Annotated in this window: 58 protein-coding genes, 2 tRNA genes and 3 pseudogenes (1 of these 63 running past the window's edge); 42 read left to right on the forward strand and 21 right to left on the reverse strand. The window is 67.1% G+C overall.

Annotated features, from left to right (window positions below; genetic code table 11):
- From NC4_RS37205 to NC4_RS37220, 4 genes and pseudogenes are all read right to left on the reverse strand, one after another.
- Window positions 1-564, reverse strand: a pseudogene (locus NC4_RS37205) (flavin-containing monooxygenase); the annotation flags it as partial.
- Window positions 561-1202, reverse strand: coding sequence for an NAD(P)/FAD-dependent oxidoreductase (locus tag NC4_RS37210; protein WP_067548830.1), 642 nt, complete (start codon window positions 1200-1202; stop codon window positions 561-563). The gene NC4_RS37210 and the pseudogene NC4_RS37205, both read right to left, overlap by 4 nt.
- Window positions 1203-1234: 32 nt before the next feature.
- Window positions 1235-2122 (reverse strand): reductase, encoded by an 888-nt coding sequence (locus NC4_RS37215; protein WP_067548833.1) that lies wholly within the window; start codon window positions 2120-2122, stop codon window positions 1235-1237.
- A gap of 16 nt (window positions 2123-2138) precedes the next feature.
- Entirely contained in the window at window positions 2139-2975 is an 837-nt protein-coding gene (locus NC4_RS37220) for an SDR family NAD(P)-dependent oxidoreductase (protein ID WP_067548836.1), read from the reverse strand.
- A gap of 104 nt (window positions 2976-3079) precedes the next feature.
- Between NC4_RS37220 and NC4_RS37225 the strand changes: the two genes are divergently transcribed.
- On the forward strand, window positions 3080-3730 hold the full coding sequence (locus NC4_RS37225) for a TetR/AcrR family transcriptional regulator (protein WP_067548840.1): 651 nt from the start codon (window positions 3080-3082) through the stop codon (window positions 3728-3730).
- Between the two features lie 48 nt (window positions 3731-3778).
- Entirely contained in the window at window positions 3779-4735 is a 957-nt protein-coding gene (locus NC4_RS37230) for a DUF2157 domain-containing protein (protein ID WP_067548843.1), read from the forward strand.
- Between the two features lie 10 nt (window positions 4736-4745).
- On the opposite strand, the gene NC4_RS37235 is transcribed toward NC4_RS37230, so the two are convergent.
- The 4 genes and pseudogenes from NC4_RS37235 to icmF all read right to left on the reverse strand — a co-directional run bounded on the left by NC4_RS37235 (window position 4746) and on the right by icmF (window position 10138).
- Window positions 4746-5498, reverse strand: coding sequence for a methyltransferase (locus NC4_RS37235; protein WP_245722194.1), 753 nt, complete (start codon window positions 5496-5498; stop codon window positions 4746-4748).
- Window positions 5499-5549: 51 nt separating this feature from the next.
- Window positions 5550-5675, reverse strand: a complete 126-nt coding sequence (locus NC4_RS44280; protein ID WP_281186575.1) for a dimerization domain-containing protein — start codon at window positions 5673-5675, stop codon at window positions 5550-5552.
- 66 nt (window positions 5676-5741) lie between these two features.
- Window positions 5742-6818, reverse strand: coding sequence for an amidohydrolase family protein (locus NC4_RS37240; protein ID WP_084530161.1), 1077 nt, complete (start codon window positions 6816-6818; stop codon window positions 5742-5744).
- Between the two features lie 92 nt (window positions 6819-6910).
- A pseudogene (gene icmF, locus NC4_RS45265) lies at window positions 6911-10138 on the reverse strand (fused isobutyryl-CoA mutase/GTPase IcmF).
- 180 nt (window positions 10139-10318) lie between these two features.
- Here icmF and NC4_RS37250 point away from each other — a divergent pair.
- The 6 genes from NC4_RS37250 to NC4_RS37275 all read left to right on the forward strand — a co-directional run bounded on the left by NC4_RS37250 (window position 10319) and on the right by NC4_RS37275 (window position 16336).
- A complete protein-coding gene (locus NC4_RS37250) occupies window positions 10319-11851 on the forward strand; it encodes a CoA-acylating methylmalonate-semialdehyde dehydrogenase (RefSeq protein ID WP_067548846.1) in 1533 nt (510 codons plus the stop codon).
- Between the two features lie 2 nt (window positions 11852-11853).
- Window positions 11854-12993, forward strand: coding sequence for an acyl-CoA dehydrogenase family protein (locus NC4_RS37255; protein ID WP_067548849.1), 1140 nt, complete (start codon window positions 11854-11856; stop codon window positions 12991-12993).
- On the forward strand, window positions 12990-14078 hold the full coding sequence (locus NC4_RS37260) for an enoyl-CoA hydratase/isomerase family protein (protein ID WP_067548852.1): 1089 nt from the start codon (window positions 12990-12992) through the stop codon (window positions 14076-14078). Before NC4_RS37255 ends, NC4_RS37260 begins: the two co-directional genes overlap by 4 nt.
- Complete coding sequence (gene mmsB / locus NC4_RS37265) at window positions 14045-14980, forward strand: 3-hydroxyisobutyrate dehydrogenase (protein ID WP_245722198.1); 936 nt, start codon at window positions 14045-14047, stop codon at window positions 14978-14980. The genes NC4_RS37260 and mmsB overlap by 34 nt, the downstream gene beginning before the upstream one ends.
- Window positions 14981-14982: 2 nt before the next feature.
- Complete coding sequence (locus tag NC4_RS37270) at window positions 14983-15813, forward strand: enoyl-CoA hydratase (protein ID WP_067548856.1); 831 nt, start codon at window positions 14983-14985, stop codon at window positions 15811-15813.
- A gap of 139 nt (window positions 15814-15952) precedes the next feature.
- Entirely contained in the window at window positions 15953-16336 is a 384-nt protein-coding gene (locus NC4_RS37275; protein WP_067548959.1) for a DoxX family protein, read from the forward strand.
- 49 nt (window positions 16337-16385) lie between these two features.
- Here NC4_RS37275 and NC4_RS37280 read toward each other — a convergent pair whose 3' ends face one another.
- On the reverse strand, window positions 16386-17192 hold the full coding sequence (locus NC4_RS37280; protein ID WP_067548859.1) for an alpha/beta fold hydrolase: 807 nt from the start codon (window positions 17190-17192) through the stop codon (window positions 16386-16388).
- A 233-nt stretch (window positions 17193-17425) separates the two neighbouring features.
- Here NC4_RS37280 and NC4_RS37285 point away from each other — a divergent pair, with 233 nt between their 5' ends.
- Entirely contained in the window at window positions 17426-18148 is a 723-nt protein-coding gene (locus tag NC4_RS37285) for a GbsR/MarR family transcriptional regulator (RefSeq protein ID WP_067548862.1), read from the forward strand.
- Between the two features lie 79 nt (window positions 18149-18227).
- On the forward strand, window positions 18228-18539 hold the full coding sequence (locus NC4_RS40840) for a hypothetical protein (RefSeq protein ID WP_067548865.1): 312 nt from the start codon (window positions 18228-18230) through the stop codon (window positions 18537-18539).
- Window positions 18540-18936: 397 nt separating this feature from the next.
- On the opposite strand, the gene NC4_RS37295 is transcribed toward NC4_RS40840, so the two are convergent.
- The gene (locus tag NC4_RS37295; protein ID WP_067548962.1) at window positions 18937-19479 is read right to left on the reverse strand and encodes a MarR family winged helix-turn-helix transcriptional regulator; all 543 of its coding nucleotides are present in this window, start codon (window positions 19477-19479) and stop codon (window positions 18937-18939) included.
- A gap of 107 nt (window positions 19480-19586) precedes the next feature.
- Here NC4_RS37295 and NC4_RS37300 point away from each other — a divergent pair.
- Window positions 19587-19658 (forward strand) — tRNA-Cys (locus NC4_RS37300).
- A 49-nt stretch (window positions 19659-19707) separates the two neighbouring features.
- Here NC4_RS37300 and NC4_RS37305 read toward each other — a convergent pair.
- Together NC4_RS37305 and NC4_RS37310 are read right to left on the reverse strand one after the other, a co-directional pair.
- Window positions 19708-21114, reverse strand: coding sequence for a metallophosphoesterase (locus NC4_RS37305; RefSeq protein ID WP_067548867.1), 1407 nt, complete (start codon window positions 21112-21114; stop codon window positions 19708-19710).
- A gap of 28 nt (window positions 21115-21142) precedes the next feature.
- The gene (locus tag NC4_RS37310; RefSeq protein ID WP_067548870.1) at window positions 21143-21565 is read right to left on the reverse strand and encodes an Rv0361 family membrane protein; all 423 of its coding nucleotides are present in this window, start codon (window positions 21563-21565) and stop codon (window positions 21143-21145) included.
- Between the two features lie 103 nt (window positions 21566-21668).
- On the opposite strand from NC4_RS37310, the gene NC4_RS37315 reads away from it, so the two are divergent.
- On the forward strand, window positions 21669-22025 hold the full coding sequence (locus NC4_RS37315; RefSeq protein ID WP_067548874.1) for a hypothetical protein: 357 nt from the start codon (window positions 21669-21671) through the stop codon (window positions 22023-22025).
- 60 nt (window positions 22026-22085) lie between these two features.
- Window positions 22086-22685 (forward strand): TIGR03086 family metal-binding protein, encoded by a 600-nt coding sequence (locus NC4_RS37320; protein WP_067548876.1) that lies wholly within the window; start codon window positions 22086-22088, stop codon window positions 22683-22685.
- On the opposite strand, the gene NC4_RS40845 is transcribed toward NC4_RS37320, so the two are convergent.
- Window positions 22686-23369, reverse strand: coding sequence for an alpha/beta hydrolase family protein (locus NC4_RS40845; protein ID WP_157555458.1), 684 nt, complete (start codon window positions 23367-23369; stop codon window positions 22686-22688).
- 15 nt (window positions 23370-23384) lie between these two features.
- A complete protein-coding gene (locus tag NC4_RS39775) occupies window positions 23385-23900 on the reverse strand; it encodes a hypothetical protein (protein WP_084530165.1) in 516 nt (171 codons plus the stop codon).
- Window positions 23901-24098: 198 nt separating this feature from the next.
- On the opposite strand from NC4_RS39775, the gene NC4_RS37330 reads away from it, so the two are divergent.
- From NC4_RS37330 to NC4_RS37345, 4 genes are all read left to right on the forward strand, one after another.
- Window positions 24099-24647, forward strand: a complete 549-nt coding sequence (locus tag NC4_RS37330; RefSeq protein WP_067548879.1) for a carboxymuconolactone decarboxylase family protein — start codon at window positions 24099-24101, stop codon at window positions 24645-24647.
- Between the two features lie 88 nt (window positions 24648-24735).
- The gene (locus tag NC4_RS37335; protein WP_245722197.1) at window positions 24736-25215 is read left to right on the forward strand and encodes a carboxymuconolactone decarboxylase family protein; all 480 of its coding nucleotides are present in this window, start codon (window positions 24736-24738) and stop codon (window positions 25213-25215) included.
- A 231-nt stretch (window positions 25216-25446) separates the two neighbouring features.
- The gene (locus tag NC4_RS37340) at window positions 25447-26364 is read left to right on the forward strand and encodes a hypothetical protein (protein WP_067548882.1); all 918 of its coding nucleotides are present in this window, start codon (window positions 25447-25449) and stop codon (window positions 26362-26364) included.
- Window positions 26334-26795 carry a hypothetical protein gene (locus NC4_RS37345; RefSeq protein ID WP_067548884.1) on the forward strand — a complete coding sequence of 154 codons (462 nt, stop codon included), beginning with the start codon at window positions 26334-26336 and terminating at the stop codon, window positions 26793-26795. Before NC4_RS37340 ends, NC4_RS37345 begins: the two co-directional genes overlap by 31 nt.
- 35 nt (window positions 26796-26830) lie before the next feature.
- Here NC4_RS37345 and NC4_RS37350 read toward each other — a convergent pair.
- The 3 genes and pseudogenes from NC4_RS37350 to NC4_RS37360 form a co-directional block, all read right to left on the reverse strand.
- A tRNA-Arg gene (locus NC4_RS37350) sits at window positions 26831-26903 on the reverse strand.
- Window positions 26904-27023: 120 nt separating this feature from the next.
- Window positions 27024-27746, reverse strand: a complete 723-nt coding sequence (locus NC4_RS37355; protein WP_067548887.1) for a DUF305 domain-containing protein — start codon at window positions 27744-27746, stop codon at window positions 27024-27026.
- Window positions 27746-28644: pseudogene (locus tag NC4_RS37360) on the reverse strand (thioredoxin-like domain-containing protein). Before NC4_RS37360 ends, NC4_RS37355 begins: the two are co-directional and overlap by 1 nt.
- A gap of 123 nt (window positions 28645-28767) precedes the next feature.
- On the opposite strand from NC4_RS37360, the gene argS reads away from it, so the two are divergent.
- The 6 genes from argS to rho all read left to right on the forward strand — a co-directional run bounded on the left by argS (window position 28768) and on the right by rho (window position 37654).
- Window positions 28768-30435, forward strand: coding sequence for an arginine--tRNA ligase (gene argS / locus NC4_RS37365; protein ID WP_067548888.1), 1668 nt, complete (start codon window positions 28768-28770; stop codon window positions 30433-30435).
- Window positions 30436-31857 (forward strand): diaminopimelate decarboxylase, encoded by a 1422-nt coding sequence (gene lysA / locus NC4_RS37370; protein WP_067548890.1) that lies wholly within the window; start codon window positions 30436-30438, stop codon window positions 31855-31857. It abuts the gene before it with no gap.
- The gene (locus NC4_RS37375) at window positions 31854-33191 is read left to right on the forward strand and encodes a homoserine dehydrogenase (protein ID WP_067548893.1); all 1338 of its coding nucleotides are present in this window, start codon (window positions 31854-31856) and stop codon (window positions 33189-33191) included. Before lysA ends, NC4_RS37375 begins: the two co-directional genes overlap by 4 nt.
- On the forward strand, window positions 33188-34276 hold the full coding sequence (thrC, locus tag NC4_RS37380) for a threonine synthase (RefSeq protein ID WP_067548897.1): 1089 nt from the start codon (window positions 33188-33190) through the stop codon (window positions 34274-34276). The genes NC4_RS37375 and thrC overlap by 4 nt, the downstream gene beginning before the upstream one ends.
- 26 nt (window positions 34277-34302) lie before the next feature.
- Window positions 34303-35256 (forward strand): homoserine kinase, encoded by a 954-nt coding sequence (gene thrB / locus NC4_RS37385; RefSeq protein ID WP_067548966.1) that lies wholly within the window; start codon window positions 34303-34305, stop codon window positions 35254-35256.
- Between the two features lie 415 nt (window positions 35257-35671).
- Complete coding sequence (gene rho, locus NC4_RS37390; protein ID WP_157555459.1) at window positions 35672-37654, forward strand: transcription termination factor Rho; 1983 nt, start codon at window positions 35672-35674, stop codon at window positions 37652-37654.
- A gap of 53 nt (window positions 37655-37707) precedes the next feature.
- On the opposite strand, the gene NC4_RS37395 is transcribed toward rho, so the two are convergent.
- A complete protein-coding gene (locus tag NC4_RS37395; protein ID WP_067548901.1) occupies window positions 37708-38055 on the reverse strand; it encodes a hypothetical protein in 348 nt (115 codons plus the stop codon).
- A 367-nt stretch (window positions 38056-38422) separates the two neighbouring features.
- Here NC4_RS37395 and rpmE point away from each other — a divergent pair, with 367 nt between their 5' ends.
- The 3 genes from rpmE to prmC all read left to right on the forward strand — a co-directional run bounded on the left by rpmE (window position 38423) and on the right by prmC (window position 40809).
- Window positions 38423-38644 carry a 50S ribosomal protein L31 gene (gene rpmE / locus NC4_RS37400; protein ID WP_067548904.1) on the forward strand — a complete coding sequence of 74 codons (222 nt, stop codon included), beginning with the start codon at window positions 38423-38425 and terminating at the stop codon, window positions 38642-38644.
- A 99-nt stretch (window positions 38645-38743) separates the two neighbouring features.
- Window positions 38744-39826: a peptide chain release factor 1 gene (gene prfA, locus NC4_RS37405; RefSeq protein WP_067548906.1), complete on the forward strand. Its 1083-nt coding sequence runs from the start codon at window positions 38744-38746 to the stop codon at window positions 39824-39826.
- Between the two features lie 104 nt (window positions 39827-39930).
- Window positions 39931-40809: a peptide chain release factor N(5)-glutamine methyltransferase gene (gene prmC, locus NC4_RS37410; protein WP_067548908.1), complete on the forward strand. Its 879-nt coding sequence runs from the start codon at window positions 39931-39933 to the stop codon at window positions 40807-40809.
- Window positions 40810-40975: 166 nt separating this feature from the next.
- Here prmC and NC4_RS37415 read toward each other — a convergent pair whose 3' ends face one another.
- Both NC4_RS37415 and NC4_RS37420 read right to left on the reverse strand, forming a co-directional pair.
- Window positions 40976-41872, reverse strand: a complete 897-nt coding sequence (locus NC4_RS37415; protein ID WP_067548910.1) for an RNA polymerase subunit sigma-70 — start codon at window positions 41870-41872, stop codon at window positions 40976-40978.
- Between the two features lie 41 nt (window positions 41873-41913).
- Window positions 41914-42654, reverse strand: coding sequence for an SDR family oxidoreductase (locus tag NC4_RS37420; RefSeq protein WP_067548912.1), 741 nt, complete (start codon window positions 42652-42654; stop codon window positions 41914-41916).
- Window positions 42655-43404: 750 nt separating this feature from the next.
- Here NC4_RS37420 and NC4_RS37425 point away from each other — a divergent pair.
- From NC4_RS37425 to NC4_RS37435, 3 genes are read left to right on the forward strand one after another with little or no spacing between them, the layout of a single operon-like run.
- Window positions 43405-44070, forward strand: coding sequence for an L-threonylcarbamoyladenylate synthase (locus NC4_RS37425; RefSeq protein WP_067548973.1), 666 nt, complete (start codon window positions 43405-43407; stop codon window positions 44068-44070).
- 11 nt (window positions 44071-44081) lie between these two features.
- Window positions 44082-45275, forward strand: a complete 1194-nt coding sequence (locus NC4_RS37430; RefSeq protein WP_067548914.1) for a glycosyltransferase family 4 protein — start codon at window positions 44082-44084, stop codon at window positions 45273-45275.
- Window positions 45276-45277: 2 nt separating this feature from the next.
- Window positions 45278-45715 (forward strand): Cg1360 family ATP-synthase-associated protein, encoded by a 438-nt coding sequence (locus NC4_RS37435; protein ID WP_157555460.1) that lies wholly within the window; start codon window positions 45278-45280, stop codon window positions 45713-45715.
- A 167-nt stretch (window positions 45716-45882) separates the two neighbouring features.
- Here NC4_RS37435 and NC4_RS39780 read toward each other — a convergent pair whose 3' ends face one another.
- Window positions 45883-46167, reverse strand: coding sequence for a hypothetical protein (locus tag NC4_RS39780; protein WP_174566923.1), 285 nt, complete (start codon window positions 46165-46167; stop codon window positions 45883-45885).
- Between NC4_RS39780 and atpB the strand changes: the two genes are divergently transcribed.
- From atpB to murA, 13 genes are all read left to right on the forward strand, one after another.
- Window positions 46067-46846 carry a F0F1 ATP synthase subunit A gene (atpB, locus tag NC4_RS37440; RefSeq protein ID WP_501193522.1) on the forward strand — a complete coding sequence of 260 codons (780 nt, stop codon included), beginning with the start codon at window positions 46067-46069 and terminating at the stop codon, window positions 46844-46846. The genes NC4_RS39780 and atpB overlap by 101 nt on opposite strands.
- Before the next feature lie 72 nt (window positions 46847-46918).
- On the forward strand, window positions 46919-47164 hold the full coding sequence (locus NC4_RS37445; protein WP_067548921.1) for an ATP synthase F0 subunit C: 246 nt from the start codon (window positions 46919-46921) through the stop codon (window positions 47162-47164).
- Window positions 47165-47181: 17 nt separating this feature from the next.
- Entirely contained in the window at window positions 47182-47739 is a 558-nt protein-coding gene (locus tag NC4_RS37450; RefSeq protein WP_067548928.1) for a F0F1 ATP synthase subunit B, read from the forward strand.
- 19 nt (window positions 47740-47758) lie between these two features.
- The gene (locus NC4_RS37455) at window positions 47759-48571 is read left to right on the forward strand and encodes a F0F1 ATP synthase subunit delta (protein WP_067548931.1); all 813 of its coding nucleotides are present in this window, start codon (window positions 47759-47761) and stop codon (window positions 48569-48571) included.
- A 68-nt stretch (window positions 48572-48639) separates the two neighbouring features.
- A complete protein-coding gene (gene atpA, locus NC4_RS37460) occupies window positions 48640-50280 on the forward strand; it encodes a F0F1 ATP synthase subunit alpha (protein ID WP_067548934.1) in 1641 nt (546 codons plus the stop codon).
- A gap of 58 nt (window positions 50281-50338) precedes the next feature.
- Window positions 50339-51310, forward strand: coding sequence for a F0F1 ATP synthase subunit gamma (locus NC4_RS37465; RefSeq protein ID WP_067548937.1), 972 nt, complete (start codon window positions 50339-50341; stop codon window positions 51308-51310).
- An 18-nt stretch (window positions 51311-51328) separates the two neighbouring features.
- Window positions 51329-52771, forward strand: a complete 1443-nt coding sequence (gene atpD / locus NC4_RS37470) for a F0F1 ATP synthase subunit beta (RefSeq protein WP_067548939.1) — start codon at window positions 51329-51331, stop codon at window positions 52769-52771.
- Between the two features lie 6 nt (window positions 52772-52777).
- Window positions 52778-53155 (forward strand): F0F1 ATP synthase subunit epsilon, encoded by a 378-nt coding sequence (locus NC4_RS37475; RefSeq protein WP_067548942.1) that lies wholly within the window; start codon window positions 52778-52780, stop codon window positions 53153-53155.
- Between the two features lie 166 nt (window positions 53156-53321).
- Window positions 53322-53966: an MspA family porin gene (locus NC4_RS37480; RefSeq protein ID WP_067548945.1), complete on the forward strand. Its 645-nt coding sequence runs from the start codon at window positions 53322-53324 to the stop codon at window positions 53964-53966.
- A 26-nt stretch (window positions 53967-53992) separates the two neighbouring features.
- On the forward strand, window positions 53993-54685 hold the full coding sequence (locus NC4_RS37485; RefSeq protein WP_067548947.1) for an MspA family porin: 693 nt from the start codon (window positions 53993-53995) through the stop codon (window positions 54683-54685).
- A 187-nt stretch (window positions 54686-54872) separates the two neighbouring features.
- Window positions 54873-55295, forward strand: coding sequence for a DUF2550 domain-containing protein (locus tag NC4_RS37490; RefSeq protein ID WP_067548979.1), 423 nt, complete (start codon window positions 54873-54875; stop codon window positions 55293-55295).
- A 29-nt stretch (window positions 55296-55324) separates the two neighbouring features.
- Entirely contained in the window at window positions 55325-55918 is a 594-nt protein-coding gene (locus NC4_RS37495) for a cob(I)yrinic acid a,c-diamide adenosyltransferase (protein WP_067548950.1), read from the forward strand.
- A gap of 10 nt (window positions 55919-55928) precedes the next feature.
- Window positions 55929-56201, forward strand: the 5' end (the start) of a protein-coding gene (gene murA, locus NC4_RS37500) for a UDP-N-acetylglucosamine 1-carboxyvinyltransferase (RefSeq protein WP_084530167.1). 990 nt of this gene lie beyond the right edge of the window; the window shows 273 of its 1263 coding nt (coding positions 1-273); it begins with the start codon at window positions 55929-55931; its stop codon lies beyond the right edge, outside the window.

Raw genomic sequence — 56201 nt, forward strand, 5'->3', positions numbered from 1 at the left:
ACCTGTACCGCCGACGCCCCAGTGCCGATAATCTCCACCCGCTTGCCACGCAAATCCAGCCCGTGATCCCATCGCGACGTATGCATGCTGACCCCCGAGTACCGTTCCACCCCCGGAATATCCGGCATCTTCGGCCGCGTCAGCACCCCGGTCGCGGCAATCACGAACCGCGCTGTGATCTCCTCGCCGCCCGCCGTCCGCAGCCGCCACAAATGCAGCGAGTCATCGAAGTCCGCCCGAACAACAGTGGTGCCGAACCGAATCCGCGGCCGCAGACCGTACTTGCTCACACAGTGCTCGGCATACGACTTCAACTCCCGCCCAGGCGCGTACACCCGCGACCAGGTGCGCCGCTGTTCGAACGAGTACTGGTAACTGAACGACGGAATATCCACCGCGATCCCGGGATAGGTATTCCAATGCCAGGTCCCGCCCCACCCCGTCGGCATCGTCCACGATGAGAAAATCGTCGAATCCGGCCTTGCGCAAGGCGATCGCAATGCCAATCCCCGAGAACCCGGCCCCGATGACAATGATCTCGTGGTCCACAATGCTGTTGTTCACGGCCTATCCTCCGCATGAATGATCAGTTCGACCCGATGCTCGATCCCGTCCACGGTCCGGATGCCGAGCGGTGCGAGCCGTGCGACCGGCCAGGTGACGAGCTTGCAGTTCGGGCGCTGCAAGGCCGCGTAGTAGTGATTGTGCAACCGCACCCCGGCGGCCATATCGGGCGTCAGCTGCCGCCGCTGCCAGGAATCCCTCACTTGCACACGCAGATTCGCCGATGCGGCGTGACGCAGCACCGACGCCCCGGCCCAGCGCGCGATCCTGCCGGTCAGGCCCGTGACTCCGCGCCCGGCATTCCCGGCCCGCCCGGCGGTTTCCTCGGCCGTGTCACCCGGCAGCGGGCGTGCGGTGTCGGCGGGCAGCTGCCCGAGCAGGTCATCGGGCAGCAGCCCCACCACCGCCCGCGCACCGGGCAGTTCCGGCCACGGCAGCACCCATACCGGATCATGCTGGAACACGGTCACTTTGCGCGCCAACTGCACCACCGGCGGCAGCACGCGCGCGACGGCCGCTCCGCTCCCGATGACGGCCACGCTGCGCCCGGCGAGGCTGCATTCGTCGCGCCACCGGGTGCAGTGGAGTTGTGTCCCGGCAAAGGATTCGACCGTCCGGCGGCGGGCGGGGGAGGTCATTTCTCCACCGGTTCGTAGGTCAGCGCTCGCGATCAGGTCGGCGGCTTGCCGAGCACTTTCACGGGGAAGCGGTCGATGGCTTTGTTGAGGCCGTCGTTGATGGCCTGAATCGGCTGCCACCGGTGGATGGTGGCAATGCCGTGGGTGCGCACGACGTGGTACAGCGGCAGGCGTTTGATGCTCGGTTCCCGCTCGCCCGCTTTCTCGTAGCGGCGCAACGCATTCCACAGTTTCTCCTCGTCGAGCCCCATGGCCATGATGTTGGCGGCCATGCGCGACAGCAGCGGCGTGTAGAGCAGCGCCCCCATGAGGAATGTCGGCCGCAGCGCGTATCCGGCCGTCTCGATGGCGATGCGCCGCATGGGCCCGGCGCCGAGCTGTTCGAGCACTTGGAATCCGACCGCGAGATGCCGTGATTCGTCGCTGTTGATATTCCGGAACACCTCGTGGCACAGCGGATCCTGGACTTCGTCCAGCAGGAATTTCACCAGCGCCCCGTCCAATGCGCATTCTAGTGACGGGATGACCGTGCCGAGTACCGGCAGCGTCAAGCTGTCCCCGTAGCGGTCCACCCATTCGATGACGAGCCGAATATTCTTGTTGGGCAAGGGCATAGCATCGCCGTCGAGCATCCCCCACCGCCGCATGAGCGCCAGTTCGGCATTGGCGTGCTTCTGTTCCTCGGCGTGGAAGTACCGGTAGATCTCCTTGAGTGGACCCTCGGGCGCGCGCAGGGTGAGTGCCGCGAAGCCGCGCGCGCCCACATGCTCGATCCAGACCAGATCGGCCATGAAGGCCGCCAGCCGCGGCCGCTGTTCATCGGTGATGAGCTCGGCTCCCGGTGCGTCCCAGTCGATATCGGCCAGGGCCCACTGCCGGTCTTTGATCACCGTGAGCATGTCGGAATATGCGAACGCCATTGTTCTGACTCCTTGGCTACCGGGCCAGCCGTTCCAGTAATCCGGCCGCGCGGGTATAGGGCTCGGGCAGTAGCCGTTTGGACTGCCAGATGAGCTTGGCCTCGACCTGCGGGACGACATAGAGCTGTCCCCGGTCGACGGCGTCGAGGGTGATGCGGGCAATGGTGGCGGGTGGGCGGCCGGTCCAGCGCAGCAGCCGGTCGCCCCAGCGGGCCACGGTCTCGTCCGGGATCGGAACGTCTTCCAGGATATTGGTTTTCACGCCGGTCGGGCACAGCACGGTGACTCCGACGCCGGTGCCGGACAGTTCCGCGGCGAGGGTCTCCGACAGCGCCAGCACCCCGGCCTTGCTGACGTTGTAGGCGGCCATGCGCGGTCCGGCCGCGAAGGCCGCCGCGGAGGCGACATTCACGAGATGGCCGTGCCCGGCCTCGCGCAGCAAGGGCGCGAACACATGGCAGCCGTGGACGACGCCCCACAGATTGACGTCGAGCACCTGATGCCATTCGGTCAGCGGCGCATCGCCGATGACCATGCCGCCGCGCCCGATCCCGGCATTGTTCACCACGATGTCCGGGGGTTTCCCGAACCATTCCTCGGCGGTGTCGGCGAGGTTCCCGACCTCGTTGATCCGGCTCACATCGCAGATAGCGTCGAAGGCTTTTCCGCCTGCGGCACCGACCATTTCGACGGTCTCGCGCGCCCGGTGGCCGTCGATGTCGGAGCAGATCACCCGCCCGCCGCGGCGTCCGAGTTCGATGGCGAACGCGCGGCCGATGCCGCTGCCGGCGCCGGTCACCACCGCGTCCGCCTGCTGCGTCCGGCGTGATCCGCCGAAAGGGTTGAGTCGCATGAGAACTCCCGGAGAGGTGCCATCCGGGCAGTCAATTGGTGGCATCTGCCCCCATTGACAGCGCCTGCCCCCAATTAGGCGCTCGGTGCGCTATTTTGTCAACCATGGACGTGCGCGCACCGGCAGGCCACGGGCGGCGGACCGGAACATGGGGCGGGCGAACCCAGGAGGAGCGCCGCGCCGAACGCCGCCGCATTGTCGAAGCGGCCCTGGACATCTGGCTCGACAATGGCTGGGCTGCGGTCACCATGCGCGGCATCTGCAACCGCGTCGCCCTGAACGACCGCTACTTCTACGAGCACTTCGCCGATCGCGACGAACTGCTGGCCGCGGTCTGGGACGAGGTCTGTTTCGAAGTCTTCGGCGAACTCTCGGCCGTGGTGGCCGAGAATCTGGACCTCCCGCCCCTGGAAATCCTGCACCTGGCCATTGCCCGCGCCGTGGCCCTGCAATCCGACGGCCCCGCCCGCATCCTCTTCGGCAACCACGCGGGCAGCCGCGTCCTCGAGGAGCGCCGCAAATCCACCCTCACCGAGGCCACCGACCTCCTCATCGCCACCGGCCGCCCCTACCTGCGTCCCGGCGTCGACGAATCCGACCTGCGCATGGGCGTTCTCATGGGTATAGGCGGCTTTACGGAACTTCTCACCGCCTGGCGCACCGGAACCATAGACACCGACACCGCCCGCATCATCGATCACGTGACCCGCACCGCCGACCTCCTGGGTGCCCGATACCTGACCCTGCCCGACTGAGCGGAACGAGTCTGCGTTGCGTATTTCGCTGCGGATCGATAATCAGTCATGACTGTTGATCATTCGGTGGGGGCCGTGCTGGGGCGGCTGGTCGACCAAGGGGTACTGAGCGGCGCACAGCGCGATGCGGTGCTGGCGGCCCTGGATCAGGAGCGGGCCGCGCGGCGCTCGGGTGGGCGGGTGGTCGCTGAGATCGCCGCCTATATCGGGGCCGGGCTGGTGCTGGGCGGGCTGTTGATGCTGATGGACTCGTCGTGGGACGACCTCGGGCAGCTCAGCCGGGTGCTGGTGCTGGTCGTGATCGCCATCGGTACGGCGGGCGCCGGTGTATGGCTGGCGGGGCCGAAGCAGTTGTTCCGGCGCGGCGGGGGCGCGCGATCGGTGCCGACGCGGTCGGCGGCGGCGCTGTTCGTGGTGGCCACGATCGCGGTGACGGCGCTGGTGGGTTATGCCCTCGATGCGGGCGGCGGTGACGACGAGGCCTGGGTGGCGGCCGCGGTGGCGGGCGCGTTGTGTGCTCTCGCGGGGTATGCGGCGCTGCCCTCACTGATAGGGCTGCTCGCCCTCGGATTCTTCGGCGCTGCGGCGGTGGGCGGGGTGCTCATGGATTGGGCCGATCTCGACGACCTCTGGGGCGCGGCCGGTTTCCTGGCGCTCGCCGGGATCTGGTTCGCGGTCACGCGCTCCGGCCGCGCGGCTCCGGCCTGGGCCGGATACGGGATCGCCATCCTGACCGGCATTTTCGGCGGGATACTCGCCGAGGACAGCCATGTGGGCTGGGCGGTCGCCTGCACCCTGCTCGTGGCTGTCACGTGTTTCGCCGTGTACAGCGCCGACCGTAATCCGGTGCTCGTGATCGGCGGCGGCATCTGCGTCACCATTGCTGTGCTGCAAGTGATTTGGGAGTGGTTCGATCAGGCCGTCGGGCTGGCCGCCATCGTCCTGCTCATCGGCGCGACGGTCCTTGGCGTCGCCGGGTTCCGGCTCACGCGCGATCGCGCGTGAGCCGCACCGGCTATTTGACCGCCCAGACCATGGACTCCGCACCGGCGAGGCGGGTGGTCACCGGATAGTGGAATCCGGTCTCCGCCAACCAGGTTCGCAGATCGGCGGAGGTGTAGTCGAAACCGCCGGGAGTCTCGATGAGCATATTGAGGCTCATGAGCAGGCCGGTGAGATTGGTGCGGCGTTCGTCGTCGATGAGGGTCTCGTAGACCAGCACCGCACCGCCCTCCGGCAGCGCGCGGTAGGCCTTGTCCAGCAGCAGGCGTTTGGTGTCGAGATCCCAGTCGTGCAGGATGTGGCCGAACACCAGGACATCGGCGGCGGGGAGCGGATCGGCGAAGATCGGGGCCACGGCGGGCAGGTCGAAGCCGATACCGCGCAGCCGCGGATGCCGTTCGAGGACCGTGCGCAGCAGCGCGCCCTGCGCCGTGCCGATATCGGCCACCGTATTCCAGCGCTGCCACGGAAAGCTCTCGGCAATGGCGCGGGCGCTGGGCAGCGTGAGACCGGTCATGGCGCATTGGAAGGCGCGCAGGCGATCCGGATCCGAATACAGGGTCCCGAAGAAGTCGCCGCCGTGTTTGATCTCGTTCTGCGGCAACCCCGTACGCAGCCCCTCGGTGAGGCCGCCCCAGAATCCGTAGAGACGCGTCGCCGCCATATCCAGGAACCCGCCGAGGTATTCGTCCTGTTCGCGATCGAGGTAGGCGGCGGTATCGGGGGTGTTGGCATAGCGATCGTCCGTGCGGCTCAGCAGGTCCATGGCCACCAGGGCATCGAAGAAATCCCGGGCCGCGCGCGGATGTAGCCCGAGCTAGTCGCGCAGCTCCTCCATGGTGAGCCGACGGTCGCCGAGGGCGGTGAACACGCCCAGCTCGACGGCGCTGAGCAGCGTCCTGGACTCCCAGAAACCCATGCCGATCCCGAGGATGCGATCCATGGCGCATCACCATAGCGGCCGCGATGGCCCGGCTATCGCAGGCACGGCCCCGGGACCTGCGCCGATTCAGAAATTGTCGATGCAGTAGACCCGCTGGGCATTGCCGCGGAAGATCTGCTCTAGGGCCTTCTCGTCGGCGCCGTGCTCGCTCAGTGCCGTGGCAATGGCCTCGGCCGCATTACCGATGCTCGTAATCGGTTTGTCCACAGGGAAATTCGACCCCCACAGCAATCGGTCGGCGCCGAAGACGTCGTAGCCGTGCTGCAGCATCGGCGACATGCGGCCGATCAGTTCGCGGACCGGCGTGGGCGTGCCGCGCGGCGGGACCGGGTGGCCGAGAATGGGCATCATCAGGCCGCTGACCTTGGCGACCACATTCGGGTGCGCGGCCAGGGCGGCGAGGTCGTCGCGCCAGCGGATGAACAGTTCCCGGCGCTCACCGGGATTGCGCCCCGTGTGCTTGCCGACCGGCCCGAAAATCCCCGCGGGCGTGCCGAGATGGTTCAGCACGATGGTGGCGTCGGGAAACCGCTGCGCCAGCGCGGTGACCTCGGGCAGCTGCCGGGAGTACACCCACGCCTCGAACGACAACCGGCGCTCGGCCAGTACGGCGAAACCGTCCAGGAAGCGCGGCGCGGTGAGGGCTCCGGGCTGCTTGCAGTGCGAGCGGATACCCGGATCGGGATGGTGTTCCACGCGGGTGCGAATGCCGCGAAACCGCGGTGACGCGGATTGGTGCGCGTCGAGCAGTGCGGCGAAGCCCGGCGCGGCCGGATCCGCCGCGCCGACAATGCCGCCCAGCGCGGGCGTGTCCACCCCGAACGGCAGACTGGCCACCCACCGGGTCTCATCGGCCAGCCCGAGCGGCTTCTTCGCGACCCATTCGACCTCGATGTGCACGACGGCCTCGACGGGCACGTTCCCGGCATCGGTGCGGTAGTCGGCGGGCAGATACGGCCGCACGAACGGCGCCGGATCGCCGACGAATTCCCGATCCCGCTTGGGCGCCACCCGCTTGGCCAGATCGAGGGGGATGGGCAGCATCGAGAAGAGCCGGGCCACCCCGCTGAATTCGCGCGGCGTGGTCAGCGGATCCCACTGGTGGATGTGCGCGTCGACGACTGTCATTCCGGTGAGGTCCACGATGTCCCTTCCGTTCGGGCCGGTCTGCTCCGGATTGTTCCACGCGTGAACCCCGGGAGCTCAGAAATCGGACCGGCCAGTGCGCCGACAGGTCACACATTGCGGCGGTACTGGCCGCCGACGGTGAAGAAGGTATCGGTGATCTGCTGCAGGGTGCAGACCCGCGCCGCCTCCATGAGGACGTCGAAGACATTGTCGTCGCTCGCGGCGGCCGCGGCCAATTTCGCCAAGGCGGCGGGCGACTCGTCGCGATGCCGTTCGGCGAATTCGCGCACCCGCCGGAGCTGGGACTGCTTCTCCTCCTCGGTGCCGCGCGCCAATTCCAGCACCCGGTGCTCCTCGCCGCCTGTGCCGCGGAAGGTATTGACGCCGACAATGGGCAGGCTGCCATCGTGTTTGCGCCGTTCGTACAGCATGGATTCGTCCTGGATGCGCCCGCGCTGATACCCGGTCTCCATGGCCCCGAGCACGCCGCCGCGCTCACTGATCCGCTCGAATTCGCGCAGCACCGCCTCCTCCACCAGATCGGTGAGCTCATCGATGACGAAGCTGCCCTGCAAGGGATTCTCGTTCATCGCCAGCCCCCATTCCCGATTGATGATGAGCTGAATCGCCAGCGCCCGCCGCACCGATTCCGCGGTGGGGGTGGTGACGGCCTCGTCATAGGCATTGGTGTGCAGGCTGTTGCAATTGTCGTAGACGGCGATGAGCGCCTGCAGCGTGGTGCGAATGTCGTTGAAGTTCATCTCCTGTGCGTGCAGCGAGCGGCCGGAGGTCTGAATGTGGTACTTGAGCTTCTGCGACCGGTCGTTGGCCCCGTACTTGTCGCGCATGGCGATGGCCCAGATGCGCCGCGCCACCCGGCCGATGACCGAGTACTCGGCATCCATGCCATTGGAGAAGAAGAACGACAGATTCGGCGCGAAATCGTCGATGTGCATGCCGCGCGCGAGATACGCCTCGACATAGGTGAATCCATTGGCGAGGGTGAAGGCCAGCTGGCTGATCGGATTCGCCCCGGCCTCGGCGATGTGATAGCCGGAAATGGAGACCGAGTAGAAGTTGCGGACGCTGTTGCGCACGAACCATTCCTGGATGTCCGACATCATGCGCAGGCTGAATTCGGTGGAGAAGATGCAGGTGTTCTGGCCCTGATCCTCCTTGAGAATGTCGGCCTGCACGGTGCCGCGCACGGTGGCGAGAGTTCGTGCGCGCAACTCCGCGGCCTCCCCGGCGGTGGGCGCGCGGCCCTCGCTCACCGAGAACTGTTCCAGCGCTTGATCGATGGCGGCATTGAGATAGAACGCCAGAATGGTCGGCGCGGGACCGTTGATGGTCATCGACACCGAGGTCGACGGGGCGTCCAGGTCGAAGCCGTCGTAGAGCGCCTTCATATCCTCGACGGTGGCGATGGACACCCCCGACGTGCCGACCTTGCCGTAGATATCGGGACGTTCGGCGGGATCGTGCCCGTACAGCGTCACCGAGTCGAAGGCCGTCGAAAGCCGCTTGGCGTCGGCGTGTTCGGATAGAATCTTGAATCGCCGATTGGTGCGGAAGGCATCGCCCTCCCCGGCGAACATGCGCGCCGGATTCTCGTTGTCCCGCTTGAACGCGAAGACGCCCGCGGTGAACGGGAAGCGGCCGGGCAGATTCTCCGCGCGCAGGAAGCGCAGCAGCTCCCCGTGATCGGTGTAGCGGGGGATCGCCACCCGCGGAATCGAACTGCCGGACAAGGTTTCCCGTCGCAGGGCGGTGCGCAACTCCCGATCGCGCACCCGCACCACCTGCTCCTCGCCCCGATAGGACTCCGCCACGGCGGGCCAGTCGGCCAGCAGCACAGCGTTTTCCGGCGTGACATCACCGCGTGCCCGATCCAGCAACGCGGCCACGGCTCCGGCCTCCTAGGGGGAGGTGTCGCTCACCAGCTCGGCCAGCACCTGCTCCAGGCGCTGCACCCGCTGCGCCGCCGCGACCTGGCGCGCGGTCTCGGAGTGGTAGTCCCGCACCGTTTCCGCGATCTCGGCCAGATACCGCACCCGCGCCGGGGGAATGATCTGCGCGAACCGTGTCGAGGCCCGGGTGTTCACCCGCGGCAGTATGCCCTCCTCGAGCCGCAGGCCGCGCTCGCCCAGCAACCCGCTCAGATGCTGATAGAGCGCCGTCACCCCGTCATCGTTGAAAGTCGCGGCGCTGGTGCCGAATACCGGCATGTCCTCGGGCGCGGCATGGAACTCCTCGCGATTGCAGATCAACTGCCGCGACACGTCCCACAGCGCGTCCTCGGCCCCGCGCCGCTCGAACTTGTTGATGGCCAACACATCCGCGTAATCCAGCATGTCGATCTTCTCGAGCTGGGAGGCCGCGCCGAACTCCGGTGTCATCACGTACAGCGCCACGTCGACGTGCTCGGGGACGGACGCATCGCCCTGCCCGATACCCGGCGTCTCCAGGATGACCAGGTCGTATCCCGCTGCCTTGCAGGCGATCACCATGGCATCGATATTGTTCGGCAGCTCCCGCTCGCCCCGGGTGGCCAGCGACCGGAAGAACACCCGATCGCCGTCGAGGGCGTTCATGCGAATGCGATCGCCCAGCAGCGCGCCGCCGCCGCGCCGCCGCGTGGGATCCACCGCCAGCACCGCCACCCGCAGTTTGTGCTGCTGATCGGTCCGCAGCCTGCGTACGAGTTCGTCGGTGAGAGAGGACTTTCCGGATCCGCCCGTACCGGTGATGCCCAGTACCGGCGCCTGCCGCGCCCCGGCGGCCGCCGTCAGCGCGGCCAGATCCGCCGCGGGTAGCGCGCCCTGCTGCAAGCAGGTGAGCGTGCGCGCCAAGGCCGCCCGATCCCCGCTCAGCACGGCCTCGACCGCCGCGGGCGATACCGCGAGATCCACATCGCAGTCGGCGACGAGCCGATTGATCATGCCCGGCAGCCCCAGCCGCTGCCCGTCCTCCGGCGAGAAGATGGTCACCCCGGACTTGGCCAGCCGCTCGATCTCCTCGGCGACGATCACCCCGCCGCCCCCGCCGAAGATCCGCACGTGCCCGGCCCCGGCCTCCCGCAGCGCCGCCGCCAGATACTCGAAGTACTCGATATGCCCGCCCTGATACGAGCTGACCGCCACCCCTTGCACATCCTCGGTGACCGCCGCGTCCACGACCTCCCGCACGGCCCGGTTATGCCCGAGATGAATGACTTCGGCCCCCTGCCCCTGCAGGATCCGCCGCATGATGTTGATGGCCGCTTCATGGCCGTCGAACAGTGCCGCGGCGGTCACGAACCGCACCGGATGAGCGGGTACATGCAGATCGGCCACGAGATCCTCCAAAAGGGACGGCCGTTTCCGTTGACGTTCGGATGGTAGGACGTCAAATCAATCGTAGGGTGAGATCTGCCACAGTGCCACCGTCTAGAAATACTTGGATGTCCAACTATATGGTGACCGAGTACCGGCCGCGCGGAGCGCGTGCGCCGACGGCTCTCAGACAGGACTGGCATGGTTCGCGAACTCACCCACTTCATCGGCGGGCAGCACGTACCCGGGACGTCCGGCAACTTCGGTGACGTCTACAACCCGAGCGCCGGTCAGGTGCAGGCGAAGGTGCCGCTGGCGTCCAAGGCCGAGGTCGAGGCCGTTATCGCCAATGCCGCCGAGGCGCAGGTGGGGTGGGCGGCGACCAATCCGCAGAAGCGGGCGCGCGTGCTCATGAAGTTCCTGACCCTGGTGCAGGACGAGATGGATTCGCTGGCGGCGCTGCTGTCCTCCGAGCACGGCAAGACCATTGCCGACGCCAAGGGCGATATCCAGCGCGGCCTGGAGGTCATCGAATTCGCGTGCGGTATCCCGCACCTGCTCAAGGGCGAGTACACCGAGAGCGCGGGCACCGGCATCGACGTGTACTCCATGCGGCAGCCGCTGGGCGTGGTCGCGGGCATCACCCCGTTCAACTTCCCGGCCATGATCCCGCTGTGGAAGGCCGGACCGGCGCTGGCCTGCGGTAACGCCTTCGTGCTCAAGCCCTCCGAGCGCGACCCCTCGGTGCCGCTGCGGCTGGCCGAGCTGTTCCTGGAGGCCGGACTGCCCGCGGGCGTGTTCAACGTGGTCAACGGTGACAAGGAAGCCGTGGACACACTGCTGCACGACGAGCGCATCAAGGCGGTGGGCTTCGTCGGCTCGACCCCGATCGCGCAGTACATCTACGAGACCGCCTCCGCCAACGGCAAGCGCGCGCAGTGCTTCGGCGGGGCCAAGAACCACGCGGTCGTCATGCCCGACGCCGATCTCGACGATGTGGCCGATCAGCTCATCGGCGCGGGCTACGGCTCGGCCGGTGAGCGGTGCATGGCCATCTCGGTGGCGGTGCCGGTCGGCGAGGAGACCGCGGATCGACTGCGCGCCAAGCTGATCGAGCGCATCGAGAAGCTCAATGTGGGTGTCTCCGACGATCCGGGTGCGGACTTCGGGCCGCTGGTCGGCCGCGACGGCGTGGATCGGGTGAACAACTACGTGCAGATCGGCGTCGACGAGGGCGCCGAACTGGTGATCGACGGTCGCGGGCTGGTCGTGGCGGGCGGCGAGGACGGCTTCTTCGCCGGTGCAACGCTGTTCGACCGGGTCACCGCGGATATGCGCATCTACAAGGAAGAGATCTTCGGCCCGGTGCTGTCGATCGTGCGCGCGGCCGACTTCGAGGAGGGGCTGCGCCTGGCGAACGAGCACGAATACGGCAATGGCGTCGCCATCTTCACCCGCGACGGTGACACCGCCCGCGAATTCGCGGCGCGGGTGCAGGTCGGCATGGTCGGCATCAATGTTCCGATTCCGGTGCCGATCGCGTACCACACCTTCGGCGGCTGGAAGCGTTCCGGCTTCGGCGATCTCAACCAGCACGGCCCGGATTCCATCCGCTTCTACACCAAGACCAAGACGGTGACGCAGCGCTGGCCGGCAGGACGAAAGGAAGCCGCTTCCTCGGGCGGCTCCGCAAGCTCCGCCGCCAATGCCTTCGTCATCCCGACCATGGACTGATCATGTTCGTACTCGACGAGGACGAGAGGGCGATCACGCAGACCGCCCGCTCCTTTGCCGATGAGCTGCTCGCGCCCAATGCGCTGGAATGGGATGAGCAGAAACACTTTCCGGTGGATGTGCTGCGCAAGGCCGGTGAGCTCGGTCTCGGCGGCATCTATGTCCGCGAGGATGTGGGCGGCTCGGAGCTGCGGCGGCTGGATGCCGTGCGCATCTTCGAGCAGCTGTCCACCGGCTGCCCGGCCGTGGCCGCCTATATCTCCATCCACAATATGGCGGCGTGGATGATCGACAGCTACGGCGATGCGGCGCAACGCAATCGGTGGCTGCCGGGGTTGACCTCCATGGATCTGCTGGCCAGCTACGCCCTCACCGAACCGGGCGTCGGCTCCGACGCGGCGGCCTTGAGCACCAAGGCCGTTCGCGACGGCGACGACTACCTGCTCACCGGCGTCAAGCAATTCATCTCCGGCGCGGGCAGCACCGATGTGTACGTGATCATGGTCCGCACCGGCGACGATGGCGCGCGGGGGATTTCCGCGTTCATCGTGCCCGCGGATACGCCGGGCCTGTCGGTCGGCGCCAATGAGAAGAAGATGGGCTGGAATGCCCAGCCCACCCGGCAGGTCATTCTCGACGCCGCCCGGGTGCCCGCGGCCAACCTGCTGGGCGCGGAGGGCAATGGTTTCCGGATCGCCATGAACGGGCTCAATGGCGGGCGGCTGAATATCGCCGCCTGCTCGCTCGGCGGCGCGCAGTCGGCGCTGGAGCGGACCGTGGCCTATATGGGGCAGCGCAAGGCTTTCGGGTCGCGGCTGCTGGACAATACCGCCCTGCAGTTCGAGCTGGCCGATATGCGCACCTCGCTGGAGGCCGCCCGCACCCTGCTGTGGCGGGCCGCGGCGGCGCTGGACGCGGACGCCGACGACAAGGTCGAGCTGTGCGCCATGGCCAAGCGGTTCACCACCGATGCCGGTTTCGAGGTGGCCAATAAGGCCCTGCAATTGCACGGTGGCTACGGTTACCTGCACGAATACGGGATCGAGAAGATCGTCCGCGACCTGCGGGTGCATCAGATCCTGGAAGGCACGAACGAGATCATGCGGGTCGTGGTGGCCCGCTCGGTGGTAGGAGCAGCATGAGCGAGCCCGAGGTTCTGATCGAGAAGCGCGATGGGCTCGGCCTGATCACGCTGAATCGGCCCAAGGCCATCAATGCGCTGAATCATCCTATGGCGCTGGTCATTCTGGACGCGCTGCGCGCCTGGGCCACCGACGACGAGGTGCGCACCGTGGTGCTCACCGGCGCGGGGGAGCGCGGGCTGTGCGCGGGCGGCGATATCGTCGCCATCCACACCGATGCCGAGAACGCCGTGGCCAACGCGGATTCGGCCTATGTCGCGGCGGATTCGCCGAGCGGGCGGTTCTGGCGCGACGAGTACATCCTCAATGCGCTCATCGGCCGCTACCCCAAGCCCTATGTCGCCGTCATGGACGGCATTGTGATGGGCGGCGGCGTCGGACTGTCCGGGCACGCCTCGCATCGCATCGTGACCGAGCGCTCCAAGGTCGGCATGCCGGAGACGGGCATCGGCTTCGCTCCGGATGTGGGCGGCACCTATCTGCTGGCGCACGCGCCCGGTGAGATCGGCACCCATATCGCGCTCACCACCGCGCGCATGAGCGCCGGTGATGCCATTGCGGCCGGATTCGCCGACCACTTCGTGCCCGCCGAGCATCTGCCCGCGCTGCTGGAGGCGTTGCGGTCCAATGACGCCGATACCGCCATTGCCAAATTCGCCCAGCCCGCACCTGTTTCGGAGTTCTCGGCGCAGCGGGACTGGATCGACTACTGCTATGCCGCGGACACGGTCGAGGAGATCGTGAACCGGCTGCATTCCGACGGGCGCCCGGAGTCGGCCAAGGCCGCCGCCGAGGTGCTGTCGAAATCGCCCGTGGCGCTGAAGGTCACGCTGCGCTCGCTGCGCGGCGCCCGCACCGCCGCGAGCCTGGAGGAGGTGCTGAACCAGGAGTACCGGGTCTCGGCCGCCTCGCTCGCCACCCATGATCTGGTGGAAGGCATTCGCGCCCAGGTCATCGACAAGGACCGCAACCCGCGGTGGCAGCCCGCCACCCTGGCGGATGTCACCGCCGCCGATGTCGACGCCTATTTCGGCGAGCTCGGCGATCGCGAATTGGGTTCGGCCGCACCGAAGGACACGCTGTGAGCACTGAAAACATCGGTAAGAAGGTCGGATTCCTGGGCCTGGGGCACATGGGCGGACCCATGGCCGCCAACCTGATCAAGGCCGGATACGAGGTCCTCGCCTTCGATCCCGTTCCGGCGGCGCAGGATCAGGCCCGCCAGGACGGCGCGACCGTGGTGGCCACCGCCGCCGAAGCCGCGGCCGCCTCCGACATCGTCATCACCATGCTGCCCAACGGCCGCATCGTGCTCGACGTCTACGGCGACGTGCTGGCCGCCGCCAAGCCCGGCACCCTGTTCGTCGACTGCTCCACCATCGACGTCGCCGACGCCCAGGCCGCCGCGGAACTCGCCGCGGCAGCGGGACATCGGGCCCTGGACGCCCCCGTCTCCGGCGGCGTCGCCGGCGCGGCGGCGGGCACCCTCACCTTCATGGTGGGCGGCGCGGACGCCGACTTCGCCGATGCCCTGCCGCTGCTGGAGATCATGGGCGGCAAGGTCGTGCACTGCGGCGGCGCGGGCGTCGGCCAGGCCGCCAAGATCTGCAACAACATGCTGCTGGGCATCTCCATGATCGGGCTGTCCGAGGCCATCGTGTTGGGGGAGAAGCTGGGCCTGACCCACGACAAGTTCTTCGATGTGGTCTCGACCGCGTCCGGGCAGTCGTGGGCGCTCACCTCGTACTGTCCGGTGCCCGGTCCGGTGCCGACCAGCCCGGCCAACAACGACTACAAACCCGGCTTCGCCACCGCGCTCATGACCAAGGATCTCGGCCTGGCGGCCAATGCCTTGCAGGCCAATGGCGTCGACGGGCAGATCGGTCAGCTCGCGGCGGACATCTACAGCCGGTTCAACCAGGACGAAGCGGGCAAGGACTTCTCGGCTATCGTCACCGATATCCGTAAGCGATCTGGAGAGGAATAGGGATGACTGCATCGCGCAGCGATTTCGTGGGGGGTGGCGGCCGGGCGGCGGGTGGGCCCGACTTCGAGACCATTCTTCTGCTCGAGCGTAAAGGGCGCGTCGCCCTCATCACGCTGAACCGGCCGAAGGCCCTGAACGCGCTGAACTCGCAGGTCCTGGCCGATATATCGGCCGCTCTCGACGAGTTCGAGAACGACAACGAGATCGGCGCGGTCGTGCTGACCGGGTCGGACCGGGCCTTCGCGGCCGGGGCCGATATCAAGGAAATGCAGTCCAAGTCCTATATGGACATGTTCCTCACCGACCACTTCGCCGGGTGGGATCGGCTGTTCGCCTTCCGCAAGCCCATTGTCGCCGCGGTGGCGGGCTACGCCCTGGGCGGCGGCTGCGAACTGGCCATGATGTGCGACATCCTGATTGCCGCCGACACCGCCAAGTTCGGTCAGCCGGAGATCAAGCTCGGCGTCATCCCCGGCATGGGCGGCTCGCAGCGCCTCACCCGCGCGGTGGGCAAGGCCAAGGCCATGGACCTCATTCTCACCGGCCGCAATATGGACGCCGAGGAAGCCGAGCGCGCGGGCCTGGTCTCCCGCATCGTGCCCGCCGACCAGCTCGTCGCCACGGCGCTCGAGGCGGCCGAAACCATTGCGTCCATGTCCCTTCCGTCGGTCATGATCGCCAAGGAGGCGGTGGATCGCGCCTTCGAGACCACCCTCACCGAGGGGCTGCGTTTCGAACGCCGGGTCTTCCACTCGCTCTTCGCGACCGACGATCAGAAGGAAGGCATGAACGCCTTCGTCGAGAAGCGGCCCGCCAACTTCACCAACAAGTAGTTCCGCAGTCTCAGCGCCCCGCTCATCGCCGGATGGGCGGGGCGTTCGCGTATCCGGTATGATCCGCGTCATGCGCTGTCACGCAGTCTGATCCGGTGGTGTCTGGAGGTCGACACATTGAAAGATGAAGGAGACCCCCATGAACCTCGCCCTGTGGATCGTGACCGGACTGCTGGCCGTCGTCGCCGTGGGCGGCGGCATCACCAAGACATTCCTGCCCAAGGACAAGCTGGCCGCGCAACACGGCGGGGAGTGGACGCTGAGCTTCGGGGCCGGTGCCGTCAAGACGCTGGGGGTGGTCGAACTGCTGGCTGCCGCCGGGCTGATCCTGCCCGCCGTGCTCGATATCGCGCCGGTGCTGGTGCCGATCACCGCGGTGTGCTGGATTCTGCTCATGATCGGCGCGATGATCACCCACGGTCGCCTCGGCCAGCCCAAGCTGGTGCTGGTGAATGCCGTGTACCTCGCTCTCGCGGTCTTCATCGCCTGGGGCCGCTTCTTCCTCGAGCCGTTCGCGGGCTGATGGGCGGCGGAATGCGGTGGGATTGAAGCCCGATCGGTAGGCGGACCGCCTACGGCTGGTCACGGTCGGCCGTCTCCCGCACGGCCGCGGCGACGGCCTGGAAGTCCTTGCGCAGCAGGTGGGAGTGGTTGCTGGGGACCTGCGCGGTGACGGTCAGGTTCTGGTTCGCGGCCAGCGCCGGATCGAGCGAGGCGCGCACCTCCGCCATCACCTCGGCGCTGCCGCCCAGGTTGGAACCCGTGGCCAGGACGTAGCGCACCGGGCGGGTGGCGCGGACCAGGACCGGGGCGAGCGCGGCATGCAGTTCATTGGCCTCGATATTGATCTCGGCGTGCTGGTCGGCGCTCATCCGCGCGGCCAGACCCAGCGGTCGGGCCACCGGCATGAGGAATCGCATGCGGCGGAACAGCTTCCGGATCTGTTCGCGGCCCTCCTCGCCGGTCAGGCCGTACGGCATGGCGCCGTCCACCGACACCACGCCCACGACGCGGTCCGGATTCCGATCGGCCCAGTGCACCGCGAGCAGGGCGCCGTAGGACCAGCCGACGACGATCGCCCGCTGCACGCCCCGCGCGGCCAGCACGGCGTCGATATCGCGCAGGCACGCCTCGAAGGAGTAGTCCGCCGACTTCTTCGACTTGCCACGAGCCCGCTCGTCGAAGGTGATGTGCCGGAAATCGGAGCCGAGTTCGGCGATCACGTGCTTCCAGTGCTTCTGGTCGGCGTAGGAGCCGTTCAGGTAGATGACGGGCTGGCCGGTGCCGCCGGTATCGCTCACGGCCAGTTCGGTGTCGCCGACGGCGACCATGCCGGTCCAGGTCGAGGTGGTCGCGGCGGTGGAGTTCGAGTTGATCATTGCTTTGTCCTCTGTGATCTGTTCGGGAATCTCTGAACAAAAACGAAGGTACATTGCGTTTGCAGATCACGAAATACCTGATGGAGAAAAATTTTCCAGCTCAAGCCTGATTCATAGCCGTCTTTGCAATGATTTTTAGAGTAAACGCAAAGGTGGATACGGAGTGTTCTTTGCAATGAGCTACGCGTGAATGCATACTGGGCGCGGATACCGACACGAGGAGATGAACGCCGATGCCCGGAGGCAGGCTCACCAACGAGGACCGTCTGCGCATTGCGGCGGGGCTGGCCGAGGGCCTCGGATACGCGGAAATCGGCAGGCAACTGGAGCGACCCGCGTCGACGATCATGCGCGAGGTCACCCGCAATGGCGGTATCGACGGCTATCGGGCGGACCGGGCGCACGAGGACACCCGCGAGCGCGCGCGCCGCCACAAACCGGCACAGCCCCCGGCGCCCCCGCTCCCCGATGACGGCCATGGGCGCGACCCGCGCGCGGTCGCGGAGGTGACGGAATCCTTCACCGCGATCCTCATCCAGCAGGGCCTGCCCAAGATGGAGGCCAGGGTGCTGGCCTGCCTGTACATCACCGACTCCGGCGCGCTGACCGCCGCCGAACTGGTCCAGCGGCTGCGCGTCAGCCCCGCGTCCATCTCGCACGCCGTCGCCTTCCTCGAGCAGCAGGGCATCCTGCGGCGCGAGCGCGAACCTGGCGAGCGCCGCGAGCGCTATGTCATCGACGACGAGATCTGGCTGCAGAACCTGCACGGCGCCGTCCAGATGAACACCACCATGGCCGCCGAATCACGGCGCGCCGCAAAGATTCTCGGAGCCGATACCCCCGCGGGCGCCCGCTTCGAAGCCTCCGCCGAACTCCTCGCCCTCGTGAGCGAGGCCCTCCAGCAGGCCATGGAGCGCTGGCGACAGAACCTCGCCGCCCGCGACACCGGGCGGTAGCGGCGGGGTGGGGTGTGTGTGTGTGTGGGGAGGGGGGGACACCGGTTTCGGCGACCATCTGGCGGACGAAGGAGGCCGAGTGGTGGATACCGGCGGAGACCAGGTCGGCGAAGTCGCTGCGGGTGATCACGGCGCGACGGCCGGAAATGGGATCGCACACGGTGAGGACGCGATCGGTGGCCAGGGCCTCCTTGTTGTGGCGGCTGGTGGCCAGGTCGACGGTGACGCCACTGCGGACCAGCAACCAGCGCAGCAGGGCGTCGTGACCGTCACCGCTGAGCACGGTACTGCGTTTGGTGGCCAGGATGGCATCGGTCCGGCAGTCGATCTGGGTCAGCGTCAGACCGGAGGAACCCAGGTCGTAGAGGAGGATCGAACCCTCCGACGGTAAGCGACCGGTGAAGCGGAGGTATCTGAGCTGGGCGACCGGCTCGTCGATCAGGGTGAGGCGGTTGCGCCCGGCCGTGGCGCGAATGGCGTCGGCATGGGAGGAGCATCGGCAGGTCACGGCAATACCGGTAATGAATTCATCGCGCCGGGCCGCGGACTGCCGCATTAATCGAATGGCCTCGAAAACCGCCTCCTCGACACCGCCACCGCCGCGGCGCTGCACCTTGCAGCGGTCGATGGGGGGTAGATGCGGCTGGTCGGAATGGGTGAGCATGGCGCGCGCACCCGCCGCGCCAGCTGACACCCCGAGGACCAGCACCATGGCCTCAATGGTGAACCTTTTCCGAGCCGAAGCCAAGACTATGACGCAGGAAATTGGCTGCTCGGATGCTGGAGAGTTACTGTCCGGCCCATCGGGTGGGCGAGCCACCACTGTCGAAGTCACCCGCCGTTTGCCGGAACTCCGCCAACAATTCCAGCAATAATTGCAAACGTTGCGGCGGCAATCCGGCATTCGCGAAGACCTGCCGATTCAGTTTAGTGGTGGCCTTGGACGCCAAATCCCTTCCCGCATCGGTGATTTCGATCAAGGTGGCGCGCCGGTCACTGGGGTGCGGGACGCGCTTCACAAGATTCGCCGCTTCGAGCCGATCCACGGTATTGGTGACGCTGGTCGGATGCACCTGCAATCGGGCGCTGGCCACCGCCATCGGCAAGGCCCCCGTTTTGCTGAAACTCAGCAACATGAGTAGCTCGTATCGGGAGAAGGTCAGCCCGGACGGCTTCAAGGCCTCGTCGACCCGCGACATCACGATCTGCTGGGCCCGCACCAGCGAGGTCGCCGCCGCCATGCCGTCGGCCACCTCGCCCCACCCGTGCTCGGTCCACTGACGATGCGCCTCCTCGATCGGATCGAGCGGAAGGGGACGTGGCCGAGACATGCGTCGATCATCGCATGCGGCCGGGGTCCATCCCGGCAGCCACATAGAAATCACGGTGATTCGAACCCTCGCGATCCCCGGGCGGGCGCGGCACTATTGCTGACGATGCGAGTGTGTCCGAGTGGTTCAGGAAACGGTCTGCAAAGCCGTTCACGCGGGTTCAATTCCCGCCGCTCGCTCTAGATCGATTGTGGCCCCGGAGGATTGCCTCCGGGGCCACAATCGCGTTCAGGCCGGTTGCAGACCGCTGAGGTCACGCAGGACCGCATGATTGCGATCCGCGGTGGCGCCGAGCGTGTATTCGGGGAACAGACCGAAATATTCACTGCGCGTGCGAGTACTCCACAGTCGGGCCGCGGCCGTGCGGGTCTTGTAGAAGTTCGCCATATAGCCGCCCTCGTAGAGCCGCAGCAGGGTGTATCCGCCCGGATATTCCTTGGTGGCGGCCACTTCCAGGAATTCCACATTGATGGGCAGATCCGGACGAGTGCGGCGATTCCGGTGCGTGTGACCACTGTGGTGCAGGAAGACGCCAGGCGCCGACTGGTAGAGGGATTGGAGTTCGGCCGCGTCGGCGGCATCGAGGACGAATCCCGGCCCCGCGAGATTGGACCAACCCGATTCGGCGGTGACCGGATGGTGGCTGAAAACCAGTGTGGGCCGGTCGGGCTCGTCGCACAGCAGCTCCCGCAGGTGGTCGAGTTGCGGGCGCTCGAGCACGCCGCCGGAACCGTCCAGTTCGCTCGTGTCGAGAGCGAGCAGGCGCAGCCCGTCCAGGTCGTGATCGGCCAATTGCTGTCGGGCGGTGAAGGATTCGTCCCAGCAGTCGAAGTGGTCGAGCAGCGGCTCGCAGGAGGCATAGTCCGCTCCGGTATGCGGCCGATCGTGATTTCCGCGGCAGGCGAACCAATCCCGGCCCGCGGCGCCCCAGGCGGAGAGCTGCCGGTCGAGCCCGCGCACCTGACCGGGCGTGGCCTCGGCGGTGAGATCCCCGGCAATGACGAGATGATCGGCGGCTCGGTCGGGGCGGTGCAGATCGTCGAGCAGCGCGGTCAGCATGACCTCGGGATACGGCGGCAGCCCCGGATCCTGCCGCAGCCCCGGCGGCAGCCCCGCGAACAGGATGCCGCTGACCTCCTCGCCGTAGTGAATATCGTTGGACAGCGCAATGGTTCGCAGCAGGCGGCCCGGCGGCGGCGCCAGCGTGGTGAATTCGCCGGTGGCCTCGGGAGTGCCCGGCAGCCGGGTCGCCACATTCACCGCGGGCGCGGCGGGCACTCCGGCGGATCGGGCCTCGAATCGATACCGCCGCCCCGGCTCCAGGCCGGTGATCTCCGCGTAGTGGAAGGCGGTCGGCTCCGGCTCGGCGAAAACCTGTCGCAGGCCGAGCCCATCCGCGGGTCCCACCCACACTTCGCCGTCGGACGCCGCCGGAACCGGATTCCCGTTCCCGTCCGGCGCCAGCGTCGTCCATGTCAGCACCGCCGAGCGCTCGGTGATCGTGACGACCTCCAGATCGGTGGCCACTATCGAACCGGGTTGCGCGCGAACGGAACCCGGTCGCGCCAGCGGCAGCAGGGCCGCCGCGCCCAGAATGCCGAGTGCACGACGCCGAGTGGGGCCGCAGCAGCTCATAGCCGCGGACCCCGGCCATCCGGGCGGATTACTTGCCGTCCGCCGAGCAGACCTTCCATGCGCCTTCTTCCTTGCGGAGGTGTTCGGTCGCGGTGGTGTTCTTGTCCTCGGAGCCGGGAAGTGCCAGCCCGCCGGTCATTTTCGTGGTCGCGCGATCGCCGGTGATCACGATGTCCTCGACGGCGACGATGCGAATGGAGAGCTTGCCCATTTCCGCCGCGCTCTTCTGAGTATCGGGCAGCGCGTCCCACTCCGCGCGGTCGGCGGCGCACGCCTTGGTCACGGCGACGCCCGGTCCCTGCTCCGACAGCGCACCGTAGAACTCGCGCACGGCCGCCTCGATGCGCTGATCGTCGTTGTGCGCTTCCTTACCCGCGGTGGCTGTTCCACACCCTGCCAACGGCACCGCCAGCAGGATCGCACTTGCCGCCAGTCGAGTGCGAAAGGTCATCGGGTTCCTTCTGTCCGGTCTGCCACTGACGTCCGCAGACTACGGCACGCATATATATTGGCGCGGGGGTGGATTCGCCCCGGCTCGATCCGAAGGAGACCCGGTGCGCCGCACATTGTTCGTTTCGTCCGTTGTCGGCGCCGCGCTCGCAGTCGCCCCGCTCGCCACCGCGCAACCACCGGCCGCGGATCCCGGTGTGAAGGTGCAGACGGTGTGGGGGCCGGAGCAGTTCGCCATCGCGGGCGTGACGGCCGAGGTGAGCCCGTGCACCGGCGGGCCGGTCGCCGCGAGCGTGATCACCGGCGCCGACGGGTTCGCCACCGCCGCCGTCGGGCCGGGCTGCTACAGCATCGCGGTCGGCACGCCGTCCGGCTGTGGACTCGACGGCGAGCCCATCCAGCAGGTCACCGCGCTACCCGGGATCACCCCGACCGCGACCTTCCGTTTCCGCTGCGCCTAGCCCCTTCCCGCGACGCTTTTTTCCAAGACGGGTCTCCGCGGCGGGGATACCGTGGACTGTATGGCGGACAAGGGAACCATCGATCCGGCGGTCGATCTCATGGAGCGGGCGATCGCGCAGCTGACCGATGTCATCGCCGCGATCCGCCCCGAACAGGCGGGGTTGCCGACGCCCTGTGAAGACTGGCATGTGCGGCGGCTGATCAAACATCTGCTGGGCCAGATCCTGCCCAACTTCGTGATCGCCGCGCAGGGCGGAACGCCGGATTGGCAGGCCACCGACGAGGAGTTCGGCGATATCGGCTGGGGCGATCGATTCGCGACCGGGTCCGCGCCGCTGCTGGCGGCCTGGCGCATCGCCGACCTCGACAGCAAGGTTCCGGCGCTCGGCGGCGCGGAGATGCCGCTGCGCGGTCGCGCCGATCAGCAGATCACCGAATTCGCCATGCACGCTTGGGATCTGGTGCGTGTGACAGATCAGCAGCGTGACCTCGACCCGGAGCTGGCCGAGTACGGTCTGGCGTGGTCCAAGCAGGTGCTGAAACCGGAATACCGTGGCGCGGGAAAGGCTTTCGGTCTCGAAGTGCCGATCTCCGAGGACGCGCCCGCCTACGACCGGCTGGCGGCCTGGTTCGGGCGTGATCCGCGCTGGAAGCCCTGATTACCTGCCGAAGCGGGCATCGACCCACCCCAGCGCATCCGCGTAGGACGCCTCCAGCACGGCGCGGTTATCCACCCCGGGATAGTTGCGGTACTGCACCGGACGGCCGGACAGCCGCTGCTGGGCGACCATGGCATCGGTCGCGACGGGCAGGACGACGCTATCGGCGCGGCCCTGCAACACCAGCACGGGTGTGGTGAAAACCAATGCGCTGGGATCGTTGTCGTTCAGCACCCCGGCCAACGGCCCGATATCGCCGTTGCGAGTCAAGATCTGATCCGCGCTGACGCCACCCCACGCCCCGGGCGCTCGCAATTGCCCGATGCAGTCGGAATCGGCCAGCTCGACCTTGGAATCGGCGCTCGCCGTGAGGAATTGGGCCGGATCGATATCAGCGACGGTCTGGGCGCCGCGAATGATCAACGGCAGGAAGGCCATCGAGCTGCCCGCGGCCGGACCGAGCGCGTCCGATACGCCGACCGTCGTCGCCACCTGCGCCGCCTGCAGTCCCAGCCCCTGATGGGGCGCCGGGGCGAGCGCCACCGCGCCCAGCAACTGGAGTTCCGGCGCCCACTGCTGTGCCTGTGCCGCGGTGAACAAGGCCGCCTGCCCGCCCTGCGAATGGCCGACCGCCACCCAGCGCGTGCCGATCTCCGGCTCGATTTCCCGTGCGGCCCGGGCCATATCGGTCACCGCGCGCTATTCGGCGCTCCCGATCAGATATCCGTGCGGTCCCGGCGTCCCCAGCCCCTGATAGTCCGTCTGCACGACCGCGTACCCGGCCGCCACCCACCGCTCCTGCACCCGCCGCACCAGCGAGGTGTAATCGTGCGCCGGGAAATCGGCGGAGGTGTCGCGCGAGGGCGCGCACACATCGGCCACCCCGGTGGTCCCGTGCCCCCATGAGACGAGCGGCCAGCCACCCGGTGGCGGCGCCCCGTCGGGCACCGCGATGGTCCCCGACACCGCGACCGGCCGCCCCTGCATATCCACGGATCGATACAGCGCCAGGTAGTTTCGCGCCCCCGCCAATCCGGGATCACCTGTCAGCGGCCGGAGCTGGATGACCGAACCGTGCGCACCGGCCACCCGATCCACCGGTGCGGAGTAGAGGGCGAGCGCATCGGCGCCGACCGGCGCGGCACTCGCGGGCGCGCCCGCGATCCCGGCTCCCGCGACCGCCGCGGCGACCGTGACCGCAAACCGTCGAGACATGCCCAAAACATACCGGTCTGTTGCCATAGCCAGCGGCAACGCAATACCGATGGCCCGGAATGGTGCCACCACTGTCCGGTGCCGATCCTGGCCGGTGACCGGCATGCATAGCGAATGAATTGCGGATGTATCAACCAGACCGGGCAGTCTTCATAGCGGCGGGAACACGCCACGACGACAGACGAAAGCGAATGCCCGATGTACGGTCTTCCCCTGGTGGACCCGGAGTCCTCGAACGGGGAAACGGACCACCTCTTCGCCACCGCCCACGAGGTTCTCGGCGTCACACCCAATCTCGTGAAAGCCATGGCCAACAGCCCGGCCGCACTGGCCGCCTACCTGGATTTCCAGGTGGCCCTGCGCGGCGGAACCCTGTGCACGGCAACCCATGAGCGCATCGCGCTATTGGTCGCGCAGGAGAACGAATGTGATTACGAACTCTCGGTGCACAGCTATCTGGGCGCCGAAGTGGCCGGGCTGAGCGCGGAGCAGATCGCCGAGGCGCGCCGCGGCCGGGCGGAAACACCCGCTGCCGCGGCCGAACTGACCTTCGCCACCGCGCTCATCCGCAATCGCGGCGCCGTCACCGATGCGGAGCTGGCGGCCGCCCGGGACGGCGGGTTGAGCCACGCGGCGATCGCCGAGGTGATCGCCCACATCGCATTGAACGTCTTCACCACCTACCTCGCCAAGGTGGGGCGAGTCGATATCGACTGGCCGCTCGCCCGCCACGGCGATCGACCCTGAAACCATCGCCGAACTGGGGATGTCACACCCCGATGGGCTGTGTCGTCACCTTCACGAACCCAACAAAACGGATCCACCGAGACAAGAAATGAGCAGCACGATGACCCGCTTCGCCCTGTACGAGAACGAAGTCGCCGCCAAGTTCGTCAAGCGTTTCGTCACCGCCACCCGCGTGATCGACGACTCCGCCCTGCCCAAGGCGACCCAGGAACTGGTGAAGATCCGTGCCTCGCAGATCAACAGCTGCGGCATGTGCCTGGACATGCACACCAAGGATGCGGCACACGCCGGGGAAACCCCCGTCCGCCTGGCCATGATCGCCGCCTGGCAGGAATCCACCGTCTTCACCGACGCCGAGCGCGCCGCCCTCGCCCTCACCGAGGAGGCCACTCGCCTGGCCGACAAGTCCGGCGCCATCAGCGAGGACACCTGGGGCCTGGTTCGCAAGCACTACGACGACGACCAGATCGGCGCCCTCATCTCCTTGATCGCCACCATCAATGCCTGGAGCCGGCTCAATGTCATCTCCGGCATGGTCGGCGGTGGCTACCAGCCCGGCCAGTGGTGACACCCTGACCAACCGGCGAATGCCGTGTCACGCCCGCGCGTGACACGGCATTCGCCATTTTCGGAGCCGCATTCTCGATCCGTCCAGCCACGTGGCCTTGCTGAGAGTTCGCTGTGAGCGACATCACGCAATCGGTTACCACGCTATGCGGCTGTTACGTTGGAAGGCGTTTGCTATTGGTTCTGCTGAAGCGCGCTAGGCGTCGCATCACCGGGTTGGAAGGGTGACGAGGTGGACGCAAAGTTCGCGCTGGCTCTTCCGGTGCGCGAAAAATCTACGCCGGGAATCCATCGATACGCGGGAGCGATCGAGGCCTCGGCCGGTTTTCTGGGCGCGGTGATCGCCGGGCTTTTGCTACTGGCTCCCCTCGACTTCGAATGGACCACGGACGGCTCACCCGTCCAGCTGGATCTGCTGATTCTGAACATGCCCCGCGCGGCCGCCGCGGGCGCGGTGATCGCCATGGTGACCGCGGCGCTGGCCGTGGTGCTCGGCAAACGTGTCGCCTGGATCGCCGCCTTCAGCAGCGCGGCCGTGCTCCTGGTCGATCATGTGTGGGACCGCGATGTGGTGACCACCGGAACGCTGTCCACGGTCAACTATGTCGACTCCATCTGCAGCGGCATGCTGCTGGGCGCGCTCGCCGTGGCGATATCGGCCCGTCCCATCGCCGCCACCGCCTTCCTCGTCGGCATGCTGTCGAGCATTCTGATCGGCGATCTCACCGCCCTCCCGGCGGATGAGGGCGTGACCCACGCCCTCATCGAATGGCCCGCCAGCGGAACGCCTCCCACCGGCCTCATGATCCTCGCGGTCGCGGCCCTCGCCGCCGGTCTCGCCCTGCAACGCCACGAACCCGCCCCCGACGACGCCAGCCCCGACCTGCCCATCGGCCCGATCGTGGCCGGTCTCGTCCTGGTGATCTCCACCGCCGTCGCCACCCAATGGTTCGTCCGCCACACCGCCGCCTTCACGAACCTCGCGGTGGCCGTAGCCGTCACACTCGTCGGCGCCATCATCGCCGTGCTACTGCTCCCCGGCCGGGACGGCACCCTGATCCTCCTGGCCATTGCCGTCGCCAACGCGGGCAGCGCCATTTTCGCCGTCCCCCGCCCGGATTGGACCGCCCCCTCCCGCTCGCGGGCGTAATCGCGGGCCTGTACCTGGGCCGCCGCCTCCCCGCCGTGCCCGCCGCCCTGGCGGGCAGCGCGGCCTTGTCCCTGTTCGCCGCCTTCACCGCGAACCAGGCCCACACGCACCCGATAGTCCCCGTAATCGGTATCACCGCCCTGTCGATCCTGCTCGGCTACAGCTTCGGCGCCGCCGTCCCGAAACACCCCACCAGCACCGTCCTCGCTATCGCCGTCTTGGTAGTCCCCTGCGTCGTGATGGCCCTGCGCGGCAACAGCTTCGGCCGAGTCGCCTACTCCCCCCGCTGGTACCGCGACCCCACCGACATCCTCACCCCCGCCCCCGGCTGGACCGCCCTCATGATCACCCTCGGCTGCGCAGCCGGAATCGCCCTCCTCCACCGCATCCGCCGGAAACCCCGGCCAACCCCTGACCTATCCAACGAGTAAGGCCCCGACCGCTTTTCGCGATCGGGGCCTTGTTGTGCCCTCGGCAGGAATCGAACCTGCGGCCTTCTGCTCCGGAGGCAGACGCTCTATCCCCTGAGCTACGAGGGCGGGGGTGGACCCGCTCGGACTTCTCGACTTTCCGAGTGGGCTGGGAAAGCGTATCGCATTGGGTGCGTTGCGCCAAAAACTGGCGGGGAACGGGCGTTTTGGGGCGCCCGGTGCGCGACGTCAATTCAGGGGGAGGGGGGTGGCGCTGCGTTCGGCGAGCATGCGGGTCATGAGCTGGCTCTCGCCGGACTGGGTTTGGGCCATGCTGGCGGCGAGGGTGCGGATGGCGTCGGTGTCGGCGCGCTGGGCCGCGTATTCGATCATGGGCATGCCGCCCTGGCGGTGGCGGAGCATGAGCTGGAGGAACAGGGTGTCCTGTGCGGCGCCGGTGGCTTGGCGCAGGGCGGTGAGTTCCTGGTCGGTGGCTATGCCGGGCATGGTGGCGACGGGGCCGGAGTGCTCCGAGCTGCCGCCGTGGTGGGAGGACGAATCGGTCATCCAGCCCATGTAGCCGCCGGAGCCGAGCATGGGCTCGCGCCACAGTTGCAGCCAGCCCTGCATGCGGCCCGCCTGATTCTGCTGGGTGGTGAGGATGTCGTAGGCGAGGCGCTGCACCGCGGGATCGGTGGTGCCCGCCAAGGCGATGGCCGACATCTCCACGGCCTGGGTGTGATGCACCGACATGTCTTGGGCGAAGCCGATATCCACCGGACCCGGTGCGGCGGTGGCCTCCTCGAGGGGATTGCCCACCAGCACACCGGCCAGGAAGGCCAGCAGGACGACGCCGATCACGCCCAGCACCAGCAGCGCGGGCCGCTGACTGCGGCGCGGCTGCTGATCCGGATCGGCGGCGGGTTCGGGCTCGCTGCTGAAGTCCTGCACGTCGGATACCAAGGGTGGCATCACTGACCCGGAGCCGGCTGCTCGACCGGCTGCGTCGGCTGGGCGCCTTTGGTCGGCGCCGGGATCTGCGGGATGCCGCCGGGCAGCTCGGTCAGGCCGCCCAGACCCGGGATGGTGCCGGGGGAGAGGCCGCCGCCCAGTTCGGACTGGTCCTGGCTGGCGCCCTTACCGTCCATGGGCACCGCGTTCGGGCCCGGCGCGGTCGGATCGAAGGCAGGCGGGTTGGCGGTGTCGAAGGTCGGATTCGCGCAGCTGGCGCCGACTTCCGGATAGGTATTGCTGTTCAGCCGCAGATCCTTGATGAACTGATCCACGCGCGAATCGGAGACCGAGTCCAGCTTCAGCTGATGGCCCCACGCCTGCAGCGAGATCGGCTTGTCCAGGCCCGGGTACGGCGACATGAGCGTGTACGGCTGGCCGTCCACCTTCTTCTTCAAGGTGTCGATGCCCGCCGCATCCAGCTTGTCCGGGTTGTAGGTGATCCACACCGCGCCGTGCTCCAGCGAATGCACGGCGTTCTCGGTGCGAATCGCCTTGTCGTACACTACGCCCGTGCACGCCGCCCACGAGGAGTCGTGCGGGCCGCCGAACGCCGGGGCCTGGTCGTAGGCCACCCGCTGCGTCGAGGCCACGTGCAGACCCGCCTCGTAGTCCTTCTTGACCACGCCGTCGATATAGGCCGACGGGTTCTTCAGCTCTTCCTGCTTGTGGTACTTCGGCACCAGGAACCAGGCGATGCCGCCGATCAGCCCCACGATCACCACGACCGCGCCGATGGTCAGCCAGGGAATATTGCGTTTCGTGGGCAACTTGCCGCCACTACCCTTGCGGGTGGAGGGGGCAAGTTGCCCGCGGCCTTGATGGCCTTGGCCGACTTGACACTGGTCCTGCTCGGCATAGCTTGTTGTGCTCTCTTCGACGTGTCGGACAATCAAACGGTGCGGCGCACAGTTTGCTGGGCGCCTGCCCGGTAGGTGCCCGCGCGCGGCGTTCACCTGCTCAGACCATAGGATAGTGACTCGTGACTCCAGTTGACCTTGCAGATCTCCTTCGCGCAACCGCGGCGAAGGTACTTGTCGAACGCGGATCCGACCCTGCGGTCCTGCCCGACGAGGTCAAGGTGGAGCGTCCCCGCAACCCCGAGCATGGCGACTATGCCACGAATTTGGCCATGCAGGTAGGGAAGAAAGCGGGAATGAACCCGCGCGATTTCGCGAACCTGCTGGCCGAGGCGCTGTCGGCGACCGAGGACATCGAGGACATCGAGGTCGCCGAGGTCGCCGGTCCGGGCTTCCTGAACATCCGGCTGGCCAAGGCCGCCCAGGGCGCCATCATCGAGAAGATTCTCGCGGCGGGCGCGGAGTACGGCACCGGCGCGGCCCTGGACGGCACGAAGATCAATCTGGAGTTCGTGTCCGCCAACCCCACTGGACCCATTCACCTGGGCGGCACCCGCTGGGCCGCGGTCGGTGACGCGCTGGGCCGGATCCTGAGCGCGCAGGGCGCGGAGGTCACCCGCGAGTACTACTTCAACGACCATGGCGCGCAGATCGATCGGTTCGCGAATTCGCTGGTCGCCGCGGCCACCGGGCAGCCGACGCCCGAGGACGGCTACGCGGGCGCGTACATCACCGAGATCGCCGAGACCATCGTCACCGCGCATCCCGACGCCGTGAACCTGCCGGACGCCGAGCGCCACGAGCTGTTCCGGCGCGAGGGCGTCGAGCTGATGTTCGCGCAGATCAAGCAGACGCTGCACGAGTTCGGCGTCGACTTCGACGTGTACTTCAACGAGAGCTCGCTGTTCGAATCCGGCTCGGTCGACAAGGCCGTGGAGGAACTCAAGGCCACCGGCAACCTGTACGAGAAGGACGGCGCCTGGTGGATCGCCAGCACCGAGTACGGCGACGACAAGGACCGCGTCGTCATCAAGAGCGACGGCAAGTCCGCCTATGTCGCCGGTGACATCGCCTACTTCGAGAACAAGCGGGCCCGCTGCTTCGACCTGTGCATCTACATGCTCGGCGCCGACCACCACGGCTACATCGGCCGCCTGAAGGCCGCCGCCGCGGCCACCGGCGACAACCCGGACACCGTCGAGGTGCTCATAGGCCAGATGGTGAACCTGGTCAAAGACGGTGCGGCCGTGCGCATGTCCAAGCGCGCGGGCACCGTGGTCACCCTCGACGACCTGGTCGAGGCCATCGGCGTGGACGCCTCGCGGTATTCGCTGGTGCGCAGCTCGGTCAATACCAGCATCGATATCGATCTGGGCCTGTGGACCAAGCAGGACACCGAGAATCCGCTCTACTACGTGCAATACGCGCACGCGCGGACCAATGCCATTCTCAAGAATGCCGAGTCCTTCGGATTCGATTCGGTCACAACGGATTTCAGCCTCTCCAGCTCCGATCGGGAGGGTGAGCTGATCCGCACCCTGGGCGAATACCCGCGCGTGGTGGCCACCGCCGCCGAAATGCGGGAGCCGCATCGGATCGTCCGCTACCTCGAAGAGCTCGCGGGCGTCTATCACCCCTTCCAGTCCGACAAGGACATGCGGGTTCTTCCCCTGGGCGACGAGCCCGTCAGCCCCCTCAATGCCGCTCGCCTCGAGCTGGTCAAGGCCACCCGTCAGGTTCTCGCCAACGGCCTCGGCCTGCTAGGCGTCACTGCTCCGGAGCGTATGTAAATGAGTGCCCACCCCGCCGGACCCCGCCACGCGGACATCCCGCACGCCCCGAATCTGCCGGAGCGCCCGAGCGATCCGCAGCAGATGATCGACCTGCCCGCCAATGTCTGGCCGCGCAATGCCTCCCGTGACGCCGACGGTGTGGTGCGCCTGGCCGGTGTGCCGGTGCACGAGCTGGCCGCCGAATTCGGCACTCCGCTGTTCGTGGTGGACGAGGACGACTTCCGTTCTCGCTGCCGCGATATGGTCACCGCCTTCGGTGACGGCGCGCGAGTGCACTACGCCTCCAAGGCTTTCCTGTGCGGTGAGATCGCGCGCTGGATCCGCGACGAGGGCCTGCACCTCGACGTCTGTTCCGGCGGCGAGCTCGCGGTCGCGCTCAATGCCGGTTTCCCGGCCGAGCGAATCGCCCTGCACGGCAACAATAAATCGGTCCCGGAGCTGGAAACCGCGGTCGCGGCCGGTGTCGGCGACATCGTGCTCGACTCGCTCATCGAGATCGAGCGCTTGGAGGCCGTCGCCAAGCGCGCGGGCAAGATCCAGGACGTGCTGGTCCGCGTCACCGTCGGTGTGGAAGCCCATACCCACGAATACATTTCGACCGCGCACGAGGATCAGAAGTTCGGCTTCTCCATCGCCAGCGGTGATGCCATGCAGGCCATCGCCCGCGTCTTCGAATCCGACAACCTGCGCCTGGTCGGCCTGCACTCGCACATCGGCTCGCAGATCTTCGAGATCGACGGTTTCGAGATCTCCACCCGCCGCATGCTGGGCCTGCTGCGCGAGGCCGCCGACAAGTTCGGCATGGAACGCGCCGCCCAGATCAATGTGCTGGATCTCGGTGGCGGCCTGGGTATTTCGTACCTGCCGCACGACGATCCGCCCGCTCTCGGCGATTTCGCCGCCAATCTGCGCCGCATTGTGGCCGAGGAGGCCGAGCGCGCGGGCCTGCCCATGCCGACCATTGCCGTAGAGCCCGGTCGCGCCATCGCCGGACCGGGCACCGTAACGCTCTACGAGGTCGGCACTATCAAGGACGTGGTGCTCGACGGCGGCAACCGCCGCCGGTACGTGAGCATCGACGGCGGGATGAGCGACAATATTCGTCCCGCGCTCTACCAGGCGGAGTACGACTGCCGCCTGGTGTCCCGGAGCAGCGACAGCAATCCGGTCGTGGCTCGGGTTGTCGGAAAGCATTGCGAGAGTGGGGATATCGTAATCCGCGATACCTGGCTCCCGGCCGATGTGGGCCCGGGCGACCTGGTGGCGGTGGCCGCGACCGGCGCGTACTGCTACTCGATGTCGAGCCGCTACAACATGCTCACCCGGCCCGCCGTGGTCGCGGTACGAGACGGCAAGGCGCGCTTGATTCTTCGCCGCGAAACGGTGGAGGACCTACTCAGCTTGGAGGTGAAAGCATGACCGAGGCAACCAACGCCAAGAACGGCGTGTGGGGATCGGATCATCCGATCGGAATCGCCGTTCTCGGCATGGGCACGGTCGGCGCCGAGGTGGTCCGCATCATTCGCGATCACGCCGAGGATCTGTGCAACCGCGTCGGCGCGCCCGTCGTGCTGCGCGGTGTCGCCGTCCGCGATCTGAACAAGGACCGCGGCCTGCCCGCCGAGCTGCTCACCACCGATGCCGAGGCCCTCCTCGCCCGCGATGACGTGGATATCGTCGTCGAGGTCATGGGCGGTATCGATCCGGCCCGCGCCCTGATCAAGTCCGCGCTCTCCGCGGGCAAGTCCGTGGTCAGCGCCAACAAGGCGCTGCTCGCCGATCACACCGGCGAACTGGCCGCCGTGGCCGAGTCCAACCGCGCCGACCTCTACTTCGAGGCCGCCGTGGCGGGCGCCATCCCGGTACTGCGCCCGCTCATCCAGTCACTGTCCGGCGACCGGGTGAATCGCGTGGTCGGCATTGTCAACGGCACCACCAACTTCATCCTCTCCGCCATGGCCGAGACCGGCGCCGACTACGGCGACGTGCTGGCCGAGGCCACCCGCCTGGGCTACGCCGAGGCCGATCCGACCGCCGATGTCGAGGGCTTCGACGCCGCCGCCAAGGCCGCCATCCTCGCCTCGGTCGCCTTCCACACCCGCGTCACCTCGGGCGATGTCTACCGCGAGGGCATCTCCAAGATCACCTCCGAGGATCTGGAGACCGCCGCCGCCGTGGGCTGCACCGTGAAGCTGCTGGCCATGGCCGAGCGCGTCACCGACGAGGGCGGCAAGGAGTCCATCTCGGTGCGCGTCTACCCGGCGCTCATCCCGCGCAAGCACCCGCTGGCCGCCGTGTCCGGCGCGTTCAACGCCGTGGTCGTGGAGGCCGAGAACGCCGGACGGCTCATGTTCTACGGTCAGGGCGCGGGCGGCGCGCCGACCGCCTCCGCTGTCATGGGCGATCTGGTCATGGCGGCGCGCAACAAGTTCTACGGTGGTCGCGCCCCGGGCGAATCGGTCTATGCTGAGCTGCCGATCGCGTCGATCGGCGACACCCCGACCCGCTATCACGTGAACATGCAGGTTGCCGACCGCACCGGTGTGCTGGAAGCGGTGGCCGGCGAATTCGCCAAGCACGGTGTCAGCATCTCGACGGTCCGCCAGGAAGGCGCCGACGAAGGCGCGCGCCTGGTCGTGGTGACCCACCACGCGCAGGAATCGGCCCTGGCCGATACCGTGGCCGCGTTGGCCGAGCTGGACTCCGTCACGTCTGTGACCAGTGTTCTGAGATTGGAAGGCACCGAGGAATGAGCGCAACCGCGCGAGCTGCTGCCGTGCACACCCCGTGGCCCGGTCTGATCACCGCGTACCGGGATCGCCTCCCGGTACCGGCCGACTGGGAACCGGTCACGCTGTTCGAGGGCGGCACCCCGCTGGTGCCCGCGCACCACCTCTCCGAGCTCACCGGCTGCGAGGTCTACCTCAAGGTCGAGGGCGCGAACCCCACCGGTTCGTTCAAGGACCGCGGCATGACCATGGCCATGACCGACGCCAAGTACTCCGGTAAGAAGGCCGTGCTCTGCGCCTCCACCGGCAATACCTCGGCCTCGGCCGCCGCCTACGCCACCCGCGCGGGCCTGCGCTGCGCGGTGCTCATTCCGCAGGGCAAGATCGCCATGGGCAAGCTGGCCCAGGCGGTCATGCTGGGCGCGGAGATCATCCAGGTCGAGGGCAACTTCGACGACTGTCTCGAGCTGGCCCGCAAGGTCACCGCCGACTTCCCCGAGGTCGGCCTGGTGAACTCGGTCAATCCGGCCCGCATCGAGGGCCAGAAGACCGCGGCCTTCGAAATCGTGGACGCGCTCGGCAAGGCCCCGGACGTGCACTGCCTGCCCGTCGGCAACGCGGGGAACATCACCGCGTACTGGAAGGGCTACAGCGAGTACTACGCCGACGGCATCGCCACCGTCCGGCCGCGCATGCTGGGCGTGCAGGCCGCGGGCGCCGCGCCGCTGGTCAACGGCGCGCCGGTCAAGGATCCGGAGACCATCGCCACCGCCATCCGCATCGGCGCGCCCGCGTCGTGGAACGGTGCGATGAACGCCAAGGAGGAGTCCGGCGGCGCCTTCCGGGCGGCCACCGACGAGGAGATCCTCGCCGCATACCGCCTGGTCGCGTCGAAGGAAGGCGTGTTCGTGGAGCCCGCCTCGGCGGCCTCGGTCGCCGGTCTGCTCGCCGCGCACCAGGAGGGCTGGCTGGATCGCGGCCTGACCGTGGTGTGCACCGTGACCGGCAATGGTCTCAAGGACCCGGATACCGCGCTGCTGGGCATGCCCGACGTCAAGCCCATCGCGGTCGACCCGGTGGCCGTGGCCCACGAACTCGAGCTGGCCTGACCTTGAATGCGCGCGACAGTCAGTTGATGACCCGGACCCTGCCCGCCGGGCTCACCGTCACGGTGCGGGTTCCGGCGTCCAGCGCCAATCTGGGTCCGGGATTCGATTCCCTCGGAATCGCTTTGGGGCTCTACGACGAGATTGTGGTGTCCACCACGGACTCCGGGCTCACCATCAAGGTCGAGGGGGAGGGCGCCGACGATGTGCCCTGGGGCCCTTCGCATCTGGTGGTGCGCGCCATAGAGCGCGGATTACAGGCTGCGGGCGTCTGGGCGGACGGCCTGGATGTGGTGTGCCGCAATGTGATTCCGCACTCCCGGGGACTCGGTTCGTCGGCTTCGGCGGTGGTCGGCGGTTTGGCCGCCGGACGCGGCCTGGCCGGGAAGTTCGACCCGGAACTCGCCTACGGCGATGACGTCATGGTGCAGCTGGCCTCGGAATTCGAGGGGCATCCCGACAATGCGTCGGCGAGCATCCTGGGTGGAATTGTGGTGTCCTGGACGGAAACCGACCGCCCCGCCGAGGTGAACGGCGCGTCGGATCACCACCTGCGCGCCTATCACGCGGTGCGCTTGGACCCGCATTCCTCGCTGCGCCCCGTGGTGCTCATTCCCGAAGAGCGTTCGTCCACCGCGCACACCCGCGGCCTGCTCCCGGAGATGGTTCCGCACACCGACGCGGCCTTCAATGCCAGCCGCTCGGCGCTGGCGGTAGTCGCCTTGACGCAGCGCCCTGACCTGCTGCTCCCCGCCACGGCGGACCGGCTACACCAGGGCTACCGCGCCTCGGCGCTGCCGCTCACCACGAAATGGATCGAACGACTGCGCGCCGCGGGCATCGCCGCGACCGTGTCGGGCGCCGGTCCCACCGTACTGGCCCTCGGGACCAGCGAATTTCCCGAAGAACTGCGTGAACTCGCCGTCGCGGACGGACTCCGCGTGATCGAACCCGGCATTGCCGACGGCGTATTGGTGGATTGACAGCGCGCCTGCCTTGCCGATGTACAGGTCGGGAGCTATCCTGAGCGAGTCCGTACATCGTGCGCGTCAGACGCCGGTGCTTCATCAGGGCAAATCGCTCCAGAGGCTCCTTGCTCAGGCTCGAGGCTTGAGGCTCGAAACTTGGGGGTAGCCAGTCAACTGGAATGATCTCTCCCACCTTTTCACTCGGTGGCGAAGCCCACGCGGTGGCGAAACCGCCGAACCGGCGGGACAGGCGATACGGCATCCGAATCCGGCAGGAGACCGGATTGCAGGAGGAACCCTCGAACAGGCACACGGCAGTCGAGGGAAGGAAAGGATTTCCGTGACAGATACGGACCTGCTCGCGACACCTGGGGTGGAAAGTGATTCGCCTTCCCAAGGCCGCGAAAGTGACTCCGGACAGATTTCGAAGATGAGCGAACAAACTGACGTCGCACGATCGGGGCTGACTGGAATGTTGTTGCCGCAGTTGCGTGCGCTTGCGGGAGAGCTCGGTATCCGAGGCACTTCCGGGATGCGTAAGGGTGATCTCATCGCCGCCATCAAGGAGAACCAGTCCGGCGGTGCCAAGGCGACCGCCGCGGGCACCAAGCCCACGCGGAACGCGAACGAGGCCAAGGCCGGAAAGGCCGCCAAGGCCGAGACCGCGCCGACCGGTGGGGAGTCCGCGTCGGCCAAGGCCGATGCTCCGGCGAAGACCGAGGCGCCGGTCAAGAACGAGACCGCGGCCGCCAAGAGCGAGGCCGCGCCCGCGAAGACCGAGGCCGTGGCCAAGACCGCGCAGCCGACCTTCGAGAATCGCGAAAACACCGCCGAGACGCGCGAATCCAAGCGCGACGACGCCGCCGAGGGTGCGCGCGCCGAGGGCGGCGAGGACAGCCGCGAGGGTGGCCAGCGTGGCCGCGGACGGCAGCGCCGGGGCCGCGAGCAGCGGGCCGCCGCCGCGACTGCCAACGCCGAGGGCTCGGCCGAGACCGGCGAGTCGAAGACCGAGCAGGAGGGCGGCGAACGCCGTCGCGACCGCAACGACCGCCAGCAGGGCGAGCGTGGTCAGCAGGGCGGCCGCCAGCAGAACGGCGGCGGCAACCAGCAGAACCAGAACGGCACTGCGCGTCGCGACGACCGCAACGACGACGAGGAAGGCGGCCGCGGCCGCCGGGGCCGTCGCTTCCGTGAGCGTCGCCGCGGCCGGGACCGCGAGGGCGGCGCCACCGGTGGCGAGGCCCGCGAGCTGGAGATCCGCGAGGACGACGTCCTGCAGCCGGTCGCCGGTATTCTCGACGTGCTCGACAACTACGCGTTCGTCCGCACCTCCGGCTACCTGGCCGGGCCGAACGACGTGTACGTGTCGATGAACCTGGTGCGCAAGAACGGCCTGCGCCGCGGTGACGCCATCACCGGTGCGGTCCGCGCGCCGCGCGAGGGCGATCAGTCCAACCAGCGCCAGAAGTTCGATCCGCTGGTGCGGCTGGACACCGTCAATGGCTCGGATGTCGAATCCGCCAAGCGCCGACCGGAATTCAGCAAGCTCACGCCGCTGTACCCGAATCAGCGCCTGCGGCTGGAGACCCAGCCCAACAAGCTGACCACGCGCATCATCGACCTGATCATGCCGATCGGCAAGGGTCAGCGCGCGCTGACCGTGTCCCCGCCCAAGGCGGGTAAGACCACGATCATGCAGGACATCGCCAATGCGATCGCCACCAACAACCCCGAGTGCTACCTCATGGTTGTGCTGGTCGACGAGCGTCCGGAAGAAGTGACCGATATGCAGCGCTCGGTGCGCGGCGAGGTCATCGCCTCCACGTTCGACCGGCCGCCGAGCGATCACACCTCGGTCGCCGAGCTCGCCATCGAGCGGGCCAAGCGTCTGGTGGAGATGGGCCAGGACGTCGTCGTGCTGCTCGACTCGATCACCCGACTGGGTCGCGCGTACAACAACTCGTCCCCGGCGTCGGGCCGAATCCTTTCCGGTGGTGTGGATTCCACCGCGCTGTACCCGCCCAAGCGGTTCCTCGGCGCGGCCCGCAATATCGAGAACGGCGGCTCGCTCACGATCATCGCCACCGCGATGGTCGAGACCGGCTCCACCGGTGACACGGTCATCTTCGAGGAGTTCAAGGGCACGGGTAATGCCGAGCTCAAGCTCGATCGCAAGATCGCCGAGCGCCGCGTGTTCCCGGCGGTCGACGTCAACCCGTCCGGCACTCGCCGCGACGACTTGCTGATGTCGCCGGACGAGGCGGCGGTGCTGCACAAGCTGCGGCGCGTGCTGTCCGGTCTGGACTCGCATCAGGCCATCGACCTGCTCGTGGATCGACTCAAGAAGACCAAGAGCAATGTCGAATTCCTGATGACGGTCTCCAAGACCGCACCGGGTGCGCTCGACGAATGAGCTTGACTCACAAATGAATCAATGACTTCGGCCCCGCTCCGGCGGGGCCGAAGTCATATCTGGACCGGGCGCGGGCTGAAGAAGAGCAGGCCGATCAGGGCGGCGCCGCAGACCATGGCCGCCACGATGGTCGCGGTCACGACGCCCGGCCCAACACCGGGCGTCGTGATCGCTGTGTAGGTGAGTGTGCCGTCCCCGGGCGGTGGGACAGGGTTCGGGACAAGGGGTCCCACCGCATTTCCGGACTCCCCGGGAGCCAGACACCAGCCCAGCACCACCATCAGACTCAGCATTCCCAGGACCACCCCCGCGACGAACTCCGCACGCTGCCTACTCGCCCTCCCGGCTTCGGCATGCGCAGCGGGGACTCGCGTCCCGTTCGTCGCATCCTTCCTGGTCACAGCTGTCCTTCCGGTAGATATCAGGGCTCTCACCTGGGCGCTACTCTATGAACACTGCTGTTCGCATTCCTGAGTAGCGTGCTACTCGACTTCCAGCGTGGCTCGAGCCCGGAGAATATGCGTGCCCGTAGTTTCTTGGGGGACCGCACGGGGCAAAACCGACCAATCCCATCTTTCCGGGCGGTGGGCATCCCGCACAACCACCGTGAGAAGTACTCTCGGTCAGGGTCGGGGGTCAGGGTGAGGGCCGGGGAATAAGGGGTGCGGGGCAGCGCTTATACTGGTCCGTCGGCAACCATGCCTAAGTCGGTTCCGGTTCACGTCATCAGATCCATCAGGCGACCCGGGGCCATTCGAAAGGACACCCATGAAGGCAAGAATTCACCCCACGTACGTGGACACCACGGTCGTGTGCGGCTGCGGCAACACCTTCCAGACCAAGAGCACCAAGGAGTCCGGCCAGATCACGGTCGAGGTTTGCTCCCAGTGCCACCCGTTCTACACGGGCAAGCAGAAGATTCTGGACACCGGTGGCCGCGTGGCTCGCTTCGAGGCCCGCTACGGCAAGCGCACCAAGGCTGCCAAGTAGCTACCCCGCCGACGCCCGTCCTGCATTCATGCAGGCCGGGCGTCTGTGCGTTTGCAGGGAAGCTATCTTGATCCAAGCCTGAACAAAGGAGCACTCGCGATGGCCGACAAGTCTGCGGCCCCGTCCGCGATCGACGACATCCTCGCCGAATACGCCGGGCTGGAATCCCAGCTGGCGGATCCGGCGCTGCACAACGATCCGGGCGCGGCCCGGCGCGTGGGCAAGCGGTTCGCCGAACTCGGACCCGTGATGTCCACCTACAACAAGCTCACCAGCGCGCGCGACGATCTCGCGGCCGCCGAGGAACTCGCGGCCGACGACGCGTCCTTCGCCGCCGAGGTCCCGGCGCTGCGGGAACAGGTCGAGGAGCTCGACAAGGCGCTCACCGATCTGCTCGCCCCGCGCGATCCGCACGACTCCGACGATGTCGTGCTCGAGGTGAAATCCGGTGAGGGCGGCGAGGAATCGGCGCTTTTCGCGGCCGATCTGGCGCGCATGTACATCCGGTACGCGGAACGCCACGGCTGGAAGGTTGAGGTGCTCGGCATCAACTATTCCGATCTGGACGGCTACAAGGATGCCACCTTCTCCATCCGCAGCAAGGAAGCCAGCCGCGACGGCGTGTGGTCCAAGCTCAAATGGGAGGGCGGCGTGCACCGCGTGCAGCGCGTGCCGGTCACCGAATCTCAGGGCCGCATCCACACCTCGGCCGCGGGCGTGCTCGTGTACCCGGAGCCCGACGATGTCGAGGAGGTGCAGATCGACGAGAAGGATCTGCGCATCGACGTCTACCGCTCTTCCGGCAAGGGCGGTCAGGGCGTCAACACCACCGACTCCGCCGTCCGCATCACCCATCTGCCCACCGGCATCGTGGTGACCTGCCAGAACGAGCGCTCGCAGCTGCAGAACAAGGCCCGCGCCATGCAGGTCCTCGCCGCGCGCCTGCAGGCCGCCGCCGAGGAGGCCGCCGAACAGGAAGCCGCCGCGGGGCGCGCCTCGCAGATCCGCACCGTGGACCGCTCCGAGCGCATCCGCACCTACAACTTCCCGGAGAACCGCATTGCCGATCACCGCATCGGTTTCAAGGCGCACAACCTGGATTCGGTGCTGGACGGCAACCTCGACGATCTGTTCACCGCGCTCACCGAGGCCGACCGCGCCGCCCGCCTCGCCGCGGAGTGAGCGCGGGTCGTCCGTAAACCGCGAGCCGCCAGGGCAATCGTGGCAAGCTTTCGATGAGGTATGAGCATTCCGTCGGCACGGTCCTGCAGGAAGGTCGGACAACCATGAGCCGCGCACCGTTGCGCCCAGCGATTCGCGAGGCCACCGACCTGTTGCGGGCCGCGGGGGTGCACAGCCCGGCCGCCGATGCGGAACACCTTGCGGCACATGTGCTCGGCGTCGACCGCATGCGCTTGGCGCTGGTGCCGCTGGTGACTCCAGACCAGCTGGAGGAATTCCGGAAGCTGGTGGCCCGCCGGGCGGAACGCGTTCCGCTGCAACACCTTACGGGCACGGCCGCCATGGGCGAGATCGACTTGGCCGTCGGCCCGGGCGTATTCATTCCGCGCCCGGAAACCGAGCTGATCTTCGCCTGGGCCCTGGCCCAGCTCGAGGCGATCGGCCACGAACACCAGCCCATCGTGGTCGACCTCTGCACGGGCTCCGGCGCCCTGGCCCTTGCCATCGCCCACGCCCGCCCGGACGCCCAGGTCCACGCCGTCGAACTCGATCCGGAAGCGCTGTCGTGGGCGAAACGCAATGCCCTGCAACTCGCGGAGGAGGGCGACACCCCCATCGACCTCCATCAGGGCGACGTCACCGACTCGGCGATTCTGGAACACCTCAATGGCCGAGTGGACGTGGTCGTCTCCAATCCGCCGTACATCCCTGCCGATGCTCAACTGGATCCTGAAGTGGCGGAACATGATCCGCATCAGGCGCTGTTCGGTGGGGCGGATGGGCTGGATGTCATCCGGCCGATGGTCGGGACGATCGGACGCTTGTTGCGGGCGGGGGGCGCGACGGCTGTCGAGCACGATGACACGAATGGGTCCGGTGTCGCGGCCTTGTTCAACGCTCACGGTGGGTTTGCCGAAGTGATCGAGCACCCTGACCTGGCGGGCAAGCCGCGCTTTGTCGCTGCGCGAAGGATTGGGGACTAGGGGTTTTCGCGGCCTTGTCGTCGATCCGCTGTGATCAAAAGCTCGGGTTCACACCCTTTCGCGTTGGTTCACACCCTGTATATCGGGTGTGAACTCACGGGAAGGGGTGTGAACTGGGGGTGGGGGTGAAGGTGGGGACGAGCGTGGGGTCGTTGAAGGAGACTATTCAGGCGATTCGGGGGCCTATCAGGGTGAAGACTTGGATGCCGTAGGGGGTGAAGTGGGAATCGGTGGTGCGTTTGTAGATGATTACGGCGGGTTGGGTGTTGGCGGTGGTGGGGAGCATTCGCCATTCGTTGGGGCGCATGACTCGGGCGGAGAAGAAGGCGATTACGGCGTCACGGCCGGTGAACCAGGTTGGGATGGGGGGCATTTCGAGTTCGACGTCGGCTCGGAGCAAGGTTGCGAGGGTTTGGGCGTCGGCGCGGGCGAAGGCTTCTACGTAGCTGTCTATGAGGTGGCGCTGGGATTGTTCGTCGGGTTCGGACAGATCGTCGGCAACGGGGGCTACGTCGGAGAGGCGGGTGCGGGCGCGGCGTAGGGCGCTGTCTACGGCGGCGGGGGTCATGTCGAGCATGGTGGCGACTTCGGCTGTGCGGAAGGACAACACGTCGCGGAGGGTGAGGACGGCGCGCTGGCGGGCGGGGAGGAGTTGAAGGGCGGCTATGAAGGCCAGGCGCACACCGGATTTCGCGGACACGCCGGTGGCGGGGTCGTCGGAGGTGAACATGAGGTCGGGGGCGGGTTGCAGCCAGGGGATGGTTGGGTCGTGGTCGGCGAGAGCTACGCGGTGGTCGTCCTGCGGGGCGCCCAGGCCGGAGGGGAGGGGGCGGCGCGTGCGGGTTTCGAGGGCGGTCAGGCAGACATTGGTGGCGATTTTGTAGAGCCAGGTGCGGATCGAGGAGCGGCCCTCGAACCGGTCGAAGGCACCCCAGGCGCGGACGTAGGTTTCCTGCACCAGGTCTTCGGCGTCGTGGATGGAGCCGAGGATGCGGTAGCAGTGGGCGAGCAGTTCCGGGCGGAAAGGCTCTGTCCGGGAGGTGAATTCGGCGGTCGAGGGCATGACGGGCTACTCCTTGGATACGGTCGAGGATAGGGGAGCGGTCAGCCGATCGGCTCGAGTCCGGCCCCGGTGAGCCGGGATTCCGCGGCTGCGCCCGGGTCCGCGACCAACTCCAGAACCGCCTTCGCCACCTGCTCGGGGGTGAGCAGGGGTTGCAGCCCTTGCTCGAATTCCTCGGGGGTGATGCCTTGGTAGGCGGCATAGGCGGCGACCGCGGCCGCGCCCATACCGGTGGCGGGCGTCAGCCACGGAAGCAGCGTGAGGAATCGAATCCCCAGTCCGGCCCGCTCCGATTCAGTGGCCGCATACCCCCGCAGGAACCGAATCGCCGCCTTGGCGCTGGCATACCCGCCACTGAGCGGTGACCCGCCGATCGCCGCCCCACTCGATATCGAGAGCACCACGCTCCCCGCCGCCAACGGTTCGAGCAGCGCCGCCTTCGACCATTCGAAGACATGCCGCGTGTCGGCATTCCAGTTGCGACTGAACGATTCCCAGTCCTGCTCCTGCACCGGCGCCATCCGCGGCGCCGCCCCCGCATTGAGAACGAGCAGATCGGGCCGATGCGTCCGCACCACCTCAGCAGCCACCGCACCGTCCCCCGCATCAGCGACAACCGCCGTGAACCGCTCCCCGAGCTCATCCCGCACCGCCTGCAACTCCGCCTCCCCCCTGGCAATCCCCACCACATCGCTCCCCGCGGCAACGAGCGCCCCCGCAATCGCCCGCCCGAATCCCCGGCTAGCGCCCGTAACAACAGCCTTCTCGAACAAGTAGGACATCGACCTCTCCCAACATGAGTGCAATTCCGGTCGAAATGGAGACCAACCCCACGCCCAAAATCCGTCGCTCACCCCAAACTTGATTCCTGCACACCACGTCCCAGGTCGCCGCGCTCGGGCGCGCCAGCGCCCCGGCGCCCTGCGGATGCCGTTTCGCCCCAGACAGCATCCGTGCTTCGATCCGCCGTCGGTCGGTGCTCCGGTCCTCGTCGTCAAAGCGCGGTTTTCTGTCTCTGGCGTGCGCAAAGCCAACAAATAGCGGGGTCACCTCGCCTGCCGTACCCGACCTTGGCTCCCCCGTCGGGAGCCGTACCCTCACCCCCGTACGTGGGGCCTGGCCGTGGTTACGTATCGGACAAACCCCCTACAGCAACACAGTTCACACCCCTTTCCTGTGGTTCACACCCCAAATACACAGGGTTAAAGGGTGTGGACCACCAGGAAGGGGTGTGAACTCGAGCTTTTGATCTTGGTTTTGGGTCCCTGAACGTAACCACAGCCATCCAGCCAGGCCGGAACGTGAGAGGGCGGCTCCCAACCGGGGAGCCAAGGTCGGGTACGGCAGGCGAGGTGACCCATCTATCGGGTTTGCTCTGCGTACGCGCGGAGACGGAAGTCTTCCCGGGCCGCAATATCACCGGAGCACCGACCCACGGCGGATAGACGACAAGGCCGCGACCAACTTTTCGGAGCTCCCACGGCCTTGCCCCTGAGAGCCATCGGAACTTGATCCGTGCCAAGATGTTGCGCGTGAGTACCGTCTACGACTGTGCCGATCCCGATTCACGCGCCGCCGGTCTGACCGCGGCGCGGAGCGCGTTGAAGTCGGGACGACTGGCCGTCATTCCGACCGACACCCTCTACGGCATCGCGGCCGACGCCTTCGACAGCCAAGCTGTCTCGGCGCTGCTGGCCGCCAAACGCCGCGGACGCGATATGCCGGTGCCGGTCCTGGTGGGTTCGTGGAACACCATCGACGGTCTGGTGTTCTCGGTACGCCCCCAAGCGCGCGAGCTGATCCGCGCGTTCTGGCCCGGCGGCCTGAGTCTCGTTGTGCAGCAAGCCCCTTCGCTGGCCTGGGATCTCGGCGACGCGCGCGGCACGGTGATGTTGCGCATGCCGTTGCATCCGGTCGCGCTGGAATTGCTGCGCGAGGTCGGCCCGCTCGCGGTGTCGAGTGCGAATGTCTCCGGCCAGCCGCCCGCCACCACGGTGGACGAGGCCAAGGCGCAGTTGGGTGATCTCGTCGGGGTGTATCTGGACGGCGGGCCCGCCGATCACGCGGTGGCGTCGACGATCGTGGACCTGACCGCCGACACGCCGCGGATTCTGCGGGAGGGTGCGATTCCGGCGGAGAAGATCGCGGAGGTCCTCGGCATGTCGCCGGAGGAGCTGCGAGCACCGGGCGCGCGGTGACGGCCTAGTAGATGTTGTCGAGTCAAGGTGTATTCAGCCACGGCGCGGTGGTCCCGCTACGGGAGCTGGTGCTGACGCTGTTGGTCGCCGCCGTGGTCACATTCCTGTGCACGGGCGGCGTCCGGGTGGGGGCCATTGCCTTCGGGGCGGTGGCGGTGCCGCGCGAGCGGGATGTGCATGTGAAGCCGGTGCCGCGCATGGGCGGTATGGGCATCTATCTGGGCGTGATCGCGGCCGTGATGTTCGCGCATCAATTGCCCGCGTTGCGTCGCGGATTCGAGTATCCGAAGGATATTCCGGCGGTGCTGGCCGCGGGCACGCTCATTGTGCTGGTCGGCATCATCGACGACCGGTGGGGTCTGGACGCGCTGACGAAATTCGTCGGGCAGGTGACGGCGGCGGGCGTTATGGCGGAGATGGGGCTGAGCTGGGTCGCCATCTACAACCCGTTCACGAACGAGACGGTGGTGCTCGATCCGCTGCAGGGCGGCCTGGTCACGGTCGGCATTACCGTGACGCTCATCAATGCCATGAATTTCGTCGACGGCCTGGACGGTTTGGCCGCCGGATTGGGGTTCATCGCCTCGGTCGCGGTGTTCACCTTCACGGTGGGCCTGCTCTACGAGGTGGGCGGTTCCACCGATACCTATCCGCCCGCGCTGCTGGCCGCCGCACTGGCGGGCGGCTGTCTCGGATTTCTGCCGCACAATTTTCAGCCCGCCCGAATATTCATGGGCGATACCGGTTCCATGCTCATTGGATTGATGCTGGCCGCGGTATCCACGGGCGCCTCCGGAAGAATTCCGCTGCAGGGTTACGGCCCGCGCGACATCGTGGGTCTGCTCTCGCCGCTGTTGCTGGTGGGCGCGGTGATGTTCATTCCGGTGCTCGATCTTGTGCTCGCCATCGTGCGCCGGGTGCGCGCCGGTGTGAGTTTCTCCACTCCCGACAAAATGCATCTGCATCACCGGCTGTTGCAGATCGGGCATTCGCACCGCCGTGTGGTGCTGCTCATCTACTTGTGGGTGAGCGTGCTGGCATTCGGGGCGGTCGGTACGTCGCTCATGGATCGCCGCCTCGTCGTCCTGTTGTTCGCCGCGGGACTGGTTTTTGCGCTCATCGTGACGGCGGTGCCCTCCTGGCGGGAACTACACGAGCGCACCGGGCGCAAACCGCCGCGCGGCTCGAACACCACGGCCGGGTAGAGTTGCCGACCGTGAGCACGCCTTCCGATCCCGGTCCCGACGCCCCGCTGCGCGCGGCCCTGCGCTACGGCATCGCCGGTTTGGCTGTGCTGGTTGTGGTTTCGGCGATTCTGTCAGTGATCTTCGCCGGACTGCCCGGCCTGTGGGGCGCCCTGCTGGGCGCCGCCATCGGCGGCGGCTTCATCCTGACCACCGCCGCCTCGGTGCTCTTCAGCGGCAAGCTCGAGACCGGTTTGCAGGGGATTGTCCTGCTCGGTAGCTGGGTCGGGAAGCTACTGGTCGCGGTGGTCGTCATCGCCGTCCTCAACCGCTTCGACTTCTACAGCCGCCCGGCCCTGTTCTTCACGGTGGTCGGCGCCCTGCTGATCGTGCTCGGCGCGGAGACGTACGGCCTTCTGCGCCAAAAGGTTCCGACCGTCGAAGTGGACCGCGACCTGTAGCCGGACCGGTAGATCCGGCCAAGTTCACCTGCTGTTTCCGTCACCCCCTACACAGTGTCGTAGATGGCTTGGTAAACTCTTTACTTGTAAGCAACCGAAACAACAGGGGGTCACCTGAGACCCGCCTGAGAGCAGGTTATGCTTACAGCCGTACCGGACCCGATGGGTCACGGTTCTGCACCGTCGACGATGTCGCGGACGCGCGTACAGACGCCCGGGCCATGCCCGAACAGCTGCTGACGAACTTCGAGCCGACCTGAGTCGACCCACCAGATCGTCAATGTCCGATCGAACCGCAGGTTAAAACTATGGCCTGCGGCCCGACCACGGGAGAGAACGCTGAGCGTCACCATTTTGGCGGGCGAGTTCCACGCGCCGTCGCTTAACGACTTCTTCCCTCCAGCAGTGCTGTTCGAGGGGACGCCTTTCGAGCTCGACCGTTTGATGCTCATTCGCATCCTCATGTCGGCCGTTCTGTTGATCGTCATGCTCGCGGCATTCCGTCGTCCGCAGCTTGTTCCGCGCGGTCTCCAGAATGTCGCCGAAACCGGTCTGGTGTTCGTCAAGGAGCAGATCTCCGACGAGGTGCTCGGCAAGGAATCCGGTAAGAAGTTCTTCCCGTTGGTCGCAACGGTCTTCTTCTCGGTGCTGTTCCTGAACATCTCGGGTGTCATTCCGGGTCTGAACATCTCCTCGAACGCACGAATCGGCTTCCCGCTGGTTCTCGCGCTGGTCGCCTACGTCACGTTCAACTACGTGGGCATCAAGAAGTACGGCTTCCTGAAATACATGCGCTCGTCCATCGTGGTGCCGAATGTGCCCCCCGCTCTGCACGTGCTGCTGATCCCCATCGAGTTCATCTCGACCTTCCTGCTGCGCCCGTTCACGCTCACCGTTCGTCTCATGGCGAACATGCTGGCCGGCCACATCATGCTGGTGCTGTTCTTCAGCGCCACCCAGTTCTTCCTGTTCGACGCTGCCGCCTGGATGAAGGTGTTCTCGCCGTTCTCGCTGCTCGCGGGCCTCGGCTTCACCCTCTTCGAACTGCTGGTTGTCTTCCTGCAGGCCTACGTGTTCGCGCTGCTGACCGCCGTCTACATCGGTCTCGCGCAGCACGCCGACTCTCACTGACCGACCGGTACCACACCAAAACCTGCTTCACACGCCGTCGGCGGGTGGGCGACAGAAAGGGAATAGATACTCATGAGCAGCCTCTCGTACCTGGCCCAGGCCGCGACCGAGACCAAGTCGACCGGCTTCGGCGCCATCGGCTACGGCCTCGCGGCCATCGGCCCCGGCATCGGCGTGGGCATCGTGGTTGGTAAGGCCATCGAGGGCATCGCCCGTCAGCCCGAGCTGCAGGGTCAGATCCGCACCACCATGTTCCTCGGTATCGCGTTCACCGAGGCCCTGGCGCTGATCGGCCTCGTCGCCGGCTTCATCTTCTGATTCTGGATACTCAAACCATGAGCAGCATCAATTTGCTCGCGGCTGAGGGGACCACCGAACAAAATCCCCTCATCCCGGAGCCGTACGACATTTTCTGGTCGGCGGTCTGCCTCCTGGTGATCGGTTTCGCGTTCTACAAGTACGTGATCCCGCGTCTCACCACGGTGCTCGACGAGCGCTCGGAGAAGATCGAAGGCGGTATCGCCAAGGCCGAGGCCGTGCAGGCCGAGGCGGAGGCGACCCTGCAGCAGTACCAGGAGCAGCTCGCCGAGGCTCGCCTCGAGGCTGCCCGTATCCGCGAGGAGGCCCGTAACCAGGGCCAGTCGATCCTCGCTCAGATGCGCTCCGATGCGCAGGCCGAGGCCGACCGCATCGTGGCTTCGGGTCACAGCCAGCTGGAGGCTCAGCGCCAGCAGATCGTGACCGAGCTGCGGTCCGAGCTCGGCCGTACCGCGGTCGACCTGGCCGAGAAGATCATCGGTCAGTCGGTGGCCGACGAGGCCAAGCAGGCGGCATCGATCGACCGGTTCCTCGCGGAGCTGGATTCGAACGATCGCATCGGCGCTGGAAGGTAACGACGCGAAAGTGGGAAGCATGTACGCAGCGAGCCGTGAGGCGAGTTCCCGTGCGCGGGAAGCTCTTCGGGCCGCTCTGACCGGTAGCGACACCGTCGCGGAAACGACCGGATCCGAACTGTTCGCCGTTGTCGCCGTGCTCGACGACCAGCGTTCGCTGCGTGTGGCGCTCGCGGATAAGTCGGTGTCGAGTTCGGCCCGCGCCGAGCTCGCCGAACGCGTCTTCGGGGGCAAGATCAGCGCGGCCACGCAGGCCGTGCTGACCACCGCGGTGGCTCAGGACTGGTCTCGCGCCCGCAATCTGGTCGACACCCTGGAACTGCTCGGCCGCGAGGCGCTGCTGCGCGCCGCGGACGACCGCGGCCGCCTCGGCGCCGTCGAGGACGAGCTGTTCCGGCTGGGGCGCATTGTCGAGGACAACCCGGAGCTGGAGCAGGCGCTCTCCGATCACGGCAAGCCCGTGCCGGCGCGCCGTGAGCTGCTGACGCGGCTGCTCACCGGCAAGGTCGAGGACATCACCCTCCAGCTGGCCGAGCAGGCGGTGGCGCGCGCGCACACCAACAGCATCGGCGAGGCCATCGACAAGCTGTCCGACCTGGCGGCGTCGCTCCGGGAACAGATCGTGGCGCACGTGCGCGCCGCGGTGGCCCTGACGCCGCAGCAGCGGGAGCACCTGGCGGCTTCGCTGCAGCGCATCTACGACAAGCCGATCACGGTGCACGTGCAGGAAGACCCGAGCCTGCTGGTCGGCGTCGTCGTGCGCGTGGGCGACGACCTGATCGACGGCAGCGCCACCGGCCGGTTGCAGCGCTTGCGCCAGACCCTGGCCTGAGCGAAGCCCGGCCCGCCGGCGGCCACCAACACACCGACATTCGAGACCACAGCGAGAGCAGGAAGAACATGGCGGAGCTGACGATCTCCCCCGATGAGATCCGTAGCGCGATCGAGAGCTACACTCAGAGCTACACCCCGGAAACCTCCATCGAGGAAGTGGGCGTCGTCACCGACACCGGCGACGGTATCGCCCACATCAGCGGCCTCCCCGGCGCGATGGCCAACGAGCTGCTGGAATTCCCCGGCGGCGTGCTCGGCGTCGCGCTGAACCTGGAGGACACCGAGATCGGTGCCGTCGTCCTGGGTGAGTTCGACACCATAGAGGAAGGCCAGCAGGTCCGCCGTACCGGCGACGTGCTCTCGGTCCCGGTGGGCGACAAGTTCCTCGGCCGCGTGGTGGACCCGCTGGGCGCCCCGATCGACGGCCTCGGCGAGATCGAGGCCGACGACCGTCGCGTGCTCGAGCTGCAGGCCGCCACCGTGCTGCAGCGCCAGCCGGTCGGTGAGCCCATGGCCACCGGCATCACCGCCATCGACGCCCTGACCGCCATCGGCCGCGGCCAGCGTCAGCTGGTCATCGGCGACCGCAAGACCGGTAAGACCGCGGTCTGCGTCGACGCCATCATCAACCAGAAGGCGAACTGGGCCACCGGCGATCCGACCAAGCAGGTGCGCTGCATCTACGTCGCGATCGGTCAGAAGGGCTCCACCATCGCGGGCGTCAAGGCCGCCCTCGAGGCGCACGGCGCCATGGAGTACACCACCATCGTCGCGGCCCCGGCCTCCGACTCGGCGGGCTTCAAGTGGCTGGCCCCGTACACCGGTTCGGCCATCGGCCAGCACTGGATGTACCAGGGCAAGCACGTCCTGATCGTGTTCGACGACCTGTCCAAGCAGGCCGAGGCCTACCGCGCCATCTCGCTGCTGCTGCGCCGCCCGCCGGGCCGCGAGGCGTACCCGGGTGACGTCTTCTACCTGCACTCGCGTCTGCTGGAGCGTTGCGCCAAGCTCTCCGACGAGATGGGCGCCGGTTCCATGACCGCGCTGCCGATCATCGAGACCAAGGCCAACGACGTCTCGGCGTTCATCCCGACCAACGTCATCTCCATCACCGACGGTCAGGTGTTCCTCGAGTCGGACCTCTTCAACAAGGGTGTCCGCCCGGCCATCAACGTCGGTATCTCCGTCTCCCGCGTCGGTGGCGCCGCGCAGACCAAGGCCATGAAGAAGGTCTCCGGTTCGCTGCGCCTGGAGCTGGCCTCCTACCGCGAGCTCGAGGCGTTCTCCGCCTTCGCCTCCGATCTGGATGCCGCCTCGCTGGCGCAGCTGGAGCGCGGCGCGCGCTGGGTCGAGCTGCTCAAGCAGGACCAGTACGCCCCGGTTTCCGTTGAGGACCAGGTCGTTTCGCTGTACCTGGTCGACGGCGGCTACTACGACTCCGTGCCGGTCGGCGACGTGCGTCGCTTCAATGCCGAGCTGCTGGAGAACCTGCACGCCACCGTGCAGTCCTCCTTCGACGCCCTGCAGGGCGGCGCGAAGGTGCTCGAGGGCGAGGCCGCCGACGCCATCAAGGCCGCGACCGACAAGTTCAAGCAGGGCTTCCTGGCTTCGGACGGCAGCCGTGTCGTGAACGAGGCCGAGGCCGGCGAGCTCGATCACGAAGAGGTCGAGTCGCTGTCCGTCACTCGCAAGCACGTCGAGAAGTAAGACGGGCGAAGCGAATGCGACTGACTGACTCGAGGAATGAAGGGAGTGTGAACCGCTAATGGCAAGCGTGCGCGAACTGCGCTCCCGAATTCGTTCCGTGAGCTCGATCAAGAAGATCACCAAGGCGCAAGAGCTGATCGCGACCTCGCGAATCAGCAAGGCGCAGGCCCGAGTTGCGGCTGCCAAGCCGTACGCGGAAGAGATCACCAAGGTGCTCGTCGAATTGGCGAACGCCAGCGGCAATCTCACGCATCCGCTGCTCACCGAGCGGCCGAACCCGCGGCGCGCGGCGATCCTGGTCATCACCTCCGATCGCGGTATGTGCGGCGGCTACAACTCGAACGTGCTCAAGCGCGCCGAGGAACTGGTGACCACGCTGCGCGGCGAGGGCAAAGAACCGGTGCTGTACGTGATGGGCTCGAAGGGCTTGACCTACTACACCTTCCGCAAGCGCGAGCTGAACGGATCGTGGGTCGGTTTCTCCCAGTCGCCCAACTACGCGGACGCGTCCGCTGCGTGCAACCACCTGGTCGAGGCGTTCATGGCGGGCGCCGACGGCGAGGTTCCGGCTCCCAACGGGGTCGGCACCATGGCCGGTGTCGATGAACTGCACATCGTCTACACGCGTTTCGTGTCGATGCTGTCGCAGGTGCCGGAGGTCCGCCGGCTGGCCCCCATCCAGGTCAGCTACGTGGACGAGAACTACGACATGGGCGAGGACGCGTTCTCCGATTCGGCGACCGCGGATGTCCACGCCCAGTACGAGTTCGAGCCGGATGCGGACAAGTTGCTCGGTGCGTTGCTGCCGAAGTACATCAACACCCGCATCTACTCGTCGCTGCTCGATGCGGCGGCATCGGAGTCGGCTGCGCGCCGCACCGCTATGAAGGCGGCCACCGATAACGCTACGGATCTGGTGAACTCACTGACCCGTACCGCGAACTCGTTGCGCCAGGCCGGAATCACGCAGGAAATCACGGAAATCGTCGGCGGCGCCAACGCGCTGGCGTCGAGCTCGGACCGCGACTAAGCCGTAGGAAGAGAAGCAATGACCGCAGCTGTCACTAAAGAAACCAAGGTGGGTGCTGGCATCGGCCGCGTCTCCCGCGTCATCGGCCCCGTCGTGGACGTCGAGTTCCCGCGGGGTTCCATCCCTGAGCTCTACAACGCGCTGAACGTGGACATCGCGCTCCCGTCCGTCGCGAAGACCCTGACCCTCGAGGTTGCGCAGCACCTGGGCGACAACATCGTTCGCACCATCTCCATGCAGCCGACCGACGGTCTGGTGCGTGGCGTCGAGGTGCGCGACACCGGCAAGCCGATCTCGGTGCCCGTCGGTGACGTCGTCAAGGGCCACGTGTTCAACGCCCTCGGCGACTGCCTGGACACCCCGGGCCTGGGCCGTGACGGCGAGCAGTGGGGCATCCACCGCCAGCCGCCCGCCTTCGACCAGCTCGAGGGTAAGACCGAGATCCTGGAGACGGGCGTCAAGGTCATCGACCTGCTCACCCCGTACGTGAAGGGTGGCAAGATCGGTCTGTTCGGTGGCGCCGGCGTCGGCAAGACCGTTCTGATCCAGGAGATGATCACCCGTATCGCGCGTGAGTTCTCCGGTACGTCCGTGTTCGCGGGCGTCGGTGAGCGCACCCGTGAGGGCACCGACCTCCACCTGGAAATGGAAGAGATGGGTGTCCTCCAGGACACCGCCCTCGTCTTCGGCCAGATGGACGAGCCGCCGGGCACCCGTATGCGCGTCGCCCTCTCGGCCCTGACCATGGCCGAGTACTTCCGCGATGTGCAGAACCAGGACGTGCTGCTCTTCATCGACAACATCTTCCGGTTCACCCAGGCCGGTTCCGAGGTCTCGACCCTGCTGGGTCGTATGCCTTCGGCCGTGGGTTACCAGCCGACGCTGGCCGACGAGATGGGTCAGCTCCAGGAGCGCATCACCTCGACCCGTGGTCGCTCGATCACCTCGATGCAGGCGATCTACGTGCCCGCGGACGACTACACCGACCCGGCGCCGGCCACCACCTTCGCCCACCTCGATGCGACGACCGAGCTTTCCCGCCCGATCTCGCAGAAGGGCATCTACCCGGCCGTCGACCCGCTGACCTCGACCTCTCGTATCCTCGAGGCGTCGATCGTCGGCGAGCGGCACTTCCGGGTCGCCAACGAGGTCAAGCGAATCCTGCAGAAGTACAAGGAACTGCAGGACATCATCGCCATCCTCGGCATGGACGAGCTCTCCGAAGAGGACAAGGTCCTCGTCGGCCGCGCCCGTCGCCTGGAGAAGTTCCTCGGCCAGAACTTCATCGTGGCCGAGAAGTTCACCGGTCAGCCGGGTTCAGTCGTGCCGCTGGAGCAGACCATCGACGACTTCGATCGGGTCTGCAAGGGCGAGTTCGACCACCTGCCCGAGCAGGCGTTCAACTCCTGCGGTGGCCTGGACGACGTCGAGGCGGCCGCGAAGAAGATCGCCGGGAAGTAGTCCACCATGGCGGATATGTCAGTTGATCTGGTCGCCGTCGAGCGGCTGCTGTGGTCGGGGCGGGCGAAGTTCGTCTCCGCCCAGACCACGGAGGGTGAGATCGGCATCCTGGCCGGCCACGAACCGCTGCTCGGTCAGCTGGTCGAGGCCGGCACGGTGACCATCGTGTCCGACAGCGACGAGCGCATCGTGGCGGCCGTGCACGGCGGATTCTTCTCGGTCACCGGCACTTCGGTGCGGGTGCTGGCCGAATCCGCTGATTTCGCAGGCGATATCGACGAGGCGGCCGCCCGTGCCGTGCTCGCCGACGAGAATGCGAGCCCGGCCGCGCAGGCCAAGGCGCAGGGCCAGGTGCGCGCGCTCGAAAAGGCCGCCGAGGTCTGATCGAGTAGCCATACGGCAAATGAGCGGCGGCTCCAGGGAAATCCTGGGGCCGTGGCTCTCTTTGCATTTCGGGGGTGTGTGGTTAGATGCCATTGCCGGTCCACGGATGTGATCTGGACCATTCAGCGAAATCTCGGCTATTACAACGCTTCCAAGCGAGGGGTGAATGAGCGAGTTTCGAATTGGAAAAAGGGCGGCGCTGGCGGTTGCCGTCGCCGTGGGTATCGGATTCTTCGCACCGGGCTCGGCCGCGCTGGATGTCGTGGTGCCGCTACCCGACGGGCATATCGAGGGCCCGGGCGTGAAAATCACGAGTCGTGGTGAGCGCGCGATCATTTCGCCGTCCATCGCCGCGAACGGCTTGGGCCGCACCTCATGGGTCACCGGGGATGTGACCGCCGAGGTGGAGACGCCGGACGGCACGGTGGGCCCCAACAACGGGCCGCGGAACTTCCCGGGTACCAACAACTCCGGGACGCACGGATCGTCCAATCTGACTGTCGGATACATCGTCGGCTGTCAGGTCGCGGTGGGTGCGCTGAGCGCGAATGCGGCGGTCGGCATCAGCACGACGCCGAGTCTCACGGGCGGTTTCACCTTCCCGCTGTCGCCCGGTCAGGTGACCTGGGTGGCCATCAACAACATCGAGTTGATCAAGAGCGGCGTCTACACCATCAACTATCAGGACATACCGATGGAGATTCAGGGGTGCGGCGGCTACGCGCAGGCCCGCCAGGTCTCCGTGGTCGAGATCATCGGCACCGACTACGCCAAGGTCACTCTCTACGGCCAGCCGTTCAGCATCGGCTGACGGTCCGCTCCGACAGAAGGGATCGCATGTTCGGCACGGGAAAACACGCGCGCGGCGGCAAGGTTCTCGGAGCGGCGCTCATCGCGACGGCGGTGTGCGGGATCGGGCAGACGGGGGTGGCGCGGGCGGATACCTTCGTGCCGCTGCCGGGCGGGGTCATCACGCGCACGCTGGCGGACGGCACGGTCATGACCGTCCGGATCGACGGGGAGTCGGCCAAGATCAGCGGGTCCATGGGCGATACGCCGGTGCATCGCAATACCTGGGTGAGCGGAAGGGCCAGTGTGGATCTCGACGGCCCGAGCGCCCCGACGGCCACGATCAAGATCAGTCCGGGTTATGTCGTCGGCTGTCAGGTGGACATCGGCGGGATCAGCGGCACCAGCAGTGGCGGCGCGACGGCGTCCCAGGACACCCAGGGCGCATGGTCCGCCGCACCGACCCAGTCCTTCGGCGGTGGCGTCACCTTCGGACCGGGACTGGCGATTGCCCGGCTGATGCTGGATCTGGAGAAACCGGACGACTACGGCATGGAATCGCATAAGCGCTACAACAAGGTTCCGGGTCCGCACGCCAGCGTGACCTGGGTCGACGAAACCTTCTCGGTGGACGGCTGCGGTGGTTTCGCGCAGGCACGATCGTTCGTGGCGGCCGAGGTCGACACCACCAACTACATCGGCAATGTGTTGCTGTGGGGTCAGCCGTTCAGTATCGGATGACCGATTCGCAATCTTTCTGCGAGCCGTGTGCATCACATTCGGTGGATGGCGGGGCTCCGCGTTTCTGTGGTCGCTAGTATCGACCACTAAGCGCGGGGTGCCGCCCCTCCCGTTCGGGGGATCGGGGGGCGAAGCCCCCTGAGAGTCCCGAGTGTTGGGAAAGAACGGAGCGGCATTGCAGACCTGGATGGTGCTTCTGATCATTCTGGTGTTGCTGCTTGTCGCCTTGGCTCTGGCGTCGACCTATCGCCTGATCATGTTGCGCCGCGGCGGGACCGCCGCCCTGCTGCGCACCCTGCCCGCGCGCGGCCACGGCGGGGGCTGGCGGCACGGGCTCATTCGCTACGACGAGGATTCGCTCGTCTTCTACAAACTGTCGAGTCTGAAGCTCGGTCCGGATTCCACCATGCGCCGCCTCGGCATCGAGGTCAGCAATCGCCGCTCCCCGCAGGACGACGAGTACGACATCATGACCGACGAGCTCATCGTCACGCTCTCGGACGGCAATGGCAGCTACGAGCTGGCACTCGACCGCGGTGCGCTGGCGGCCTTCCTCTCCTGGGTGGAATCGCGCCCTTCCGAGCGAATTCGCCGCCGACCCAGCAACTGAGGATTCGTCCCTAGGGTTACGGTGATCCCGTGAGTGTGCACTTGACGCGGATCTACACCCGGACCGGTGACGACGGGACGACCGGGCTGAGCGATTTCTCGCGGGTACCGAAGACGGACCCGCGCCTCATCACGTACGCGGACTGTGACGAGACCAATGCCGCACTCGGTGTGGCGATCGCGCTCGGGCAGCCCGATGAGCGGATGCTCGGTGTGCTGCGCGCCATTCAGAACGACCTCTTCGATGCGGGCGCGGACCTCTCGACGCCCATCGTCGAGGACCCGAAGTACGCTCCGCTGCGCATCACCCAGCCCTACATCGACCGCCTGGAGCAGTGGTGCGATGAGTTCAATGAGCCTCTGGCGCCGTTGAATTCGTTCATCCTGCCCGGCGGCACACCCCTGGCCGCGCTGCTGCACACCGCCCGCACCGTGACGCGGCGCGCCGAGCGCTCGGCCTGGGCCGCGGTCGACGCGCATCCGGACGACACGAGCGTGCTGCCCGCGAAATACCTGAACCGGCTGTCCGACCTGCTGTTCATTCTGAGTCGCGTCGCCAACCCGGACGGCGACATCCTCTGGCGGCCGGGCGGAGAGGCCACGAGCACGGGAGAGGGCCATTAGGCTGACCACCGTGAGTGAACGGTTTCTGGTGACCGGGGGCAGCAGGCTCGTCGGTGAGGTCGCGGTGGGCGGCGCGAAGAACAGCGTCCTCAAGCTGATGGCCGCCGCGCTGCTGGCCGAGGGCACGACGACGATCACGAACTGCCCGGACATCCTGGATGTGCCGTTGATGGCAGACGTACTGCGCGGCCTCGGCTGCGATGTCGGCATCGACGGCGGCACGGTCACCATCGTGACGCCGACCGAACCGAAGTATCACGCCGACTTCCCGGCGGTCACCCAG

It is taken from the genome of Nocardia crassostreae (genome assembly GCF_001613405.1).
GTDB lineage: Bacteria > Actinomycetota > Actinomycetes > Mycobacteriales > Mycobacteriaceae > Nocardia > Nocardia crassostreae.

Bases quoted from the DNA above. Each gene is read 5' to 3' on its own strand.
- NC4_RS37210 (WP_067548830.1), bottom strand. From the start codon at position 1,202: ATGACCTCCCCCGCCCGCCGCCGGACGGTCGAATCCTTTGCCGGGACA.
- NC4_RS37215 (WP_067548833.1), bottom strand. From the start codon at position 2,122: ATGGCGTTCGCATATTCCGACATGCTCACGGTGATCAAAGACCGGCAG.
- NC4_RS37220 (WP_067548836.1), bottom strand. From the start codon at position 2,975: ATGCGACTCAACCCTTTCGGCGGATCACGCCGGACGCAGCAGGCGGAC.
- NC4_RS37225 (WP_067548840.1), top strand. From the start codon at position 3,080: ATGGACGTGCGCGCACCGGCAGGCCACGGGCGGCGGACCGGAACATGG.
- NC4_RS37230 (WP_067548843.1), top strand. From the start codon at position 3,779: ATGACTGTTGATCATTCGGTGGGGGCCGTGCTGGGGCGGCTGGTCGAC.
- NC4_RS37235 (WP_245722194.1), bottom strand. From the start codon at position 5,498: ATGGACCTGCTGAGCCGCACGGACGATCGCTATGCCAACACCCCCGAT.
- NC4_RS44280 (WP_281186575.1), bottom strand. From the start codon at position 5,675: ATGGATCGCATCCTCGGGATCGGCATGGGTTTCTGGGAGTCCAGGACG.
- NC4_RS37250 (WP_067548846.1), top strand. From the start codon at position 10,319: ATGGTTCGCGAACTCACCCACTTCATCGGCGGGCAGCACGTACCCGGG.
- NC4_RS37255 (WP_067548849.1), top strand. From the start codon at position 11,854: ATGTTCGTACTCGACGAGGACGAGAGGGCGATCACGCAGACCGCCCGC.
- NC4_RS37260 (WP_067548852.1), top strand. From the start codon at position 12,990: ATGAGCGAGCCCGAGGTTCTGATCGAGAAGCGCGATGGGCTCGGCCTG.
- NC4_RS37270 (WP_067548856.1), top strand. From the start codon at position 14,983: ATGACTGCATCGCGCAGCGATTTCGTGGGGGGTGGCGGCCGGGCGGCG.
- NC4_RS37275 (WP_067548959.1), top strand. From the start codon at position 15,953: ATGAACCTCGCCCTGTGGATCGTGACCGGACTGCTGGCCGTCGTCGCC.
- NC4_RS37280 (WP_067548859.1), bottom strand. From the start codon at position 17,192: ATGATCAACTCGAACTCCACCGCCGCGACCACCTCGACCTGGACCGGC.
- NC4_RS37285 (WP_067548862.1), top strand. From the start codon at position 17,426: ATGCCCGGAGGCAGGCTCACCAACGAGGACCGTCTGCGCATTGCGGCG.
- NC4_RS37295 (WP_067548962.1), bottom strand. From the start codon at position 19,479: ATGTCTCGGCCACGTCCCCTTCCGCTCGATCCGATCGAGGAGGCGCAT.
- NC4_RS37305 (WP_067548867.1), bottom strand. From the start codon at position 21,114: ATGAGCTGCTGCGGCCCCACTCGGCGTCGTGCACTCGGCATTCTGGGC.
- NC4_RS37310 (WP_067548870.1), bottom strand. From the start codon at position 21,565: ATGACCTTTCGCACTCGACTGGCGGCAAGTGCGATCCTGCTGGCGGTG.
- NC4_RS37320 (WP_067548876.1), top strand. From the start codon at position 22,086: ATGGCGGACAAGGGAACCATCGATCCGGCGGTCGATCTCATGGAGCGG.
- NC4_RS40845 (WP_157555458.1), bottom strand. From the start codon at position 23,369: ATGGCCCGGGCCGCACGGGAAATCGAGCCGGAGATCGGCACGCGCTGG.
- NC4_RS39775 (WP_084530165.1), bottom strand. From the start codon at position 23,900: ATGTCTCGACGGTTTGCGGTCACGGTCGCCGCGGCGGTCGCGGGAGCC.
- NC4_RS37330 (WP_067548879.1), top strand. From the start codon at position 24,099: ATGTACGGTCTTCCCCTGGTGGACCCGGAGTCCTCGAACGGGGAAACG.
- NC4_RS37335 (WP_245722197.1), top strand. From the start codon at position 24,736: ATGAGCAGCACGATGACCCGCTTCGCCCTGTACGAGAACGAAGTCGCC.
- NC4_RS37355 (WP_067548887.1), bottom strand. From the start codon at position 27,746: ATGCCACCCTTGGTATCCGACGTGCAGGACTTCAGCAGCGAGCCCGAA.
- lysA (WP_067548890.1), top strand. From the start codon at position 30,436: ATGAGTGCCCACCCCGCCGGACCCCGCCACGCGGACATCCCGCACGCC.
- NC4_RS37375 (WP_067548893.1), top strand. From the start codon at position 31,854: ATGACCGAGGCAACCAACGCCAAGAACGGCGTGTGGGGATCGGATCAT.
- thrC (WP_067548897.1), top strand. From the start codon at position 33,188: ATGAGCGCAACCGCGCGAGCTGCTGCCGTGCACACCCCGTGGCCCGGT.
- thrB (WP_067548966.1), top strand. From the start codon at position 34,303: ATGACCCGGACCCTGCCCGCCGGGCTCACCGTCACGGTGCGGGTTCCG.
- rho (WP_157555459.1), top strand. From the start codon at position 35,672: ATGAGCGAACAAACTGACGTCGCACGATCGGGGCTGACTGGAATGTTG.
- rpmE (WP_067548904.1), top strand. From the start codon at position 38,423: ATGAAGGCAAGAATTCACCCCACGTACGTGGACACCACGGTCGTGTGC.
- prfA (WP_067548906.1), top strand. From the start codon at position 38,744: ATGGCCGACAAGTCTGCGGCCCCGTCCGCGATCGACGACATCCTCGCC.
- prmC (WP_067548908.1), top strand. From the start codon at position 39,931: ATGAGCCGCGCACCGTTGCGCCCAGCGATTCGCGAGGCCACCGACCTG.
- NC4_RS37415 (WP_067548910.1), bottom strand. From the start codon at position 41,872: ATGCCCTCGACCGCCGAATTCACCTCCCGGACAGAGCCTTTCCGCCCG.
- NC4_RS37420 (WP_067548912.1), bottom strand. From the start codon at position 42,654: ATGTCCTACTTGTTCGAGAAGGCTGTTGTTACGGGCGCTAGCCGGGGA.
- NC4_RS37430 (WP_067548914.1), top strand. From the start codon at position 44,082: ATGTTGTCGAGTCAAGGTGTATTCAGCCACGGCGCGGTGGTCCCGCTA.
- NC4_RS39780 (WP_174566923.1), bottom strand. From the start codon at position 46,167: ATGAGCATCAAACGGTCGAGCTCGAAAGGCGTCCCCTCGAACAGCACT.
- NC4_RS37445 (WP_067548921.1), top strand. From the start codon at position 46,919: ATGAGCAGCCTCTCGTACCTGGCCCAGGCCGCGACCGAGACCAAGTCG.
- NC4_RS37450 (WP_067548928.1), top strand. From the start codon at position 47,182: ATGAGCAGCATCAATTTGCTCGCGGCTGAGGGGACCACCGAACAAAAT.
- NC4_RS37455 (WP_067548931.1), top strand. From the start codon at position 47,759: ATGTACGCAGCGAGCCGTGAGGCGAGTTCCCGTGCGCGGGAAGCTCTT.
- atpA (WP_067548934.1), top strand. From the start codon at position 48,640: ATGGCGGAGCTGACGATCTCCCCCGATGAGATCCGTAGCGCGATCGAG.
- NC4_RS37465 (WP_067548937.1), top strand. From the start codon at position 50,339: ATGGCAAGCGTGCGCGAACTGCGCTCCCGAATTCGTTCCGTGAGCTCG.
- atpD (WP_067548939.1), top strand. From the start codon at position 51,329: ATGACCGCAGCTGTCACTAAAGAAACCAAGGTGGGTGCTGGCATCGGC.
- NC4_RS37475 (WP_067548942.1), top strand. From the start codon at position 52,778: ATGGCGGATATGTCAGTTGATCTGGTCGCCGTCGAGCGGCTGCTGTGG.
- NC4_RS37480 (WP_067548945.1), top strand. From the start codon at position 53,322: ATGAGCGAGTTTCGAATTGGAAAAAGGGCGGCGCTGGCGGTTGCCGTC.
- NC4_RS37485 (WP_067548947.1), top strand. From the start codon at position 53,993: ATGTTCGGCACGGGAAAACACGCGCGCGGCGGCAAGGTTCTCGGAGCG.
- NC4_RS37490 (WP_067548979.1), top strand. From the start codon at position 54,873: ATGGTGCTTCTGATCATTCTGGTGTTGCTGCTTGTCGCCTTGGCTCTG.